The sequence below is a fragment of the Streptomyces sp. NPDC003077 genome, from assembly GCF_040611095.1.
Taxonomy (GTDB): Bacteria; Actinomycetota; Actinomycetes; order Streptomycetales; family Streptomycetaceae; genus Streptomyces.
This window is the reverse complement of sequence record NZ_JBEXNM010000027.1, coordinates 1-57,671: the sequence shown is the minus strand read 5'-3', so window position 1 is coordinate 57,671 and position 57,671 is coordinate 1. Positions and strand designations below refer to the sequence as shown.

The following is a 57,671-nucleotide window of genomic DNA, read 5'->3' as shown; positions in this document are numbered from 1 at the left end:
GCGTGCGGGCCGGGCCGGTGGGCAGCGCGAAGGTGTAGCCGGAGGGGTCGCGGCGGGCCAGGCGCTGGAGCATGGCGGGGGTGTCGAGCGGTTCCCGGGAGGAGAGTTCGAGGGTGCGGGCCAGTACGACCTTGCTGAACTCGCCGTCCCACATCCGCTTCACCGCGCGGGCCACGCCCGCCCCGTACTCCTCCGGCGCGGGGACCGGGCGTATCTCCCAGTCCGCGGCGCGCGGCGTCTCGGTGGGCAGCGCGATCAGCGGGTCCGCGGTGAGCGGCGGCGCCTGGCGCAGGTCCCGGGGGACGGCGAGCGCGGCGGGCGCGGTCTGGTCGAAGGGCACCGCGCCGATCACGACGGGCGCGGGGTGGCCGGCGTCGCGGGCGGCGGTCAGCGTCCGGTCCACCCGTTGGTTCAGCGGCGCGTCGCCGTGCGGCACCTCGGTGTGGGTGCCGTACCCGAGCAGCGTGCGGGTGGGGGTGGCGAGGAAGCGGTCGCCGGGGGTGTAGGCGTCCAGCAGGGCGGTGGCCGCTCCTACGGCGGGGTGGGCCGCGTCGGCCACGGGGACGTGCGTGGCGACTTCGGGTGCCGTCGACACGGAAGCTCCAATTCTCGGGCGGTGGCCGTCTCTTGACGGTCGCGGGGGTCGAGGGGGTACGGGACTACGGGTGCGCCGCGGCTTGGGGGAGCCGCGCGGGGACGCCGGTCAGCGCAGGGTCGCGCCGCCGTCGACGTACAGCTCCTGCATGGTGATGTGGCGGGCCCGGTCGGAGGCCAGGAAGGCCACCGCGTCGGCGATGTCCTCGGGGTCGGCGATCCGGCCGAGGGGGATGCCGGTCCGGTAGGTGCCCAGGTCGCCGGAGAGCACCGAGTCGGGGGCCGTGTCCCCGGTCCACAGGGCGCGCTGCATGGCGGTGTCGGTGGAGCCGGGGGCCACGATGTTGCAGCGGACGCCGCTGCGGGCCAGCTCCAGGCCGAGGCACTTGGTGAACATGGTGGCGGCGGCCTTGGACGCGGCGTACGCGGCCATGCCGGTGCGCGGGATGCCGGCCGCGTTGGAGCCGACGGTCACCACGCAGCCGCGGCGGCGCTCGGCCATCCGCGAGGTGACGGCGCGGGAGACCTGGAAGACGCCGGTGGTGTTGACGGCGAAGGTGTGCGCCCAGTCCTCGTCGGTCAGCTCGGCGACGGGGGCGGTGTGCAGCACGCCCGCGACGTTCACCAGCAGGTCCAGCGGGCCCAGTTCGTCTTCGACGCGCTCCACGCAGGCGTCCACGGCCTGGCGGTCGGTGACGTCCAGGGCGTACGCCGTCAGGGAGCCCGGGGACCGGTCGGCGGGGTCCTCCTTGGCCTGGCGCGCTTCCCACTGGCGGGCGAGTTCCTCGGCGCCCGCCACGCTCCGGTCGGTGGCGGCCACCCGCGCGCCCAGGTCGGCCAGTTTCTCGGCGACGGCGGCGCCGATCCCCTGACCGGCGCCGGTCACGAGGGCGGTGCGGCCGGCGAACTCGCCGCGACCGTCCGGTATGTGCTCAGACATGAGTGGACCTCCACGTTTGTTAGGTGAGCCTAACCTAATGTCCCCGGGTTGCCCAGCCGCAGGCGGGGGCGGGTGGTCCGCCCGACGGCCTCCCGGCGCCTTCAGGCGCCCCGCGAGCACCCCCAGGCGACTCCAGAGGGCTTTCGGACGGCTTTCGCGCAACTCCAGTCAGCCTTGAGGCTGCCTTTCGACGACTTTCAGACAGCCATGCGGCAGCTCCGAGACGCCTCCGTGGCAGCTTTCAGACGGCCACCTGGCAGCTTCAAGACACCCCCATGGCGGCTTTCAGACGGCCATCCGGCAGCTTCGAGAAGCCCCCATGGCAGCTTTCAGACGGCGACGGTGCTTCCCCCACCGAACCCGGCACCCCGCGCGCCACCCACCGCCAGGCCGTCCCCTTGCGCGACGACCCACTCCAGCGCCTCCTGGTGCCCACACGGACCATGGACGGCCCGCCACCCCTGGGGCACGTCGGCGAACCGCGGCCACAGCGAATACCGGCCGGGGGCATTGGTCAGAATGAGGAACTCCCCGTCGGCGTCGGCATCGGCGTCGAAGGGGTTGGCGGGCGCGTCACTCATCGTCGTCACTTCTCCAGTTCGTTCTTCGGGGTGGCGGTTCGGCGCGGCTCGGCGAGCTCCGCCGCGACCCGGCGCGCTTCACGGGGCTCGGCGCGCGGCATCGAACGGCCTCGCCCCTCGCACTCCGTCCGGCCGGAGCACGCGGGCGCCGCACGGCACGGCGCGGCGCGGACGAACCAACCGCCGTACGCCACCGCCACCGGCACCGATGCCGGCACCGGCCGACGAAAACTCCCGGCCGCACCGCATGACCAGCGCGACTTAGGTAAGCCTAAGCTACCTCTCGGCGCGTCAGACAGACCCTCACCCGATACGCAGGCCCCCAACGCCCGAAACCCCACACGACCCACCAATAGCCGCAGGCAACGCCAAAACCCTCACCAAAAGGACGCCCCACCCGGCGACACCCCTCCCCCGCCCCCTCCCCCGGAGAAACCATGACCATCCCCAACCCCGCCCCGAAAACCGCCTCCCTCTCGGAAGCACCGTCGAACCGCATCAAAACCGCCACCGAGAGCACCCTCAAAACAGCCATCCGCACCCACATCCGCACCCACCAACCCACCCTCCTCACCCTCAGCCGCCGCATCCACGCCCACCCCGAGACGGCCTTCACCGAGCACCGCGCGGCGAACTGGTGCGCCGAGGTCCTGCGCGAGCACGGCTTCACGGTGACGGCGCCCGCGTACGGTCTGGACACGGCCTTCGAGGCGACGATCGGCGACGGCCCCATCACCGTGGCCCTGGTCTGCGAGTACGACGCGCTGCCGGGCCTGGGCCACGCCTGCGGCCACAACCTCATCGCGGCGGCCGGGGTGGGCGCGGCCCTGGGCCTGGCCCCGTACGCGTCCGAACTCGGCCTGACCGTCCGCGTCCTGGGCACACCGGCCGAGGAGCGCGGCGCGGGCAAGGCGCTGATGCTGGAGGCCGGGGCGTTCGCGGGGGTGGACGCGGCGATGATGGTGCACCCGTGCCCGTTCGAGGTGGCCGACTTCCGTTCGTACGCGCTGAGCACCCTCGCCGTCACGTACACCGGGCGCTCCGCCCACCCCAGCATGAACCCGCACGAGGGCCGCAACGCCGCCGACGCCCTCACCGTCGCCCAGGTCGCCATCGGCCTGCTGCGGCACCAACTCCGCCCGGAGTGGCGGGTGCACGGCATCACCACCGGCGCGGGCACGGCGGCCAACGCCATCCCGGAGCGCGCCACCGCCGCGTACGAGATCCGCACCCCGACCGCCGAGGAACTGCGCGAGGTACGGCAGCGCCTGGAGGCGTGCTTCCGCGCCGGCGCCCTGGCGATCGGCTGCGAGGTCACCATCGAGCAGACCGCGCCCGACTACCTCGACTTCCGTGGCGACCCGGCCCTCACCGCCCTATGGCGGGCCAACGCGCGCGCCCTCGGCCGCCCGGAACCGTCCGACCGCCCGCCCTTCGCCTGCACGGACATGGGCAACGTCTCCCGTGCCGTCCCCTCCATCCACCCCGTCCTGGACATCGGCAGCGGCGCCTGCGGCCCCCACCAGCCCGAGTTCGCCGACGCGGCGGCCTCCCCTGAGGCCGAGCGGGCGCTACTGGAGGGAGCCGTGGCGATGGCGTGGACGGCGGCGGACTTCGCGGCGACCGTCTCTTCAGCCTGAGGCGACGCGCATCGGCCGGCTCCCCGGCGCGAGCCCACGCGGCAGCCGGCTCCTCATGCGCCCCGCCCAGACACCTCCAGAGCCAGCCGATAGCGGGCTCCCGGGGCGTACTCTGCCCCGGAACGCGCCCTCGGCCCGGGACCGGCTCCCCGCCGGAATCCAGCAAGGGATAAGGTTAGCCTTACCTTATGCCCACTCGGCAAGGGGTGAGAGAGTCCGCACACCCGAGAGGCGCCTCCCGTATGGAACTCCGCGTCGAACAGCTCACGGCCGGCTACGCCGGTCACACCGCCGTGAACGGCGTCGACCTCACCGTGCCCTCCGGCCAGGTCGTCGCCATCGTGGGCCCCAACGGCTGCGGCAAGTCCACCCTGTTGCGCTCCATGGCGCGCCTGCACGAACCGGCCTCCGGCCGGGTGCTCGCGGGCGACGCCGACGTCTGGAAGCTCCGCCAGCGCGCCGCGGCGCACCGCATCGCCCTCCTCCCCCAGTCCCCGCAGGCGCCCGAAGCGGTCACGGTGGCAGGACTCGTTCGCTATGGCCGCCACCCCCACCAGGGCCTGTTCCGCCAGTGGTCCCGCGAGGACGAACGCGCGGTGACCACGGCCCTGCACGCCACCGGCACCGCCACCCTCGCCGGCCGCCGCCTGGACCAGCTCTCCGGCGGCCAGCGCCAGCGATGCTGGCTCGCCATGGCCCTCGCCCAGGAAACCCCGATCGTCCTCCTGGACGAGCCCACCAGCGCCCTCGACATCGGCCACGCCGTCGAGGTCCTGGACCTGGTCCGCCAGGTCGCCGCCGAGGGCCGCACCATCGTCATGGTCGTCCACGACCTGGCCGCCGCCGCCCGCTACGCCGACACCCTCGTCGCCATGCGCGCCGGCCGCATCGTCGCCTCCGGCCCACCCCAGGAGGTCGTCGACACGGCCCTCGTCCGCGAGCTGTACGGCATCGAGTCGGAGATCCTCACGGCGAGCTCGGACGGGGCGCCGGTGGTGGTGCCGGTGGCACGGACGGCCTGAGCGACCCGACTCCCCCAGGAACGAGCCGCCCGCCGGTTCGCCGATCCGGGCCGCCACAGACCACCCCGTGGCCACGGTCACACGTATGACGCTGCCTGCCTCCACCGCCCAGGCTTGGCAGGCATCGCTCAGCCGACGTGGCTGAAATCGCACGTTGCTTGACCGCCGGGTTCAGGGCAGCAAGTCGTTTCTTGACTGCTCACGCTGCCTCTGCCCAGGGCGGCACCGAGGTCATCCGGATTTTGCCCGTAGCTGAGGACGATGCGGCAGTCCTCCCCCCACAGGCCGGCCGCCACGTCGGCCGATACCGCGCGGCGTGGACGGGAACCGCGTACCGAAGTGGCGCACAGCCGGTCCGCCGGAACGGCCTCCGGCGCTTGGCGGAATCCCACCAGCGACGGTGTGCCGAGCAGAACCACTTCGCACCGCTCGTTGCTACGGTCGCGTCTATGACGCTCCCAGTCTCCACCACTCAGGCTGCTGACCTACGGGTGCAGCCGGTTGGCGAGGTTCTTGATCGCGTCGCGCGGTCTCTGCAGGCGCGTTTCCTCCCGGAAACGGTGGTGCGCAAGCGCCGGTCCGTGGGGGCCCGAACAGAGCGGGATACCTGGGTCCGCATTGAGCGGCGCTCACTCGACAAGATCAGCGATCAGGGATGGAACGGCACCGAGTGCGCTGCCCGCTTGGAAGGCGTCGTCCAGCCGGCGTGGCGGGCATGCGTGGTCTGGCGGGACACGGACGGCCCCGTAATGTGGCGGGCCGACGAAACCGACCTCCTACCAGCCGCTCCCGTCGGAAGTGCCATCGTGAGTGATACTCCGGAACTTTCGGACGAGTGGTGGGAGGCGCTGAACGCCTCCTTGGACGCGCTGGCGGCTCACAAAACCGCGCGGGTTGCCACACCCGACACCGACACCGTCACACAGGCGCTGGTCACCGAAGCCCTGCAAGGTGCCTTCTCCCGTGACTTCGATACGACCATCCAGAACTGGGTGCCGGCCCACGCCGACCTGAACTGGGCCAACGTGACCGCCCCGGCGTTCAGCCTCTTCGACTGGGAGGACTGGGGAAACGCCCCGCAAGGACTGGACTCCGCCTCTCTGTGGGCGAGCTCGCTCGCCGTCCCCGCTCTTGCCGACCGCGTACGGCACGAACGACAGCGGGATTTCGAAAGCCGGGACGGCAAGCTGATGACGCTGTTCGTGTGCGCGAAGGTCCTCGGGCCGTGCGCGCACCCAGAGGACCCCCGGCTGAAGCCGGCGCGGCGGATGGCGGAACAGGTCGTCGAGGAGCTTCAGGCGAACTGATCACGCGATCGGTCCCGAAGGAGCCTCCGGTACTCCTGGACGGTCCGCTCTTCAACCTGGCCTGTCAGGGCGTCGACGAGCTCGCCCAAATGGGCCCGTTCGTCGGTCCCTACAACAATGGAGCCGGCCCGCGGCAGGTGAGAGGCGACTCTGAACGCTGCCTGCACACGGGAGAATCGGCGGCCCTCCCGAAGGAAGACGCGTGGGTCGATCCTGTCCCACACCGGAGCGCTGGTGCTGCCTCCGAAAGGGCTCATCCCCCAGACCTCGCCACAACCCAGACCCCACGCCCTGACGAGGGCATCCACGGCCTCCAGGGTTCCGGCGCCGACGAGCAGGCCTGCGCGGACCATGAGGACGGATGGCCTCGGGACGGTCGCATCGATCAGGCTCGGCAACAGGGACGGATCCCAGGACGCGACACCCCAGGCGGTGCACAGCCCTTGCGCCGCGGCCTCCCCCAGGGCGGTGCACGCCGCTGCCAGCAGGTGCTGGTTGTACGGGGCGGCATTGCGGAGCGAGTGTTCCGGGTTGTGCACAAACACCACGTCCAACTGCTGCCCGAGGTCCTCGACCGCCTGTTCCACGGCCGTGTGCAGCCGCACGGGATCCAGGGAGTGCTCCGCCCCGTCAGGCCCGGGGAAGTAGCCGACCTTCGTGGAGATCGTGAACTTCGGCAACAGGTCACCAGCTGTCCGCCCCAGGACCTGGTGCGAGCGGAAGCCCAGATAGTTGGTGCTGGTGTCGAGCGCGGTGACACCCAGATCCAGCGCGCCGGTCAGAACGCGGCGTTCGTGACGAGACCGGTGTAGCCCGAGGACAACTCGGGGGTCAGCACCGCACACAATTCCTCCTCCACCAGAACCCCGGCGACCTCCATCACTTCGGCCCCGACGACGACCGCGGCCTGTTCCAGCACGACCGGCCTGCCGCTCAACAGCAGACGCAGCGCGGGTAGGGCCTCGGTCGCGAAGGTCATCTTCTTCCCCGAGGACAAGACGTCGACGGTCTCCCCGCTTCCCTGAATCCGTGGAGGCAAGTGGCTGGTGCACACCACGGCGTCGAGCGGCCCGAGTATGTCGAGGAATGGCACCTGCCGGGGCAGCGGCATCTGCTGCCCGTACGCGGCCAGGAACTCTGCTGGGGAACGCTCGCCGAGCAGCGCGGTGGCGGCTTCCGTCAATACCGTGCTGTTCGGATCGTTCCAGCGGTCCAGGTCGTGCCTGAAGACTTCGCGTTCGCGGCACCAATCGGCGAGCCAGGAGAGCCAGCTCGCTCCGGTGCGCTTGGTGGTGCCGAAGGTGACGTGAAGGCTCTTCCCCGCGCCGCTGCCGGTCCTGGTCGCCTGGTGCCAGTGTCCTCGGGGAATGTGCATGACGTCACCGGTCCTCAGCGGACCGGACCAGATGATCTTGTCACTCGGGGTGTTGTTCGGGTCGGAGTCCCGGTACATGGGGACCTTGCGGGAAGCCGCACGTACCTCCCACTCCTTCTCACCTGCGAGCTGCACGATGACGACATCGTGGTCGTCCCAATGCAGGGGGAAGCCGGTGGCGTCGTTGGTCGTCAGATAGGCGTTGACTTGCACGCGCTCGTGGGACCACCACTGCAGCGCCCGGCAGGCGACCTCCAGCGTCGGGTCGAAGACATTGGCCTGGTCGAGGACGAGCGTCGCGCCTTCTCCCAGAAGCTTCGCGAGGCCGCGCATGTCGACCATGGGGATGCTCTGGCCCCGAGGGCTGATGCTGTCGGTGTAATAGACGGCCGGGTGCACCTCCTCCCCCTTCTGGAAGCACCGGAACTGCGGACGGTGCAGGCTCCTGCGCATCGCCATGTCGAGCAGGCGATTTGGCGTAAGGAGACGGGAGACGAGTGCGGGATCGTCCATGCTTCCCCGCGCGAAGCCCTTGCCCAGTTCCGTCGCTCCGCTCCAACCGAGCGCCGTTTCGATCGCGCTGATCAACCGATGTTCCATCGCTGTGCCCTCCAAGGGTTCGACCACTTGATGCGACGCGGCTGGGGCCGGCACGGGCCAGTCGTGCCGGCCCCAGCCGCCTGGTGCCTACTCGCTGTCGTGCAGGTTGCCGTCGCCGCCCGGCCACGGCGCGTCGCCTGAGCTTCCGGCGTTGTCGGACCGGAGGCTGTCGTACCGATCGTGGACGGCCGTCAGCTCTTCCACCGCCACCAGGAGCCCGCTACGGGCCGTAGGCGGTACCGTGCGTTCTTCCACCTCGTACTCCTTCCTCTCGTGTCTCCCGCCGGGGGCCGACGGAAGGTCATGGCCGCCCCGGGGCCGTGGAACAGACGGATTTCCGTGGGGTGGCGGTCATCGGTGGCGCCATGAGCCTTTGCGCCCGGCCTACGGCCAGCCGGCCCCGGCCGCTCGTCACCAGGAAGGCCGTGTCTCGGCGCACAGGCTTTCCAGAAAACGCTGGTCCGGTTCGGACAGGCACGCGCGGCAGATGAAGAGCGCCACGAGATGGCCGACCGGCATCGCTCCCGCTCTCGTCGTCTGCTCGGGCACAGCCAGCCCATGGAACCGACGGGCACAGGAATGGAGCCGCCCCGGAAACCGTTCCGGCGAGCGCCCCACCGGGAGCGCCGTTACTCAGTCAACGGCTTTCTGCGCGAGCACCGGAAGGTTTCCAGGGGGTTTCTCCTGGAGTGACGCCCTCCCCGCACCTGGACACCACAAGTAGCCTCCCCACTACGCCGCGCATGGACGACGGGAGTGGTGACGTGCTTGGTGAGCCGTTGGCAGTTCATCCGCTGAGCTTCCTCCTCCAGACGCGCGGGTGGGGGAAGGCCTCATTCGCCCGGCTCATGCGGGGGCATGGGAGGTCACTCGGTATCCCACTGGCGACCAACCGGACGACTGTTTGGAAGTGGGAGCAGGGTCAGGAGCCGGATGCGGACGCCCAACGTGTCCTCGCCGACCTCCTGCGCGTTTCGTACGAACAGGCCCGCGCGGAAGGGTGGCCCCGGTGGCTCCCCGTATGGGAGGTGACAGGGCTCACCGCACCGTGGACCGAGGCGGGGACCGTCGAGGCGTTGTCCGATCTCGTGGGAAGTGGCCGTACGGATCGCCGAGGCTTCCTCACCATCACCGGCGCCGCCCTGGCAGGCCTCGCCGCGAGCTGGGCGGACGCGCCCTCCGCCGTGGCCGCGGCCCTCAATGGCGACCGGGTCACGGACATGATGCTCTCGACGATCGAGCAACGCATCAGCACCCTCCGCGTACTCGACGATCAGCTCGGCGGCGCCCGGTTGCTGGAGCAGGCGCGAGGCGATCTCGCACTGGTCACCGGTCTTCTCAGCGGTGGCCGCTACACGGACGTGGTCCGTCTCCGGCTGTACGCGCTGGCGGCCCGTGTCTCGCACCTGACCGGATGGATGGCCTATGACGCCGGTCTGCGATCCGCGGGGCAGCGCTACTACGTCGGCGCTCTGCGCGGCGCCCGTACCGCCGGCGACGACGCTTTCGGCGCTTTCGTTCTCGCGGAGATGGGGGTGCACGTCTCCGAGGCAGGACGCACCAGCGAGCGCGTCGGCCTCGTCTCCACCGCCATCGACCACGCACCGCGCTCCCTGTCCTCCCGCACCCGGATATTCCTTCACCTGCACAAAGCTGAGGCGCTCTCGCGCGATGGCGACCAGCGCGAGGCCGGTGCGGCGGTCAACCGTGCCATGTCCCTTTGGACGCGCCACGAGGCGGAAGGCAACCCCGACTGGCTCGATTGGTTCGGCGAGGCGCAACTGAAGTCGACCGAGGGCAAGGTTCTGTTGCGCTCGGGACAGGTGGAGCGCGCGATGAGCTCCCTGGAAACGTCCGTGGCGAGTGCCGCCCCTCGGGACAAGGCGGTACGGTCCAGCCGTCTCGCCGAGGCGCGGCTCGCCGGCGGTGACCTGGAGGGCGCGTTGGACGCCGCGAACCACGGCGCCAAGTTGCTGGAGGACCGCGTCACCTCTGTACGGGCTCTGGGCCGCCTCAAGGAGTTCTCCACGAGGCTGGAATCGCACAAGTCCGAGCCCGCTGTCCGGGAGTTCCGCGAGCGCCTGCAGGAACTGCCCGTCGTCGTATGACAGCCACCGTCTGAACGCCGAGGATGAGGCCGCCCCGGTCAAGAGAGCGGTGAGGCTGCCAGGATGACCGGCATGACGACGGTCTACGGTGAGGTGGCACCAGGATTCGAGCCGGTTCGCGCGGCGTTCGTGGAGAACTTCGCCCGGCACGGGGACGTGGGCGCGGCGGTGTGCGTGTACCGGTACGGCCAACCGGTGGTGGACCTGTGGGGCGGCATCGCCGACCCCGTGACCGCTCGTCCCTGGACGCGGGACACGCTGCAACTGGTCTACTCGGCGACCAAGGGCGCGACCGCGACCGCGGCGCACATGCTGGCCGAGCGCGGCGCTCTCGACCTGGACGCACCCGTCGCGACGTACTGGCCGGAGTTCGCCGCGAACGGCAAGGGGGACGTCCTGGTGCGCCAGCTCATGTCCCACCAAGCCGGCTTGGTCGCGCTGGATCGGCCAGTACCGCTGCGGGATGCCTTGGCCTGGCATCCGATGACGACAGCACTCGCCGCTCAGCGACCCCTTTGGTCCCCGGGCACGGCGCACGGATACCACGGGCGGACCTGGGGCTGGCTGGTCGGTGAAGTGATCCGCCGGGTATCCGGCCGAACGCCGGGCTGCTTTTTCGCCGACGACATCGCGGCTCCCCTCGGTCTGGACTTCTTCATCGGCTTGCCGGCCGACGAGCGTGACCGAGTCAGCCGCATGACGTACCAACGCCCGGACATCGACCTCACCGCCATGCCCACCGAGTCGGTCCCCGAAGAACTTCGCGAACAGGTCGCCGCCTGGCGTAACCCGGCCTCGTTCAGCAACAGGGCATACGCGGTCACCCGCCCAGCCGAGATCGACTTCGGCTCACCCGAGGTGCAGGCCGCGGAGCTCCCTGCCTCCAACGGCATCGGCACCGCACACGCACTCGCACGCTTGTATGCCGCGCTGATCGGCGAAGTGGACGGAGTGCGTCTGCTCGGCCCGGCCGCCCTGGCGTCCGCGGTCAAGGAGCAAGCCCATGGCAAGGACAGGGTCATGCTGATCCCGAGCCGCTTCAGTACCGGCTACATGCTGCCCACAGAGACAAACCCGATGATCGGGCCAAGCTCTTTCGGCCACACCGGCCGGGGAGGATCGCTCGGCTTCGCCGATCCGGAGCACGGCGTTGCCTTCGGCTATGCGATGAACAACATCATCGGCGGTACTGGCGATGTGCGTGCGGCGTCCCTGGTCGACGCGGTGCGAAAGTCGCTGGTGTAACAAGTGGCGCGGCGGTGCCCCTGTCTTTCCGACGGCCACCGCACGATCAGGAATGGCCGTTCGGCAACGTCAGCACCCGATACGCGGGCGTGGCGGCCACGCTTTCCACAGCATGCGTCCAGTCGAGGTGACAGCGCCTCCCCCGACACCTGGATCCGCTTCTCGGGTTCGGCCACCCGCCACCTTCGTCCGAGCGGGAAACGTCCGGCATCACACCCGGCGTCGGAACAGGCCCCCCAAAGCCCGCCCCGACGCCGCCTCATATCAACTACGCCCCGGAAACCTCCCCCCGCACCTCCCGCGCCGCCCCCACCAAATTCTCCAGCGCCGCCCGCACTTCACTCCACCCCCGTGTCTTCAACCCGCAATCCGGATTCACCCACAACCGCTCCGCCGGAATGGCCTCCAGCGCCTTTCGGAGAAGGGCACCCACTTCCCCCTTCCCGGGCACGCGCGGCGAGTGGATGTCGTAAACCCCGGGGCCCACCTCCCTCGGATAGCCCGCACCCGCCAGCTCGTCAGCAACGCGCATGTGGGAGCGGGCCGCCTCCAGGCTGATGACGTCGGCGTCCAGGTCGTCGATGGCCCGGAGGATGTCGCCGAACTCGGCGTAGCACATGTGCGTGTGGATCTGGGTGTCCGGGCGGACTCCGCCGGTGGTGAGGCGGAAGGCGGCGGTGGCCCAGGCCAGGTACTCGGCGTGGCGGGCCGCGCGGAGCGGCAGGGTTTCGCGCAGGGCCGGTTCGTCCACCTGGATGACGGAGGTGCCCGCCGCCTCCAGGTCGGCGACCTCGTCGCGCAGGGCGAGGGCGACCTGGCGGGCGGTCTCGGCGAGCGGCTGGTCGTCGCGGACGAAGGACCAGGCGAGCATCGTCACCGGCCCGGTCAGCATGCCCTTGACCGGGCGCGGGGTGAGCGACTGGGCGTAGCGCGTCCAGCGGACCGTCATCGGCTCGGGGCGGGAGATGTCGCCGGCCAGGATCGGCGGCCGGACGTAGCGGGTGCCGTAGGACTGGACCCAGCCGTGCCGGGTGGCGAGGTAGCCCGTCAGTCGCTCGGCGAAGTACTGGACCATGTCGTCGCGTTCGGGCTCGCCGTGGACGAGGACGTCCAGGCCGGTCTTCTCCTGGAAGGAGATCACCTCGCGGATCTCGGCCTCGATGCGTTCCTCGTACGCCGCCTCCCCGATCCGTCCGGCGCGAAGATCGGCGCGGGCCGTGCGCAGTGCTGTGGTTTGCGGGAACGAGCCGATGGTGGTGGTCGGCAGGAGCGGCAGGCCCAGGTGGGCGCGCTGGGCGGCGGCGCGTTCGGGGTACGGGTGGGAGCGGTGGGTGTGGGCGTCGGTGACCGACGCCGCGCGGGCGCGGACGGCCGGGTCGTGGGTGATGGCCGAACCGGCGCGGGACCCCAGGTCGGCGCGGTTGGCGGCGAGTTCGGCGGTGATCGCGCCGGTGCCGTGGGTCAGGCCGCGGGCCAGGGTGACGATCTCGGTGGTCTTCTGGCGGGCGAAGGCGAGCCAGCGGGCGATCTGCGGGTCCACGTCCCGTTCGGCCGTGGCGTCGAGCGGGACGTGCAGCAGCGAGCAGGAGGCCGCCACGTCCACCCGGTCGGCGAGGCCGAGGAGTGTGCCGAGGGTGGTCAGGGAGGCCGCCAGGTCGTTGATCCAGACGTTGCGGCCGTCGACGACGCCCGCGACCAGGCGTTTTCCGGGCAGGCCGCCGGCCGCCGCCAGGTCGTCGAGGTTCGCGGCGGCGGGTCCGGTGAAGTCCAGCGCGAGCCCGTCGACCGGGGATTTGGCCAGTACCGGCAGCGCCTCGCCGAGTCGGTCGAAGTAGGACGCCACGAGGAGTTGGGGCCGGTCGGTGAGGGTGCCGAGGTCGCGGTAGGCGCGGGCGGCGGCGTTCAGTTCGGCCGGGGTGCGGTCCTGGACGAGGGCGGGTTCGTCCAGTTGCACCCACTCGGCGCCCGCCGCGCGCAGGTCGGCGAGGACCTCGGCGTACACCGGGAGCAACCGGTCCAGGAGGGTCAGCGGCTGGAAACCGGGGTCGGCGCCGGGGGCGGGCTTGGCAAGCAGGAGGTAGGTGACCGGGCCGACGAGCACGGGGCGGGCGGAAAGGCCGAGGGCCAGGGCCTCCCTCAGCTCCCCCGCCTGCCGGGTGGGGTCGGCGGTGAAGACGGTGTCCGGGCCGAGTTCGGGGACCAGGTAGTGGTAGTTGGTGTCGAACCACTTGGTCATCTCCAGCGGCGCCGCGTCCGCCGTGCCGCGCGCCATCGCGAAGTAGCCGTCCAGCCTGTTCGCCGCGACGGCGGCCCGGTGCCGGTCGGGAATCGCCCCGACCATGACGGTGGTGTCCAGTACGTGGTCGTAGAGGGAGAAATCGCCGGTCGGGACGTCGTGGACGCCGGCCTCGGCCAGCGTCCGCCAGGTGTCCCGGCGGAGGGCGGCGGCGGTGTCCTGGAGGGCGTCCGCGCCGACGCGGCCCTTCCAGTAGCCCTCGATGGCCTTCTTCAGCTCCCGGTTCGGGCCCTGCCGGGGGTAGCCGTACACGGTGGCCCGTGCTGCCGCGGACTTGCTGATCACGGAACTCTCCTTCGCGAGCGTGCGTGCCGTGCGGCCCGGAGACCGGTGGGGACGCGCGAAGGGTGCACCACGGCACGGGCCGCGCCGCCCGCCGTCACCGGCCGCGTGCGCTCGTCCGCTGGGTACGCCGCTCCGACCCGCCCTCGAAGGTCGTCCGGGCTCCGCGTGCGATCCGTCGCACGCGGGCAGCGGGCAGGTCTTCGGACTCGCGGGCGCGTCCTCGTGGAGACCCATGAAGACCCGTAAAGGCCCATGGAGGCTCGTAAAGGCTCATGGAGGCCCATGGAGGACACCTACTGGCCGTCGCTTCCCGGGCCCGTCACCGGGTCCAGTGCGTATGACGGCGGTCGTTCCCGCTCACCGCTGCGGGGCAGTCCCGGATTCGCACCGGGTTCCCTCTTGCGACGCGCCTGCCTGGCGGGCAGGGCGAACCAGCTACGTCGGCCAGCGTAGGCGGTGCGGGAGTCCGGGGGCACGGGTGTTCGCGTGCCGGGTCGGGGGTTGGGGTGTGATGTGAGTCACGGGCGCCGGGTGAGGCGGGATGCGGGAGGTCCTTGCCACCCGCACCCTTATTGCGCATAGCTTGCAATTAGAATTACGGGGCAATAGATCACCGGCACCACAAGGAAGGCCCTCATGGCAGCTCAGCGGATCGTGCTGGGGATCGAGTCGTCCTGCGACGAGACGGGAGCCGGCCTGGTCAGCGGTGGTCGGCTGCTGGGGCACGCGGTGGCGTCGAGCATGGACGAGCACGTGCGGTTCGGCGGCGTCGTCCCGGAGATCGCGGCGCGCGCCCACGTGCACGCGCTGAACCCGGTCGTCCGGGAGGCGCTGGACGACGCCGGGCTACGGATGTCGGACGTCGACGCGGTGGCCGTGACGACCGGCCCCGGCCTCTCGGGCGCGCTCCAGGTGGGGCTCGCGGGCGCGAAGGCGCTGGCTTATGGGCTGGGCGTGCCGCTGTACGGGGTGCACCACCTGGCCGGGCACGTCGCGGCCGACACGCTGGAGCACGGCCCGCTGCCCAACCCCTGCGTGGTGCTGATCGTCTCCGGCGGGCACACGTCGCTGCTGCTCGTACGGGATCTCGTCCGGGATCCGATCGTGCACCTCGGGGACACGCTGGACGACGCGGCCGGCGAGTGCTTCGACAAGGTCGCGCGGGTCTTCGGGCTGCCGTACCCGGGCGGTCCGGCCGTCGATCGCGCGGCCCGGGACGGCGACCCGCGCGCCGTGGCGTTCCCCCGGCCGCTGACCGGGCCGCGCGACGACCCGTACGCGTTCTCCTTCTCCGGCCTGAAGACGGCCGCCGCCCGCTGGGCCGAGCGCCACCGGGCCACGGGCACGGACCTGCCGGTGGCGGACGGCGCCGCCTCGCTCCAGGAGGCCGTCGCCGACGTGCTGACCCGCAAGGCCGTCGCCGCCTGCGCCGCGCACGGCGTCGGCACCCTCGTCGTGGTGGGCGGCGTGGCCGCGAACTCCCGGGTGCGCGCGCTGGCCGAGGAACGGTGCGCGGCGGCCGGGATCACCCTGCGGGTGCCGCCACTGAAGCTGTGCACGGACAACGGCGCGATGATCGCCGCTGTTGGCGACCTTCTGGTGCGGGCCGGTGCGGAGCCCGCGCCGCTGGACGTGTCGATCGATCCTTCGACGCCGCTGGAGTACGCGGCGCTGCATCCGGTGGTGGCGGGGGCGGGGCGGGCGGCCGCCGCCTGACGTGCGGCTGGGCGGGGGGCGGGGGTGGGGTGTGGGTGGTTGCTGACGAGTTTCTGCGGCGGGGCTGGGGCCTCCGGGATGGGCGCCTGACGTGTTTTGGGAGGGGAGGCCGTCAGCCTCGGGGGGTGTGTCGCTGACGAGCTTCCGCGGCGGGGCTGGGGCCTCCGGGATGGGCGCCTGACGTGTTTTGGGAGGGGAGGCCGTCAGCCTCGGGTGGCCGTGTCGCTGACGAGCTTCCGCGGCGAGGCGGGTGGGCCTCCGGGATGGGCGCCTGACGTGCTTCTGGGCGGGAGCGGGCGGGTTCTTTGGGACGGACGGGAGCGGACGCGGCTCCCGGTCGGCGGCCTGCCGGGTTCGGCTGCCAGGCCCGGCCGTCGACTCTGGCCGTCGGCGCTGGCCGTCAGGTCCGGCCGTCGGCTCTGGCTGCCAGGTCCGGCTGCCGGCTGGCGGGGGCCGCCTCTCAGCCGCTCTCCCTCGTCCTCAGCCGCCCTCCCCCACCACCGCGTACGGCACATACGTCCGCCGGTCCGGGTCCACCGCCAGCCGCCCGCCAGCCGGGGGACGGGCCCGCTGGGCGCAGTCGCGGCGTTCGCAGATGCGGCAGCCGAGGCCGATCGGGGTGCTCGCGCGAGGGTCGTCCAGCGCGATGCCCTCGGCGTAGACGAGTCGCCGCGCGTGCCGCAGCTCGCAGCCCAGCGCCACCGCGAACTCGGCGCGCGGCGCGTGGTGCCCGAAGCCGCCACGGGTGACCGTGCGGGCGATCCAGAAGTACCGCTTGCCGTCCGGCATCTCCGCCACCTGGGTCAGGACCCGGCCGGGCGCCGAGAACGCCTCGTACACCGTCCACAGCGGGCAGGTGCCGCCGAGCCGCGAGAAGTGGAAGTCGGTGGCGGACTGGCGCTTGGAGATGTTCCCGGCCCGGTCCACCCGCAGGAACGAGAACGGCACCCCGCGCCGACCGGTGCGCTGCAAGGTGCTCAGGCGGTGGCAGACGGTCTCGAAGCCGACGCCGAAGCGCGCTTGGAGGAGTTCGATGTCGTAGTGCAGTTCCTCGGCGGCGGCGTGGAAGGCCGTGTACGGCATGAGCAGCGCGCCCGCGAAGTAGTTGGCCAGGCCGATGCGGGCCAGCGCAACGGACTCGGGGGAGGTCAGATCCGCGCTGGTGGCGAGCGCGTCGAGCAGCGGGCCGTGTTCCAGGAAGGCGAGCTGGGTGGCCAGTTGGAAGGCCCGCTGGCCGTCGCTCAGCCGGGGCGACAGGAACAGCAACCCGCTCTCGGCGTCGAACCGGCGCGCGTCCGCGAGCCGCTCGGGGGCGGCCCGGACCACCCGGACCCCGTGGCGGGCGGCAAGGTGCGCGGCGAGCACGTCCGCCGACGGGCCGGAGGCCGTCCCCGGGCCGGAAACCGTCCTCGGGCCGGAGGCCCCTCCTGCGCCCAGACCGGTGGCCGTGCGCTCGGCCTCGGTGTCCAGCGCGGCGAAGTGGTTGTGGTGCGCGTAGAAGAAGTCCCGTACCTCGTCGTGCGGTTCGGCCGGGGGCAGCACCACCGGGCCCGCGTCCCCGGGTGAGGCGAGGGCGGCGACGCGTTCGGCGGCGTCCCGGTAGCGGCGGTGCAGCGCCACCAGCGCGCGGGCCACCTCCGGGTGGTCCCGGGCCACCTCCGCGACCTCCTCGGTCGGGACGGGCGTCCCGCACGCCTCGTCGGCGAGCGCCGCCCGCAGATCGGTGGCCAGCCGCTCCTCGTCGGCCTCGGAGAAGAACTCCGGATCGACGCCGAACACCTCCGCGATCCGCACCAGCACCGGCGCGGTGAGCGGACGCCGACTGTGTTCCAACTGGTTGAGGTAACTGATGGACAACCCCAGCAACCGGGCCAACTCCACCTGGTTCAACCCGCGCTCGCGGCGCAGCCGGCGCAGCTTGGCGTGGGCGTAGATCTTCCGTTCGGCGACCGGTCGTCCCATGGCCATACGCGCTCCCCTCTGGTGCCTCGTCCGGCCGCTGCCCACCCACTCGGCAGCCACCCGTCGGTTTGCCGCTGCTCCCTGTCCGTTTCGGCGCGCGCCGTCCCGATCGTTTCGGTGCGCCTTCTTGATCACTCTCGCGCCTTTCTTGCGAAATTACCATCCGCAGGTTTCGCGACTTTCGCAGTTTCACAGCCGTACGAGGGACGAATTCCGCAGCGTGGAGCCATCGCCAGCGGGGCGGGGACGGGGGAGGCTCGTCCGTACACGAGGTCCGCGTACGAGGTCCGCGTACGAGAGCCGCTTTCCAGAGCCGCGCGCGAGGGACCCCGTACGAAAGAAGCCACGTACGAGAACCACGTACGGCAGCCGTGCAAGCAGAGTGGCAGCCACGCAAGCAGGGCGGCAGCCACGCAAGCAGGGCGGCAGCCACGCAAGCAACAGACAGCCACACAAGAAGAACGGCAGCCACACAACCAGGCAGGCAGTCGTGCAAACAGGACGGCTGCCACGCAAGCAGGCAGGCAGGCAGTCAGTCACGCAAGCAGAACGACCACGCCCACCCCCCACCAAGGAGCCCCATGATCGACCACCACGTACGCGTCCACCCCAGCGCCGACCGTCTCCCCCGCGACGGCCAACTCGCCTGGAAACTGGCCACGGTCGCCACCGGCACCCCCGACGCCCCGGACCTCGACCCCGACGCGGCGGCGATGGCCGTCAACCGCGTCATCGACAACGCCGCCGTCGCCGTCGCCGCCCTGCGCCGCCGCCCGGTCGCCGTCGCCCGCGCCCAGGCGCTGGCCCACGCGGCCGAACCGGGCGCCTCGGTCTTCGGCACGGCACCCGGCACCCGCGTCCCGCCGGAGTGGGCGGCCTGGGCCAACGGCACCGCCGTCCGCGAACTGGACTTCCACGACACCTACCTCGCCGCCGACTACTCCCACCCCGGCGACAACATCCCGCCCCTCCTGGCCGTCGCCCAGCACACCGGCCGCACCGGGGCGGACCTGCTGCGGGCGGTCATCGCCGCGTACGAGGTCCACGTCGCCCTCGTCAGGGGCATCTGCCTGCACGAGCACCGCATCGACCACGTCGCCCACCTCGGCGCGGCCACCGCCTGCGGCCTCGGCACGCTGCTGCGGCTCGACACCGCGACCGTCTACCAGGCGGTCCAGCAGGCCGTGCACACCACGACCGCCACCCGGCAGTCCCGCAAGGGCGAGATCTCCAGCTGGAAGGCGTTCGCCCCCGCGTTCGCCGGCAAGGCCGCCATCGAGGCCGTGGACCGGGCCATGCGCGGCGAGACCTCCCCCTCCCCCGTCTACGAGGGCGAGGACGGCTTCCTGGCCTGGCTGCTCGACGGCCCCGACGCCACCTACACCGTCACGCTCCCCGAACCCGGCGAACCCCGCCGCGCCATCCTCGACACGTACACCAAGGAGCACTCCGCCGAGTACCAGGCCCAGGCGTTCATCGACCTGGCGCGGCGGCTCCGCGAGAAGACCGGCCCGCTCGGCCTCGTCCGCGACATCGTTCTGCACACCAGCCACCACACCCACCACGTCATCGGCTCGGGTGCGAACGACCCCCAGAAGTACGACCCCACGGCGAGCCGCGAGACCCTCGACCACTCGGTGCCGTACATCTTCGCCGTGGCCCTGGAGGACGGCACCTGGCACCACGAGCGTTCGTACGCGCCCGAGCGCGCCCGCCACCCGGAGACCGTCGCGCTCTGGCGCAAGATCACCACGGTCGAGGACCCGGACTGGACCCGCCGCTACCACGCCCCCGACCCCGCCCGCCGCGCCTTCGGCGGCCGTGCCGTGATCACTCTGGAGGACGGTTCGGTCATCGAGGACGAACTCGCGGTCGCCGACGCCCACCCCTCCGGCGCCCGCCCCTTCTCCCGCCCCGGCTACACGACGAAGTTCCGCACCCTGACGGAGGGCATCGTCACACCCGACAACCAGGACCGCTTCCTGAACGCCGCCGAGCACCTCCCCGAACTCGAATCCCGCCGCCTGGCCCTCCTCTTCCCGGACGTGGACACATCCCCGATCACGGCATACGACGCCCGCCTGCCGAAGGGCCTGTTCTGAACGGCCCACGCTCCTCTCCCCCCCAATCACACAAACCCCCTCCAACCACACACAGCCCTCCAAACACACACAGCTCCCCAAGGACACAGACCCACCATGCTCCACACCCGCACCACCCCCACCGACCGCCGCCGGACCTTCCGCGAACAGCTCGCCTCCGGCCGCCTCCTCCGCGTCCCCGGCGCGATCAACCCGCTCTCCGCCCGGCTCATCCAGGAGACCGGCTTCGACGCCGCCTACCTCTCCGGCGCCGTCCTCTCCGCCGACCTCGGCCTCCCCGACATCGGACTGACCACCGTCACCGAGGTCGCCACCCGTGCCCAGCAGATCGCCCGCGTCACCGACCTGCCGGTGCTGGTGGACGCCGACACCGGGTTCGGCGAGCCGATGAACGCGGCCCGCACGGTCCAGCTCCTGGAGGACGCCGGGGTCGCGGGCCTGCACCTGGAGGACCAGGTCAACCCGAAACGCTGCGGCCATCTGGACGGCAAGTCCGTCGTCCCGCGCGCCGACATGGTCCGCCGCCTCCGCGCCGCCGCCGACGCCCGCCGGGACCCCGGCTTCGTCCTCATGGCCCGTACGGACGCCCGCGCGGTCGAGGGCCTGGACGCGGCGATCGACCGTGCCAAGGCGTACGTGGACGCGGGCGCCGACGCGCTCTTCCCCGAAGCACTCGCGAACGAGGCCGAGTTCGCGGCGTTCCGCAAGGCCGTGGACGTGCCGCTGCTCGCCAACATGACCGAGTTCGGCAAGGGCCCACTGCTGACCGCCCGCACCCTGGAAGACCTCGGCTACAACATCGCCCTCTACCCCGTCACCCTCCTCCGCCTCGCCATGGGCGCCATCGAGGACGGCCTGCGCACCCTCGCCACCGAAGGCACCCAGGAGTCCCTGCTCCCCCGCATGCAGACCCGCTCCCGGCTGTACGCACTCCTCGGTTACGAGGACTACGCGGCGTTCGACACCACCGTCCACGACTTCACACTCCCGCCGGGGCGCTGACCCTCGTGCGGCGCGGAAACCCGGTTCCCCCTACGGGACGGGGGCCCGGTGCGCCGTATGGCACAGAGCCCGCTGACCTGTACGGGACGGGGAACCGCTGACTCGTACGGCACCCGCCCCGCCCGCTCACCCACTCTCCCGCCCACCCACTGTGGAGGCCCACCATGTCCGCCACCACCACCTCCCCCGCCCCCGAAATCCACCGCGGCCTGGCCGGCGTCGTCGTCGACACCACCACCATCTCCACCGTCATCCAGGAGACGAACTCCCTGACCTACCGCGGCTACCCCGTCCAGGACCTGGCCGCCCGCTGCTCCTTCGAAGAGGTCGCCCACCTCCTCTGGCACGGCGAACTCCCCGACCGCGCCCAGCTCCACGCCTTCCAGACCCGCGAACGCGCCCTACGCCCTCTGAACCGCACCCCGTCCGAACTCCTCGCCCGGCTCCCCGAGACCTGCCACCCCATGGACGTGCTCCGCACCGCCGCCAGCCTCCTCGGCGCCGAAGACCCCACCGAGGACGATGGGTCCCCGTCCTCCCACCACACCAAATCCCTGAACCTGCTGGCCAAACTCCCCGTCGTGGTCGCCACCGACCACCGCCGCCGGCACGGGCTCGCCCCCATCCCGCCCGACCCGTCCCTCGGCTACGCCGAGAACTTCTTCCACATGTGCTTCGGCACCGTCCCCGACCCGGACGTCATCCGCTGCTTCGAGATCTCCCTCATCCTCTACGCCGAACACAGCTTCAATGCCTCAACCTTCACCGCCCGCGTGGTCACCTCCACCCTCTCCGACCTCTACAGCGCGGTCACCGCCGCCATCGGCGCGCTCAAGGGCCCCCTGCACGGCGGCGCCAACGAGGCCGTGATGCACACCCTGGAGGAAATAGGCGACCCCGAGCGGGCCGAAACATGGCTGGACGACGCCCTCGCCACCAAACGCAAGATCATGGGCTTCGGCCACCGCGTCTACAAACATGGCGACTCCCGCGTCCCGATCATGCAGGAGGCCACAGATCGCCTGGTGGCCCGAGCCGCCGATCCTGCCGTGACCCGGCTGGCCACTCTGCATGCGGCCCTTCGGCGGGCCATGCTCGGCCGCACCGGCATTCATCCGAACCTGGATTATCCGGCGGGGCTGGCGTACCACCTGATGGGGTTCGATACGCCTACCTTCACGCCGATCTTTGTCATGAGCCGGGTCGTGGGGTGGACGGCGCACATCATGGAGCAGTTGAGGCATAACGCCTTGATTCGGCCCTTGGGTGCGTACACGGGGCCGGGGGAGCGGGCGGTGCCGGGGCGGGGGCGGTAGGAGTCAGCGGACGTAAACGAAAATGGCGGCCCTCCGCCGTAGACTCGCAGGTCAGGCAGTGTCGGTCCCGCGCGTGCGGGGGTGGTCCGTCCATGTTCTTCGCCGCCATGGCGATGGCCGTGTCGGCCCCACGCGTGCGGGGGTGGTCCGACGGTCGCGCACTGGGTGCCGATCACCAGGCAGTCGTCCCCGCGCGTGCGGGGGTGGTCCCACCGTCGCGCAGCCGCCGCCAGCGTGGTTTCGTGTCGCCCCGCACCCGCAGAACCCCTCACCCACACAACAACGCCGCCCGCAAATCCAACGCATGCTCCAACCGCGACACATCCCGCCCCACCAACTCCTGTATCCGCCGCACCCGGTAATGCACGGTATTGACGTGCAACCGCAGCGCCTCAGCGGTCCGCGCCCACGAGCAGTTGTGCGCGAGAAAAACCTCCAGCGTCTCCAGCAACACCCGATGCGCGGCGCTCCCCGCCCCCACGAGCGGCCCCAGCGTCTTCGCCCGGTAAGCGGCCCGTACGTCCTCGGGCACCCCGGCCAACAGGGCCTTCACGGTGCACAGGTCATCGGTGAGGGTGGCGTGCGCCGTGTCCGGGGACGTGTTCCGGGCGACGGTCAGGGCGTACCGGGCCTGGACCAGCCCACCGGCCAGCCCCTCCGACGCGCGCACCACACCACTCACCCCGACATGCGGCGCAGCGTCCCCCGGCCGATCACCCCAGAACCGCGCCCACTCCTCCTTGAACCGACCCCATAGCGCCCCCGCACCCTCGCCATCCCCGTCCGACACCACCCCCACCACGTCCCCGTCCGCACCCACCCCCACCACAAGCGCCCCAGCTCCCCACCGCTCCAACGCCTCCCCAAGGCCGACGGCAACCCCAGCACCACCGCGCTCGCCATCCCCCGCCCCCGCAGCTACCGCAAGGACCCGGTAAGCCCCCTCGACCGGCAGCCCGCACCCTCGCAGCGCCGTCTCCCAAGCACCCCGATCGCACCCCACCCCATCCGCGATCCGACTGATCAACGCGTCCGCCGCCCAACGGCGATCAACGCGGCCATCAATCCGACGGATGTCTTCGACGTGCATAGGGTGACTCCCTCTCGCGGTGGTCGGCCGCGAAATCCGGTGTCCCGCATTCACCATGCGAGTGCGAGTCAGCACATCGTAAATGCCAGCCCATTCAAGAGGAACGCCTCTTGTTTGAACGTCCATCCGACGCCCTCGCGCACTGGATCTTCCGCATATGGCACCAATGGCGCCGACTGCCGCGTGGCCGCCTTTGCCCCAGGAGTCGCCGGCGTCATTCCGGAGGGGCAGTCATGCTTACCTTCGCAAGGACGACGACCCCACCACGGTCACCAGGCACACGCCCAGGGCTGCACTTGCCGGGCTGCCACGCTTCATGCGGAACACCACCTACGCACATCAGGGACACTGCAGACGGCTGCTGCCGGACCTGCTCCTCGCCGCTCAGCCCAGCCGTCGCGAATGTCAGAGGCTTGATGAGTCTCGTGACTGCGTCATCGATGGTGATCGGCATAGACGAGCTCATAGGAGCTCTAGAAGCCGGCATACATCCACCAGGTGCCACGAATGCCTAACGACTCCGGAATTGTCGCCCCAGGCGCTCGGCCAGTCGCGCCACGGAGTCACCGCCCACCGGCCTGAGCGCGGCCACGGCGCGCCTTCGTCATGTGCTGCCCTATCGCGATGACACAAGCGGCAGTCGTCCATACCTGCACCAGTTCAATGGCGTATTCGCGGCGGTCCGGACGGCAGACCAGCGCGGCCATCCCCAACAGGCCGGCGAAGACGACGAGGAGCACGGCTGGGACCGCCCGTAAGGGAAGTGCAAGAGCACGAACCACCGATGTTGCTTCCATGCCGAGCTCACCCAGCCAGGACGGGGCGGGTCGTGGACTCGGCGAGCCAAGCAAGCATGGCGCGCTCCTTCGTCCTGATCACGCTTCTGATGAGTGCGCAGTCACCACATCGCGTCCGGTCGAGTGACTGCTGGGCAGCATCGGAAAGCACAAGAACGAGGTCGCTTCTGCTGCCTTCCAGGGCTGCACGCAGTTCCGCGCAGTTGAGGAGCCGAAAGGCGAGGCTGACGTCCTGCCCGACGTAGCCGTGCTCGTCCCGGATCACATGACCTGTGTGCAATACGGCCCTGAGACGAATGCACTGATCACTGGGCGAGGCCACGTTGTGATCACCGATCGCCTGGGCAAGCGTGGGCACGACGGTCAGAAACAGCTCATCCGCTCCGGCAACGGGGTCCAGAACGACCATGACGCCGTCGCCGCGGTCCAGCAGTTCGTACTGATCCGGCTGGATCCCGGCCTTGGCGAGCCCCTGTCCGAGGGCCTCGTAAAGAGCGCGCCTCATAGCCAGACCTGTCCAGTCCGATCTCCCTGGACAGTTGAACCCCGCGATGTCGAGGCCAAAAAGGATCTTACGTACGTGTTGATTCACGCAGCCACACCCTCGGGTGGTATTCCTTGGCATCCCTAGAGAGTCAAAATACCAGTCGCTGCCGTCAATCGTCAGCCAGCGCCTTGAGTGCGTCCATGTCGTGGATGACGATGTACCGCCGCTCCGTCGTCGCGACCCCCTGCTGCCTCAGCATCCGCAACGCCCGCACCACTCCTTCCCGTGATGCACCCGCCCACGACGCCAACTCCTGCTGCGAGTCCACGCGTACGCGCACCGTGCCGACCTGCTCGTCCTTCACGCCAAGGTGGCCGGCCAGATCTATGAGCCGTGCGGCCACCCGCTGCATGACCGTTTGGGTCACCAGTTCCTGGCGTGCGTGGTCGGACTCGCGGAGACGTGTCATCACGATGCCCATGAGGGCACGGAGCGTTTCAGGACGTTCGGTGAGGAAGGCGTTGAACTGCTCGGACGTGACAATCCCTGCTGTCACGTCGGAGAGTGCGATCACGGACGCGGACCTCGGCTTGCCATCCATCGCAGCCATCTCGCCGACGATGTTGGGGCTCATCCGCAGGCCAAGCGCCACTTCCGTGCCATCTTCGGTTTGAGCCACCACTTTGGCGACGCCTTCCCGAAGCACGACAGCATGCGTTGACGGCTCGCCCTGCCGCAAGATCACGTCACCTGAAGGGAAACGGGCCGTAATGCCAAGTTGAAGCAGATCCTCCGAGTCCTCAGGCGGAAGCGCACTCCACACATCGTCCTTTTCCGACACCGATTCCTTCTTCGCCAGGGAGTTACGTGCGCCCTCAAGGTAGTCCGCCCGTAGTCAAGCAGTCTGTGGGCGATCAGGCAGCATGCCTACAGGCCGCGGTGAGCAGGCCGCCATCGGAAGTATCTCCGGAAGACGCCGACCCGCTCACCTCACTGGCGCGCCAGCACGACAAGTAGGCCTGTCCAGCGGCAGAGGTTGGCCACTCGCGTCACGCCTCCACAGCCACCGCCCCCTGCCGCACCACCACAGCATTCAGCCGAATCGCGAAAGCCGCCGTGTCCTCCACGCCCAACTTCGCCAACTCGGCCTTCCCCAACCCCACCGTCACATCCACACAGAACGCGATGACGTACACGTCATCCCCGGTCTCGTCCTCGTCCTGGAACGCGAACAGCAGATCCCGGTAGTAGCTGGTCCGGTCGGCCTCCTCCCGGTAGAAGGACAGCCCGGGTTCACCCTCCCGCCCGGCGATTCCCACGAAGGCATCGACGAGCGTGCCTTCCACCTTCGACCAGAAAGCGGGGCTCTCCACCGTCACCGGCAGCGCCTGCCGTACGGCTTCCTTCAGGGACATCACCATGACGTGCACGGGCGCGGTCTCCTGGAGACCCCAGCCCCGCACCATCTTCACCACGGCACTGTCCGGGATGGCGTCCGCCGCCGCCCGGATGTGCCCGAAGTCGAAGTTCACCGTCGCCGGCGCGATCGCCTCCTGGAACTTCTCCGCGATGCCCTGTGCCTGACTCAGGTGCGCCGCCCCTACCTCGAAGACGGTCCGGAAACTGGCCTTCTTGGCGGCGGGCTGGTCGACCATGGCGTACTCCTCACACATCGGAAGTGATCGCGCCCGGGAGAAGTATGCCGGTCGGCGGCGTGGTGGAGAGAGCCGCACCCTTGGTGTCAGGCCTGGGGCACCAAGTCCCCCAACAACGCCTCAAGCACCCTCTCCTCCTCCACCCGCACCCCCACCTCGGCCAGCGCCTCCGCGAGCGGCGGGTCCCAGGGGGACTCGGTCGGTGTGCCCGTCAGGGGCGCGGAGCCGAGGCCGGTGGTGACGGCGGTGCGGTAGTCCGCGGCCGTGTAGCGCCAGGGGCGCCAGGGGACGGTGCGGCGCAGGACGGTGGCGATGCGCAGCCCGCCCCAGTCGAAGTCGCCGTGGTAGAGGAGCGTCCAGCCTTGGGCGGTCGCGTGGCGCAGGAGGGTGAGGGCGGCGGCTGAGGGCTGGCCCTGGAGGCAGACCATGGGCGGGCAGGAGGCGCCGTGGGCGTCGGCCGCGGCGGACAGGACGGAGGGGTTCTCGCACACGTGGATGGCGGAGGGAGGGAAAGCGTCCCAGGGGCGCCCGGCGATCTGGCGCAGGGTGAGGACCGCGGGTTCGCCGGTGTCGGCCATCCAGTCGAGGGCCGGGGTGCCGCGCAGGTTGAGGGTGAGGACGGTGGAGGAGAGGTCGTCGCGGAGCAGGCCGGCCGCCGCCCAGGCCTCGCGGCGCCATTGGGCGCCCGTCCCGTCCGGGAAACCGGTCAGCGCCCGTACCCCGGACAGGACCAGGGTGGCCAGGGGCCTGCCGTCGTCCAGGGCGTGGGCGTCGCCGAGCGTGCGGGCGGAGAAGGCGGCCAGGGATGTGGCGGAGGTGACGGGCAGGGCGCCCAGTGCCGTGGCGGTGGAGTGCAGCAGGTCGGCTGCTGCCCCGGGGGTGCGGGCCAGGCGGCGTACGAGGCCGTCCCGGCGCAGGTCCGCCGCCCAGTCGGCGAGTTCGGGGGCGAGGGTCGCGAGGGGGGCGTAGGCGCGTTCCCAGGCGCGGGCCTCGGCTTCCCGTACGTCGTCGATCCGGGTCACCGGGCCGGTGAGGGCGATCACCGCGGCGGCCAGGCCGTCCGGGCTCGCGCCGGAGCGGCGCAGGACGGCGTCCACCTCGTCCAGGCGCAGGGTCAGGGACCGGCCGCCGCGCGGGCGGCGGCCCAGCAGGCGTTCGGCGGCCTCGCGTTGCGTCGCGTCGGGGGCGGAGAGGGTGACGGCGCCGGTCAGCGGCTGGGAGCGGGCGAGGCGCCGCCGGGCGCGGTCGAGGAGCCAGGCGAGGCCGGGGGTGCCGAGGAGGCGGGTCACTCGGGCGGTGTCGACGCGGGCGGAGGTTGGCGGATCGGTCGCCGGTGGGGCCTGGGCCGGCGGGAGGGACACGTCCGGGGGATCCGCGACCGGCGACGAGGCCTGCCCGCCCGCCACGCCGCCCGCCACGCCGCCCGCCACGCCACCCGCCACGCCACCCGCCGGGACCGTCGAAGCCGGCGACGGGCTTCCCCCGGCATCCGTTGCCCCCTTCGCCGCATGAGGCTTCACGCCCACAACGCCTCCTGGGCTCCCGTGTCGCCCTCACCGCCGCGCGGCGCGCCGATCAGCCCCGCGCCACCGCCCGCCTCCCTCCCGGTGCCCGTCTCCCCGGACGCGGGCGCCCACCCCGCGCCGGCCCCCGGTTCCGTCCCCCGGAACCGTTCCGAGCCGTCCCACTCCCACCGGGTCACCAGCACCGCCGCGATCTCGTCGACGCGGGAGAGCTGGGCGATGGCGATCCCGGGGACCTGCGGGTAGCAGGCCCACTCGCGTTCGCTGGTCATCACCACGTCCAGGTCGAAGGCGTGGAGCAGGCCCAGGCACTTGGCGCGGGAGTCGTCGTCCACCCCGGCGAACGCCTCGTCGAGGGTGACCAGGCGCGGGGCGTGCGGGCCCGCCGCGCTCGCGTAGTGCGAGGAGGCGGCGGCGAACAGGGGCACCGACACGGCGAGCACCCGCTCGCCGCCCGAGGCGGGGCCGGTGGCCGGGACCCACTTGCCGTGCTGGTGGCGTTCGACGCCGAACTCGTGCCAGGCGCGGTAGTCGAGCGCCGCCGTCAGGTCCTCCAGCCAGCTCCCGGTACCGTCCTCCGCCTGCCGGCGCACGATCTGTGCCTGGAGGAACTCGCCGACCGCCGCACGGTCCTCGGGGGACCAGGCGTCCGCGGACTGGCGCAGGCGCTCCCGGGCCTGGGCGAGTCCCCGCGGCGCCTTGCGGGACGGCCGCCACACCAGGCGCAGTTTCATGCCGGTGGAGGTGGGCCGTTCCTCCAGTTCGTCGTTCATGGCGCGGACCTGGCGTTCGGCGGCGCCGATCAGTTCCTGGAGGGTGCCCGCGACCTCGGTGATCAGGTGGGTTTCGAGGATTTCGCGTTCGTGGGCCGACAGGATCCGCGTCAGCTCCGCGACCTCGGTGGCGAGCGCCTCCGCGAGTTCGGGGACGGCCCGTTCACGGCCCTGGTAGACGATGTCTACGCGGATGCCGTCCTCACTCGGGACCGCCGACGCGGAGTGCCCGTGCCGCGACAGGGCTTCCTGCATCTTGGCGAACTCCTCGCTCAGACGCTTCTGTACGCGTTCCCAGGCGCCGTCCGAGTCGTCCACGCCGGCGAGTTCGGACTCGATGGCACGGGCGAGCGTGATCGCCGGGGTCGCCGCCCAGGGGCCGTCCGACTCCGGTACGGGGATGTCGGGGAGGGCGACCGCGAGCAGTCCGGTCGCGGCGAAGCGCTGGAGGGTGGCGATGGCCCGTTCCCGTGCGGCCGTCGCCTCCGTGACATCCGTGCCCAACTGCTCGATGCGGCCCTCGGCCTTGCTCGCGCGCCGGTCCGCCGCGCCCTGGGCCGCGCGCACCCGCTCCTGCTCGTCCGCGCAGGCGGCCAGCGCCTGCGCGGTCTCGCCCAGCCGGCGCTGGAGCTCGGCGACGGCGGCGCCCACCGTCGAACGCAGCGTCGCGTGACGGGCGTCCGCCGCGGCGGCGGAGCGGGCCGCCTCTTCGGCACGCCGGGTCAGCTCGGCCTCACGGCCGGCGGCCCGCTCGGTCTCGGCGCGTTCGGCGGTGACGGCGCGTCCGGCGTCGTCCCGTTCCCGCAGCGCGGGCCAGAGCGCGGCGAGGAGGGCCGCCAGGTCGGTGAGCGCCTGCCGCACGGCGGCCAGGCCCTCACGGTCGGCGGGAAGGCCGACGTCGGCGGCCGTATCGGTCAGCTCCGCCGACGCGGCGTCCGCCCGGACCGTCGCCTCGGCGAGTTCGGCGGCCCGCTCCTCGTGGCGGGCGCGGGCCCGGTGGGCGGCGTCGGCGGCGGCGGTGGCCAGCGCGTGGGCGTGGCGCAGCGCGTCGTCGTCCGGGACGGCCGCGAGTTCGGCGTCCAGGGCGCGGCGGCGCTCCGCGACCGCCCGGCGCCGCTCCTGGAGGGTCTCCGCCTCGTCCGCCAGCCGGGAGACCTCCGCCCGCAACGCCGCGACGCGGGCGCGGCGGGCCTCCTCACGGGCGCCCTCCCCCACGTACTCGGCCGCGTCCTTGGCCCAACTGCCGGTCAGCGCGCCGGTCCGGAAACGGCCGTCCGGCGACACCCAGGTGCCGGGGACCTGGGGCGCGGCACCGGGGTCCGTGACGCCGCCGGGCACGAGCCCGATGCCCCCGAGCAGCCCGCGCACCGTCTCCTCGCCCACGGCGCCGGCACGTACGTCCCCGTGGTCCACGGCCGGGCGCAGGGCAACCGCGAGGCTGTCCCCGGTGACGGCACCCACCGGCTCCAGCAGCACGTCGTGCCCGTCCGCCGTCAGCACCACCCCGTCCGGCCGCACCCAGGCGTCCAGCAGCCCGGACGCCTCCAGCGCGGCTTCCAGCCCGGCCCGCTCCCCCTCCGAAAGGTGCGGCTGGAAGTCGACGAGCCGCCACAGCGGGGCCCCCAGCGCGAGGTCGCGGATGCCGGGAGTGCGCGTGTACGGGGCCCGCGGCCCGCGCTGCCCGCCCGCCTCCAGGCCGGTCAGCTCCCGCTCGGCCTCGGTCCGGCGCTGCGTCGTCTCGGCGTGCTCGCGCGCCAGGGCGGCGGCCTCGTCGGCGAGCCGGGCGGCCCGTTCCCGGTGGGCCCCGGCCGTGGCGGTCCGCGCCGGGTCAGGGCCGTCAAGACGCGTCACCCACTCCTGGAGTTCGTCGAGCAGCCCCGGCACATCCGCCACCGCCAGTTCCGCGCAGCCCGCGAGGTGTTCGCGCACCCGGCCGACCAGGGCGCGTCCTTCCTCCCCCGCCCGCTCCTCCGCTTCGGCCTGCCGGCCGGAGCTGTGGACGACCTCTTCCTGTGCCTCGTCGGCGCGCCTGAGGGCGGCCTGCCGGTCGGCCGCCGCCCGCTCGGCGAGCGCGGCCAGCCGTTCCACGTGCTCGATCGTGCGCCGCCGGCGATCGACCGCTTCCCCGGCCGCCCGCCGCAGCACCGCTTCGGGCGCGTCCTCGGCCGCCACCTCACCGTCCAGCCGGGCCACGGCAGCGACCTCCCCCACCCGCCCCCGCAGCTCCCCCACAGCCCGCTCGGCGGCCGACAGCCGGTTCTCGGTGGCCTTGAGCCGCCCCGCCGCCCGCGTGTGCGCCTCGGCGGCCTGCCGACGGTCCTCCCCGGCGCGGGTCAGCTCGCGGGCCGTGCGGGTGGCGTCGGCCGCCGCCTGGTCCAGCTCGCGGGCGTCCCGCATCTCCGGACCGGTGCGCAGGGCGTCGTTCTCGGCGGCCAGCCGTGTCGCGCGCTCTTCCAGGGCGGCCAGCCGTTCCGCGGCGGCCTCGCGCTCCTCCACCGCCCGCGCCCGGTCCGCCTGCGCGTGGCTCAGGTCGCGCTGCAACTGCTCGTAACGAGAGTGCTCGGTGCGCGGCAGACGGGCCCGGCGGCGGGCCGCGACCCGCGCGTAACGCCGGTAGTGATCGAGGAACGCGGTCGCCGCCCGCTCGGCCTCGCCCGCCGCCCGCAGTTCCTCCTTCTCCTCGTCCAGCGAACGGAACGCCTCCGCCACGTCCGCGATCACCGCCTGGTCCATGGGCGGCAGCGCCTCCGTCAGGGCGCGCGAGAGGGCCGCCTCATTGGGACGCTTGGAGAGCTGTGGCTGCCGCAACTGGATCAGCAGGTCCACCAGCGCCCCGTAACGCCGCTCCCCCAGCCCGAACAGCGCCTCGTCCACCGCCCTGCGGTACGCCTTCGCCGTGTCGTAGACCATCCCCCGCCCGGCGACGGCCTCGGCGAGCCGGTCCCGGGACAGGGCGGTGCGGGTGGCGTCGAGCAGCCGCAGCTCCGCCCCGACGCGCTGGTCGGTGACCGCGAACCAGTGGCGGGCGATGCCCCGCCCGCTGACCGCCTTCAGCCCGCACAGGAGCGTACGGAAGTGCTCCTGCCCGCTCGCCTCGTCGCGGCGGCCGAACTCGATCCAGGTGTAGCCGAGCCGTTCGGGGTGCGGGTGCTCCCCGCCGAGCAGCAGGTTCCATTCCATGCGCTTGCCGGGGTCGCCGTCGGGCTCCACCCGGCGCGCGGACAGGTCGCCGTCCAGCAGGAACGGCAGCGTGAGGGCCAGCACCTTCGACTTGCCGGTGCCGTTGTTGCCGCGCAGCAGCAACCTGCCGTCGCGGAACCAGAACTCCTCGTCGTCGTAATGGAAGAGATCGACGAGCCCCACGCGCAGGGGCCGCCACCGGCCGGGGGCGGGGGTGGGCAGAACGGTCACCGCTGGGGGCCTTTCACTTGTCGTTCGGCTGCGTGTGTCTTACGGCTGTGTGTGCCGTACGGCTACGTGCGTCGTACGGCTGCCTGTGTCGTACGGCCGCGTGTGCCGTACGGCCGCGTGCGTGCCGCGTGGTCATCTCACCGGCTCCCGCCCCGGCGCGGCGCTCCGGCCGGACGCGTCCCCGCCTCCCGGCCGGGCGCACGCGTCCCCGCCTCCCGGACGACGGGCTCCCCGACCGCGTACCGCGCCAGCGCCGGCAGGGGCAGCACGCCCTCGTCCGTACGCGTGATGAGCCCGAGCGCCGACAGCCTGCCCAGCGCCCACTCGACGAGTTCCGGCTCGGCGCCCGGCTCCCGGGCCGTCTTCGACCAGAACCCGCCGTACTCCGCCGCCAGCTCCCGCACCCGCCGCTCCAGCTCCGCGATGCCGACGACCCCGGACGCGGCGGCGAGATGCCCGGCCAGAAGCAGCGTGACGTGCCCCTGGGTGCCCTGCTCCGGCATCCGTACGTCCGTCAGGTCGTCCAGCGGATCGACCATGGCGATGCCCTCGGCCCGTACCTCCGGGACGAGGCCGGTCAGCTCGTTGATGCGTGCGGTGATGAACCCGCGCTGCCGGGTGAGGTAGCTCAGCTCCTCGTCGGAGAGGTCGGCGTAGTAGAGCACGGGGTCGTCCAGGAGGCAGCGGGTCAGCTTCCAGCGGATGGCGCGGAAGCGGAGATCGTCGCTCTCCAGCTCGACCTGCGCGGTGAGCGCCGCCAGCCGGGCGTCCAGGTCCTCGGCCTCCTCGTCGCCGATCATGGACGGTCCGCGCCGCGTCGCCAGCAGCCCCGCCAGCACCCGCCGCTGGACGTCGTACAGCACGTCACCCGCCCCACTCACGTACGCGTCCTCGTCACCCGCCACCCGGCGCAGCACCCCCAGCCGCAGCAGCAACCGCACCACGGCCGCCAGGTCGAGGCGCTCGTCCCGCCGCTCCAGCGTGAAGGCGATCCCCGCGGCGACGAGTTCCGGATCGGCGGCGGCCAGCACCACCTGCTCCGCGAGCCGCCCCAGCGCCACCTGCGCCTCGCCGCGCTCCAGCGAGGCCAGCGTCAGGCACAGCAGGACGTAGCGGCGGCGGGTGAACGGCAGCGCGGCCCGGCTCGCCTCGCGCGCGGGGTGCGTGGCGTCGGTGAGCGTGCCGGGCGTCTTGCGCAGCCGCGCGGTCTCCGCGTCCACGCGCAGCGACCAGCCCGCGTTCCGGTCGAACCACTCGCGCAGCTCGGCCGCGTGCCGCCGCACCAGCCGCAGTTCGTCCGCGAACGGCCCGTCCGCCGTCAGCAGCGGCTCCTTGAGCAGGGCCCGCGCCGCCTTCTGAAGGTCGGCCGCCCGCTGCCCGTCGAGGACCTCGGCGAGGGTGTCAGCCACGGGTCACGTCACCTCCCGGTCGGGGACCTGATGAACGTCCTGACGAGGGGAAAGCTCGTGACCGACATCCTGACGAGGGACCTGCTGACGTGAGACCTGCCGCACGTCCTCGGGCGCGGAGGCCCGCCGACCGGACGGCATCCCCTCCCCCACCAGATCAACGATCTCCACCCGATGATCCGGCCCCCGGAACACCCCATCCGGCGTCTTGATCTCCGCCGTCCCCCCGTCCTCCACCACCGTCAGCCGGATCTCCATCGACCCGTCCCCGCTGGTCGCGACGGTCCGCTTCATCCCCGGCCGCCACGTGGACAGCGCGTCCCCCAGCAGCCGCAGGAACAGCCCGAACGCGGCCGGGTCCAGCTCCCCGATCTCGGACAGCCGCGTCTCCCCGTCCGTGGCCAGCCGCGCCCGCGCCTCCGCCGTCTCCCGCACCTGCCGGGCGGCCAGCTCCGCGAGCCGGCGCTTGGCCTCGCCCCGGTCCTCCACCCGCCGCGGCTTGCCGCGCCGCTCGTAACTTCCGGTACGCCGCAACTGCGGACTGATCCGGACGGGCTCCGCCTCCGCCCACGACGTGGACGGCGCCACGGGCTCGGCCTCCCGCGCGTTCAACGTGTCCGCGTTCACCGTCAGGTGCCGCGACGCGTGCAATCCGAACGCCACCCGCCACAATCGGTGCCGCGCCGCGTCGTCGGGCGCCTGCGCGAACAACCGCGCCAGCACCCGGAAGTCCGCCGACCGGTCCGAACGCCCCGCCCGCCGATCGTTCAACTGCCGCACCACGGCCAGCAACTGCGGGATCGCCCCCAGCGCCCGCCCCCGCAGCAGCCGCGCCTGCGACTCCCGCCCCTCCTCCGACACGAACCAGTCCGCGAGCCCCGTCCAGCGCCCCCGCCACCGCTCGTACGCCACCGCCTCGGCCCGCTCGGCCTCCTCCGGAGCCGCGTCCGTGGCCTCCCGCACCGCCGCCAGCCGCAGCAGCGGACCGACCCGCCCCTGATCCTCCAACTTCCCGATCAACGCGGCGATCCGCCCGCCCAAAGTGATCAGATCCTGGATGAACCGCTCCAGGTACTGAATCAACCGGTCCTTGTACGCGAGGAACGCCTCGACCTCCACGTCGTGCAGATCGATCGCCCGTTGCAACGACCCCATGAAGGCCCGCGCGTTTTCTGCCAACGCCCCGAACCGTCCCGTCAACGCCGACAGCGCCAGATGCGCCTTGGCCGGATCGGGCTGGTCCTCCGACGCGATGACGAGCAGCGCCCTCAACTGCGTGACGATGTCGTGCAACGCCACCGTCTGCAGCTCACCCCGCCGCCCCAACGCCTCGTCATACGCCCCGAGCGCCGCCTCGGCCGCCTCGCCGGCCTGGGTGAGCTGATAGATGAACCGCTTCCGGTAGAAGTCCTCCACCGCCGTGACCCGCGCCGTGTCCGGATCCGCGCGCAGATTCCCCCACCCGACGAGCTTGTCCAGCGCATCGGTCACGGCCTCCAACTCGGCGGGCCGCTCTCCCGACGCCAGCGCCGCGTACACATCCTCCGGCCGCAAATGCACCGCGAACCGCTCCTTCGCCTCCAGGAAGGTCCGCATGACGCTGCGGTAGAGCACGGTATTGGGAACGGTGAGGTGCGCGAACGGTGCGTAGTCGGCGCGCTCGTGTGCGGAAGGGTGGCTCGTCATCGGGCGTCATTGTCCATCGGACGGCGGGGGCGGCGTCGTGGGGATGGCCGGATTGGGTGGGGTGGCGGGGGGTGTGGCAGGAAGGTGACGCCTTGGCAGGATCGGCATGTGCCATGACGTGCGACTGCCCCCTCGGCGTCCCGCGCCGAGGGGGCAGAACTTCGCGCAAGGCCCTATTGGGCCACGAAGGTGATGAATGTGGCCCAGGCGGTGGGGGTGACGGTGAGGCCGGGGCGGGCGGTGTCTTTGGAGTCGCGTACGTGGATGGCGTGGGGGCAGGGTGCCATCTCGACGCAATCGCCGCCGTCTCCTGCGCTGTGGCTGGATTTACGCCACGTCATGGCAACTTCTACGCACTCGCCGCCGTCTCCAGTGCTGTGGCTGGACTTTCGCCACTCAAGCGCCACCTCGACACACTCACCGCCGGCTCCACTGCTGTAGCTGCTCTTGAACCAGGTGAGACCCGGTTCTACGTCAAGTCCCACAAAAGTCATTTCTCCCCCAGCAGCCTCTCAATGAAGGCAAGCGATTCCTGCGGAGTGAGCCCTTGAGCGCGCAGAATCCCATACTGCTCCTCGAACTCCCGCACTGCACTGCGTGTCGTGTGAAGACGGCTATCTGTGTGCGCTTCCACGTAAGCGAACCTGCGCCCCTCCTTTGTCTCGATCAAGGTGAACGGTCCACCAAGAGCACCGTGCTCTTCTCGCCCTGTTGGCATTACTTGCAGTTCGACATTGCGCTGCTGCCCAACGAGGAGAATCTGCTCCCACTGTTCCCGCAAGGTCTCTACGCCGCCAAGTGGGCGTCGGAGTGTGACCTCCTCAATAACGAAGCTGATCGTGGGCATCGGCCTCCGCATGAGGATCTCCTGGCGAACCAGCCGAGCAGTCACGCGCTGGTCGATCATTTCCTCGCTGAGCAACGGTCGCCACATTCCGAACACCGCGCGCGCATACTTCTCCGTCTGCAACAGCCCTGGCACAGCCTGGTTCGCGTACACATGCAGCTCGACCGCTTCCGCTTCCAGCCTCGCCGCATCCCGGAAGAACGCCGGATAGTGCGCCCGCGCCACCTCCTCCTTCATCTCCTTCAGGATGCCGCCCGCGTCCACCACCTCGTCCACCTGGTCGATGAACCGTGGAGGCGGGACTCGCTGCCCTTGCTCGTACGCGGCGATGGTGGACACCGAATAGCCCGTCATCGCCCCGAGTTCCGTACGTTCCAGCCCGGCCCGCATCCGGAAGCGCTTCACTTGGCGCCCGAAGGCCCGCAAGACACCCCACGACTCCTGCCGCCCCAACCCCCTCCCGAGTTCCGGCTCCGGGCCGGGGCCTGGCTCCTCGTCCGCCGGTCGTGTTGGTTCGCTCAGGGGATTCATGCCCGCACCACCTCCACCGGCCAACGCGGCCCCGCGTCCGCCGACACGCTCAGCCCCGCCCACTCTCACAGGCCGGACACTGACGGCAACCGCCCGTAAGCGGTTCGTGTCTGGCCACGCTAGGGCCGCGACGAAAGCGTGGGCCACGTGAACAGCGAAACTTCCCCCGCCCCGGGGACTCCCCCGCGTTCCCCGCGATCAGCCAGCACGTCCCAGCAGGCCCGTGACACCCACACGGCCCGCCAGGCCCGCGAGTTCTCCATGCGCTTCACGTCCTCACCGCGCGGCGCACGCCTCGCCAGGCAGCTTGTCTCGTGCCGACTCGACGCCTGGGGCCACCCGTACACCTGCCGCGCCAACGAAACGCTGACGCAGATCACCGCCGAACTGACCGCCAACGCGGTACGGCACGGGCATGTCGCCGGACGGGACTTCCACCTACGCCTGATCGCGACCGCCGACACCCTGCGCGTCGAAGTCACCGACACCCGCGCCGAACGGATGCCGCCCGGCCGCCTCCACCAGCCGCAGGACGACGCCACCTCCGGACGCGGCCTCCTCATCGTCGCGCGGCTGGCGACCCGGTGGGCGGTCACCCCGCGCACGGAGGCGCCCGGGAAAACAGTGTGGGCGGAGGTGGGTCTGCGCTGAGAAGCACTTCGTGGTGGCTGGATTCCGCGGGTAAACGTGTGTGGCCGTCGTCCGGGAATATCCCGGGCGACGGCCACACCGGAGCACCATGATTGACCGCGCTTTCGCGATACGGGCGTCTCGGACTCAGAACCATTCGGTCTGGATCCGGGGCACGGATCTCAGCACACAGCCGTGCGGTCGTACGTGCCGTAGCCCGAGTAGCGCCAAAGTTTGCGGGTACCGTCCCGCATGGTGAAGCAGGGGCTGTCGGAATCTCCGGAAATGACCACCTGCACTCTCATCGTCCGGCCGCAGTAGTTGTTGAGCAGTATTTCGAGAGTCGCGCCTTCCCCGTGCACGTACCGCTGGATACAGGAGGGCGCCGTGCCCCCCGCCATGACACCTGCGGACGCGGCCGAGGCGGTTGCGGGCATGATGGTGAACGCACATGCCATCGCTGCCGCCGTGGTCGCGATTTTGCCACCCCTACGCATGATCTTTCCGTCCTTGTCCATAGGTTCTTTCGGCGATACAAGCAACCGTGAACGGCTGCTTTCGAGCCCACTGCCGAAACCGCCCGGCAACATTGCCTCGGGCCGGCTCGCCCTCGCGTCGAGCGGTCGCTGTTCGGCCATCCGGACTGCTCAGCAGCTTGCTCACGCCGATCAGGCAGGGCAAGGTCAGCACGCTGTCCCGGACAGCGTGCTCCTGTCCGGCCTGGTCAGCGCCCTGTCCGGATTCCGTACCGCGCGGCAGGAGTCGGGGTGTCCGCGCGGTGCGTGGCCGCACCACTGCGGTCCGTCCCCGAGCCTCCCTACGGCCGTCACCTGACCTTCAGCCGCCCACGAGCCACGAACTTGCCCAATTCCCAAAGGAACAGCAGGCCAACGGCAGGCACGAGGGACCACGCGAAATGCTTCATTCCGAGGTCGGTGGTGCCCAGCAGGCGGTGGAAGATGTCCATCTGCGTGATCGCCACGGCGAGGAAGAATTCGATGAGCATCGCCCGGTTCATCTGCTTGCTGTCGAAACTCGCGGTCGTCAGCGCGGTGCCGGTCTCGCTGCGGCATTCGAGTGCCGCGACGATCAGGCACAGGTCGAAGGCGGTGAACGCGATGGAATTGCCGAGCGCGAGGCTGTCGAAGAGGGACTGGCCGATCTGGATCACGCCGAGCAGGCCGATGCTGATGGCGAGACCCGCCAATCCGACCGTGACCATCACCCTTGTGGTGAGTACGCGCTCGCCGCGCGGCCGTGGCTCGCGGGCCATGAGGTCCGGGCTTTCCCGGTCGAAGCCGAGGGCGAAGCCGAAAGCGGCGTTGACGAAGAAGTGGATCCAGAGCACCTGCGCGGCGGTGAACGGTTTGCCCGCGGCGATGTTGAACAGGGTGGCGCCGAGGAACGTCAGGACGAAGACGACCAACAGGACCAGCACGAAGCGGATGTACTTGGTGAGGTTGTCGTAGATCTTCCGGCCCTGCTCGACCGCGTAGACGATGCTGGCGAAATTGTCGTCGGAGAGGATCACCTGGCCCGCGTTCTTGGCCACCTCCGTGCCGGATCCCATGACGATGCCGACGTCGGCTGCCTTGATCGCCGGGGCGTCGTTGACGCCGTCCCCCGTCATGGCCACCACGTCGCCCTTCTTCTTCAAGGTGTCCGCCAGCAGCACCTTGTGTTCGGGCGCGACGCGGCCGAGTACCCCGATGTGCTCGATGGCCTCCAGTCGTTCGTCCTCGGACAGGGCGGCGAAGTCGGCGCCGAGAATGGCGTCCCCTTCGATGCCGAGCTGTTCGGCAATGGCGGCGCCGGTGGTGACCTCGTCGCCGGTGACCATCCGGACGCGGATCCGGGCCGCCTGCGCGGCGGCGACCGCGGCCCGCGACTCGGCCCGCGGCGGGTCGACCATCCCCACCAGGCTCGTCATCCGCAGCTCGGTGACGTATCCGAGGAGGTCGCCGGCGGGGTCGAACCGTTCCGGGTCCAGGTCGCGGACCGCGGCGGCCATCACGCGCTTGCCCTCCCGGGTCATGCGGTCCTCGTGCGCCTGTATCCGCTCGCGCAGGTCCACGTCCCACGGGAGGCTCGTGCCGTCGTCGCGGAGCGCCGTGGCCGTGCGGGCCGTCACCGCCGGTGCGGCGCCCTTCACGAAGCACCGTACGACCGGCCGCCCGGAGGCGTCGGCCGCCGAGTGGAACGTGGCCATCAGCTTGTAGGTCGGATCGAACGGCAGAGTGGCCAGCCGGGGCAGGCGCTCGCGAGTGGCGTCGATGTCCAGACCGGCCTTGTGGCAGAGGACGATCAGCGCGCCCTCGGTGGGGTCCCCGACCACGTCGCCGTCGACGAGTACGGCGTCGGAGGCGACCAGGTATGGCAGAACCGCCTGCTCGATGGTGACAGAACTGCCAACGGCGTGGTGCACCTTGCCTTCCAGGCCGTAACCGCTGCCGGAGACGGTGTAGCGGTCCGTCGGCGTCACCACCTCCACGGCCGTCACCTGGTTCATGGTCAGGGTGCCGGTCTTGTCGGAGTTGACGGCCGAGGTGAACCCCAGAGTCTCCACCGATGGCAGTTCCTTCACGATCGCGTGCGATTTGGCGAGATTGACGGCACCGATCGAGAGGATGGTTTGTGCCACCGTGGGCAGCGCCTCCGGGATGGCCGCGATGGCCAGGGCGATGGCACTCACGAACAGCACGTCCCATGCCTCGCCGCGGCTGCGCCCCAGGGCGAACATCGCGATCATCGTCAGCCCGGCCGCCGCCGCGATCCAGAGAGTGAGCCGGTCCAGCTCCTTGTCCAGCGGTGAGGCCTGCCTGGGGGTGGCGGAGAGCATTCCGGAGATTCTTCCGATTTCGGTGCCGGCTCCGATGGCGGTGATGACGACGATGCCGCTGCCGTGCGTGACGGGCGTGTGCATGAACGCCATGTTCGACTGATCCGCCGGGCCCTGCCGTTCGCCGGACAGCGTCCGCGCCTCCTTGGCGACGGGCACGCTCTCACCCGTCAGCGCCGCCTCGTCGATCTGCAGGGAACTGGCCTCGATGACGCGGCCGTCCGCCGGTACCTCGTCCCCGGCCGACAGGAGCACGACATCGCCGACCACCACCTGTTCGGCCGGGATCTCGGCTTCCCTCCCGTCCCGGCGCACCCGGGCGGACGCTTTGATCATCGACTTGAGGGCGTTCATGGCACTCTCGGCCTTGCCGGCCTGCCGCATACCGATAACCGCGTTGAGCACCGTCAGGACCAGCAGGATTCCCGCGGTCCCCCACTCCGCGACCACCAGGGACACCACGGCGGCGGCCACCAGGATGAGTTGCATGTAGCTGCGGTACTGGGCCAGGAACCGCCGCCAGCCCGGCTCGGGCGCCTCCGCCGGCAGTACGTTCGGGCCGTCGCGGGCCAGCAGTTCGGAGGCGCGCGCCGTGGACAGCCCGGCGGCCGGGTCCACCCCGAGAGCCGCCGCGACCTCCTCCGGCGACCGCGCGTACCACCGTTCGGGCTCGACTGCTCGATGGTTCCGAGCACCTGTCTCCACAGCCATCGTGACTGCCTCCGCTCCGGTCGTTCCCGGACTGCGCGCTGTGCCTGTTTGCTGGTCTTGTGCCTGTTTGCTGGTCCTGTTTCCTGAGCCTGTTTGCTGTCCCTGTGCCTGGCCCTGTCCCTGTTCCTGGCCCTATCCCTGGCTCTGCTTTTCCCGCCGGTTCTTCCTGCCGTTCTTTCCGCCGTTCTTTCCGGCCTCCTTTCCGCCGCCCTTTCCGGGCTCCTTCTTTCCGTCCTTCTTTCCGTCCTTCTCGTGTCGCTCGTGGCTCTTGGCGGCCACCGATGCCTTGTACGGATCCGCCGGGGCGCCCCGAGGCGCTTCCTTCTCCAGCTCCTTCTTGGCTTTCGCGAGCTCTCGACGGGCCGGTTCGCTCATCTCCGGATAGTGCGGGCCGATGTCGATCAGCGTGTGCGCGAGCACGGCGGCGGCGCAGAGCCGCGCCAGCCACTTGCGGTCCGCGGGCACGACGTACCACGGAGCCCAGGGGGTACTGGTGGCGGAGAGCATCTGGGAGAAGGCCCGCTGGTAGGCGCCCCAGTGCGCGCGTTCGCGCACATCGGCCGCCGAGAACTTCCAGTTGCGATCCGGCACGTCGATCCGCTTGAGGAACCGGATCCGCTGCTCCTCTTTCGACAGGTTCAGAAAGAGTTTGACGACTTTGAATCCGTTCTCGGCGAGGTACCGCTCCCAGGCGTTGATCTCCCGGTAGCGCCGCGCCCATACGTCGCCGTCCTTCGTGGCCCCGGGCAGCTTCTGCCGGTCGAGGTTCTCCGGGTGCACCCGCACCACCAGGACCTCTTCGTAGTGCGACCGGTTGAAGATGGTGATCTCGCCGCGCCGGGGCAACTGACGCGCGTAACGCCACAGGTAGTCGTGGTCGAGTTCCTCGGCGGAGGGCACTTTGAAGTTCGCCACCCGTACGCCCTGCGGGCTCATTCCACTCATCACGTGGCGGATCGTCCCGTCCTTGCCACCCGCGTCCAGTGCCTGCAGACACACCAGGACGCCCCGGGTCTGCTCGGCGGCAAGCCGCCGCTGGTACTCGGCCAGCAACTCGATGCCTACATCCAGAAGTTCGACCCCGTCCGACTTCTTCGCGATGCCCGCCCGGAACCTGGGATCGAAGTCCTGCTTCAGATCCACCTCCGATCCAGGAGGGACCCGCAGCTGTTCGATGAACGTCTCGATGCGTTCGGCCGTCGAGTCGGCCGTCGAGTCGGGTGTCGAGTCGGTTGCCGCATCGGCTGTCGTGTCGGTCATCCGCGGTCGGCCCTTTCGGTGTGGGCGTGCCCCGGCCGGGTACCGGCCGCGGGCGGGCATCCCCGTCGGCGGCTGTTCCTGCCACGTCACGACGCGGACACGGGCGGGGCTCCCGGACCGGGCCGACGGGCGGGGGAAGGCAGGCTCACGAGCACCGGTCGTCCGCCCCGGCCCGTCCGGCCCGTCCGGCCCGTCACGCGCCGTCGGACACGTCGGAGCAGCCCTGTACCAGGGCGGTCAACGGGCTCCGCCACGTCAAGCACAAGGCAGAACGACGAGAACGACGAGAACGAGGCAGGGCACGGGCTCGGACGTCGCGTCGCCGCCCGAGTACCGGGCCGGTCCCCGCCACGGCCACGACGCCGCTGCCGATCCGAGGCGCGGCGGCTGTTCCGTCTCTCCCGTGCTCGGCGCGCTCGCACCGTGTCGACGGTGAATCCTGCCGGTGCATGTGGCATCACCTGCCGCCCATCCCGGGACGCACGTCGGTCGGTGACCGGGCCGCCGAGGTCCGGGGCGGCAACTGTAGGGGGAGCGTACGGCGGACCGTCCGCTTGAGGAACACCGTTCGACTCCCCCCGTCGGCGGGCGACAACGCCGTTCACGACCGCCCTCGCGGCGCCCCCCAGCCACGCCCGACCCGTCAGAACGGGCTCGGACCACCTGCCGCGTTCCGCCCCCCGGGTGCCGCAAGCACCGGACGCCTTCCCCGAATCCGGACCCCGCTGTCATTTGGCCCATCCGGCTATGGCTCCTTCCGCTCGGGCGCCCTACCGTCGGCAGCGGACGGACCCAGGACCCCGGCCGTGAAGACCCGCACGCCGGTCGCCTGCCACCGGAACGAGCCCGCGCACGCTCTTCCGCACCGCACATCCCGCTCGGAGCACCGCCGCCGACCCGCCCGGCCCACTGTCGCTGCGGTACGGCCACACCAACGCGGCGGTAGGGCAATCGGAAGGAGAGCACCATGAGCGGTTCCGTCACCCTCGCGTACGACTATCCGCTGCTCGGCGTTTTCTGGACCACGTTCTGGCTCTTCATGTGGGTGCTGTGGTTCTTCCTGCTCTTCCGCATCATCGGCGATCTCTTCCGCGACGACGCGCTGAACGGGTGGGCCAAGGCGGGCTGGATCGTCTTCGTGGTCGTGCTGCCCTTCATCGGCGTCCTCATCTACGTCCTCGCCCGGGGACGCGGCATGGGCCAACGCGAACTGAACAGGGCACAGGCCCAGCAGCAGGCTTTCGACGCGTACGTACGCCGGACCGCGACGCCGGACACACCCCGCGCCACGCAGGCCGACGAGCTGACGAAGCTGTCCCAGCTCAGGGAGCGCGGCGATATCTCGGACGACGAGTTCCAGCGGGCGAAGGGCAAGATCCTGCACTGACTTCGGCGCCCTCGCGCCGACTCCGGTGTCCTTGCGCCGACCCCGTTGGCCTTGCGTCGGCTTCGGTGACCTCGCGCCGACTTCGGTGACCTCGCGCCGACTTCGGTGACCTCGCGCCGACTTCGGTGACCTCGCGCCGACTTCGGTGGTGGCGACGGTCGTCGTCCTGGTGAGGCGGTCTGGTCTTCCGAACGGAGGTAGCCATGGCCGGAGACACATCGGATTCGCCCGCCGAGCCGGCCCCTCGTACGGACACCGCGGCAGCAGGCTCCGGTCCGGAACCGAAGCCTCGTAAGCGCCGCCGGGGACTGTGGTCCGTCACCCTCCCCGGGTGCTGGGGCGCGCTCCTGTTCGGCTGCCTCTCCTTCACCCCGTCGCTGCTCCCGCGCGGCGGCATCCTGCAGGGCCTGATCTGCGGCATCGACGCGGCCCTCGGCTACGCGGCCGGGGTGCTCGCCGCGCGGGTGTGGCGCGCGTTCGCCGATCGGGATCCGCGCCCTCCGCGACGCAGGTCCTGGACGGTCCTCTTCCTCGGCGCGGCCGTCCTGTTCGGCCTGTCCTTCGGCTTCGGGCAGTACTGGCAGTACCGGATCCGCGAGCTGATGGGGGTTTCCGACTACAACGTCCCGCTCGCCGTGGTCTCCCCCCTCGTCGCGGCGCTGGTCTTCGGCCTCCTCCTGCTCACCGCGCGCGGCGTCCGCGGCCTGTACCGCCGGCTCGTCCGCCTGCTCAAGCGCTGGATCGGTCCGCGTGCCGCGTCCGCCGTCGGCTGGATCGCGGTCGCCGCGCTCGTCTGGGCCCTCGTCACCGGCCTGCTGCTCGACGGCCTGGTCGGCCTCGCCAACAACGCCTTCTCGGTCCGCGACACGACGACCGAGGAGGGGGCGCACCGGCCCACGACGACCCTGCGTTCCGGCGGGCCGGGGTCGCTGGTGCCGTGGGACTCGCTGGGCCTGCAAGGACGCAACTTCACCGGCACGGGCCCTTCGAAGGGCGCCATCGAGAAGTTCACCGGCCGCCCGGCGACGGAACCGATCCGGTCCTACTCCGGTCTGGCGTCGTCGGACGACACGGAGTCCCGCGCGGCCCAGGCGGTCGCCGACCTGACCCGTCAGGGCGGTTTCCGGCGCGCGAACCTGCTCGTGATGACGACGACCGGCAGCGGCTGGGTCGACCCCGCCGCGGTGGACACCTTCGAGTACCTCAGCGGCGGCGACTCCGCCACCGTCGCGATCCAGTACTCCTACCTCCCGTCGTGGCTCTCCTACCTCGTCGACCAGTCCAAGGCCCGCGAGGCGGGCCGCGCCCTCTTCGACGCCGTCTACGACACCTGGTCGAAACTGCCGTCCGGCAACCGCCCCCGGCTGTTCGTCGCCGGGGAGAGCCTGGGGTCCTTCGGCGGCGAGACCGCGTTCAGCGGGGAGTACGACCTGCGCAACCGCACCGCGGGCACCCTGTTCGCCGGTCCGCCGGCCTTCAACACGCTGTTCCGGGAGTTCAGCGACCACCGTGACGCCGGCAGCCCCGAGGTGCGTCCCGTCTACAAGGGCGGACGAACCGTCCGGTTCACCAACGACCCGGCCGAGAAGATCCCCCCGGCGGACCGGCCCTGGAACGGCACCCGCGTCCTCTACCTCATGCACCCCTCCGACCCGATCGTCTGGTGGAGCCCCCGCCTCGTCTACGCCGAACCGGACTGGATCGGCCAGCACCCGGGCGACGACGTGCTCGAACAGATGGTGTGGCTGCCATTGGTGACCTTCTGGCAGGTCACCGCGGACCTTCCGTTCGCCGCCGACGTCCCGAGCGGCCACGGCCACACCTACGTCACCGAGTACGTGGACGCCTGGCACGCCGTGATGCGGCCCGCGGACGTCACCGCACAGGACCTCGACCGCCTCAAGGACATCATCGCGGCCGACAAATGACCGCTGACCACGCACGGAACCAGCGTCACACCGTCCCGCAGCCTCACACCGGTCCCGCAGCCTCACAGTCCCGCCCGGTCAGCGCAGCAGGAAGCCGGCCAGGTAGCCGAACGCGTTGACCGCCCAATGCAAGCCCATCGGCGCCAGCAGGCTCCCGCTGCGGCGGCGCAATTCGCAGAAGAGCACGCCCGACGCCCCGGTGAACAGCACCGCCGCCACCACGGCGACCGCCGCCCCGAGCGCGGAACGGCCGAACAGCGGCGTCAGCGCGGGCTTGTCGGTCGCCAGCCCCAGCGACGGCAGCACGTGCCACACCCCGAACAACGCGCTCGACACGGCCGTCGCCCACACCGTCCCCCCGGCTCGGCGCACCAGGCCGTACAACACCCCCCGAAAGGCGACCTCCTCCAACAGCACCGTCCCGACCGGCACCGTGACCAGCACCCGCCACGCCACCTGACCACCACTCAGCCCGCCATACCGCTCGTCCGCGAACAGCCCCCGGGCAACCGGCAGCAACGCCGCCCCCGCGTACCCCACCGCGACCAGCCCAACCAGCACCACCGCCCACCGCGCCCCGCGCTTCAGCGACGCGGCACCCAGCCCCGCATCCGCCCAGGTACCTCCGGCCCAAAACAACACCACCAGCAGCACCACACAGACCACGACGGCGGTCGCCACCCCGAACGACGGCGCCCACCGCCCATTGACCAGGTTGGCAACCACCAGCACGGCCACCGTGACACCCACGGCCACACCCGTGCCCATCGGCCGCACCACACGCCCGGCGCCGCCGACCGAACCGTTCCCCTTCCGATTCACGGCAGGTCCCTGGGGAGGCTGACACCGGCACATCGATGGCGGTGCGCCGGTCGTTGCGCCCATCCTGCGGCTGGCGAGGGGCGGGGTCCAGCGGGTCCGGGCGGCGGAAAGCCGCCACAGCCAAGGTCTCGCGGACGGCGGACGGCACGGGCCCGGCCCACCCATCTCTACTCGTCGGCCTGAGTTCTGCGGTTCCGATTCAGGCGGGGTCGGGAGCGCCGCCCTGCCCACTCCAAGATCACCACGCACTCCACATGCCGCGTCACCGGTATGACGTCGCCCTGTACCGGTTATGGAAAAGCGCAGATCACAGTGATCCATCGATTCTCGCCCCGGCTTGTCGGCGCCCGGAGCGCCAGACGAGCGTCACGGCCGACAGCCTGCGCTTGCTCCTTGCCGACCACGCCCGCCATGCCCCGGGCCATGACGTGTCCATGTAGGTCGACGAGGAGGCCGGAAGGACCGACCGGACGCCCCCGGCGCCGTCCGCCGATGTGCCCAAATGTGCAGGTCGCCACACCGTCTGGTGAGTGGACTCCCAAGACTCTCGACAGCAACCGGACCGTGGTCCACACCAGGGATAGACCCGAGGTCGTTGCCCTCCGGTCGGAGGGCCGGCCACAGGGACACTCATCCCCAGTGTTCCTCCTGGTAGCGCAGGAGGTCATCGCCGTGGAGTTGCTTGGTGGCGTTGCCGACCCGAACCCAGAAGTCGGTTGCGCTGTTGCCGCCCTTGGCGGGCTTGGCGAACACCGGCTTACCTGCCGCGGCAACGCTGATCTGACAGACGACATTGCCGGAAATCTCGGGGAAGCGTACGCGGACGGTGGTCGCTGTCGGGGTCGACAGGCTGCTGTCGAGGAGTTGGCGTACGAAGAGCTCATACCCGTCGACGCTGGCCTGCGACTCCAGAGTGGTGAGGTCGTTCTCGATGCCGAGGACTGCTCCGTCGTCGGCAACACCGATGAACAGGTTCCCGCCCTCGCCGTTCAGAAAGCCGCAGACGGCCTTGACGATGTTGTGCCGTAGGGACTTGTCGGCCTGCCGAGTGTGCACGTTCCAGCGGGCGCTGGCCTTGAACTCCGTGCTCTGGGACTCGCCGGCGGCGATCATGTCGGCCGGAGTGGTTGGGACGTACGCGGGCCGCTCCCTCGTAAGGGTTTCGAACGCTTCCCGCACGACCTTGGCGATTAGCTGGCGCCGCCGTTCCAGGAAGGTGAAATAGTCGAGCTGTTCCCAGCCGACCGGGAGCGCGTGCCACCGTACCTGCCGCTCAAGGACCTGCGGATCCATCGCGTCCGTGATTCTCGGCCAGTAGTCATGTGGTGCGTCGGTGTTGGACAGTTCGTCTGCCGGCCACGTCACGTAGGCCATGTTGGCGATGGCATTGACCTGGCGCCGGTCGGTGATACCCATTCCGGCGAGCACCTTGCGGTGGAACAGGTTGCCCCGGTCGACAGCCTTGGCGGGTTGAACTGAGGGGTCCAGCAGCTCACGGATTCGTTGGTCACCGAAGAGCATTTCGGCGTCGAGGATGTTGAGCGCCGCCTGGTAGGCGAAAAGCACCGGTGAACGTGACGAGGATGTGTCCAGCCGGTTGGGCAGGGAGATCTCCCAGTAGTCGCCGGTGAAGTTCGCTGCGATGATCCGGTCGAGTTCCGCGGTGAAGGCTCGGCCGTCCCCTGACGGCAAACTGCCGATCCTCCCCAGGTCGAACTCCATCTGTGACTCCGGCGAGTTGGAGTACCGACCGGTTGTATGCGCCATGAAGAACCACCGTCCGATCACGGGACGGAGTTCATCGGCCGTCAGTCCGAAGTCGTGGCGTCCGATCAGCCAGAGCGTGTAGCTGTAGAGCAGGGCGTTGTCGGAGGTGATCATCTTGCGACTGCGGAAGCCGGCCGCCGTGACGCACTGGAAGAACCCATGCCAGCTGGTCAGGTCCAGGACCTTCGTGTGTGCTTGGGCGAGCCGGTCGAACTGCTCCTGCCGTCGAGCGGCGGTGGCCTTGCCGGTTTCGAGATCCTTTCCTCGCAGGACGCTATAGACGTGCTGCAGGCGGGCGCGCCGGAAGGCGACAGCGACGGCTACGCGCAGCAGTTGGTCCGGGCTGGGGTCCAGAAAGGCATTCCGAGGGCTCGGACCGGGGAGTCCTACGACCACCGCGCCGCGACTGAAGTCTTCAAGCTGGCGGCGGCCCTTCTCCCAATGCACTGACATCAGGGTCAGGATGAAGTCGGACTGGTTGAGCTTCACGCCTTCGGAGTTGATGCGCACGAAGATGTCGGCGACCTGCTCCTCGTTGGCCGAAGCACCCAGTTCCACAACCTGAAAGCGAAACTCATGCAGGTCCCGGACCCTGTCTATGCGTTCTTCGAGCTCATCCTTGGCAGCGTCCGACAAAGGCTGCCCGCTGGCCTGTTCAAGCCGTTGGAAGAACTGCCGGACGGTGGGCTTGTAACCGCCTTGGGCCCAAAGCGCGGTGATGTCCGGTATGAAGTGGGCGTCACGCTCGATCGCCGCGTCCGTGACCTCGAACGTCTGGTCCTCCGGGTGGAACGCGATGCGAATGTTTATCTCGTCGAAAGACTTAGTGACGATCTTGCGCCCGGTCAGGACGGCGAACAGGGCGGTCAGCCGCTGCTGCCCGTCAACGACCAACATCTGAGGTGCTCGATCGCCGGCTTCCGTTCCGATCTGCCGTGCCCCTACCTCAGCGCCGGTCTCCCAGAACATCAGCGTGCCGATCGGGTAGCCCCGATACATCGAGTCGAAGAGATCGCGGGTCTTCGCCGCAGACCAGACGAACGGGCGTTGCATGTCTGGTAGTCCGATACGACCGTCTTCGATGTTCTCGATCAGGTGCCGGAGCGTGTAACCAGTGTCACGGTACAAAGTGGGTGGCACAGCCGAAGGCTCCTAACGTCCGAGGGCAACTGGTCGACGGAAGCGGTCATGGCGTCGGAACAGCACCCAGGTTAGCCCGCGTCACCCTGACCGAGCGGCACCGCTTCGGTCCGGTGGTGATGCGGCTGGCCAACTGCTGCCGCTTCATGCAACGTTCGCCTTGTCTCCGTGATCGACCGGCCGGGACTTGGCGATGTTCTTGATCTCCCGCCGCTCGGGCAGCGAGAACTTCCTCGGACGCCCGCCCGCGCACCTTGGATCTCGGCGCTCGGGCTGCCGGTGAAGGTCAGGACCTGATTGAATTCGGCGATCTCACAGAACGAGTCCTCAATGTGGGCCTGGATGTCGAGGCGATCGCTCGTTGGTCCCGCGTAATCGAACCAGATTCTGCATCCAGACTGGCCGTGGGCACAGCTGCGGCCTCGTATGTCCTCCGTGAGCTCCAGCCCGCACCCGGGGTGCGTCAGGTCCGCGATAAGCCGGTCATGGTTGGTGAGGTGCCGCTTGGCATAGGTCAGGCGGAATCCGAAGGGGGCGTTCTTGGTGAACCCGGCCATGTCCAGCCAGTCTGCTCGGGACCGGAAGACGAGAAGGCGACGCAACAAGCCGCAGCCCAGTGCCGCTGGCTTCCACCGCTCCTGCGCGTACCACGCGGGTAAAGGCTACTCGTCGGGCGTCAGCCCCCGATGGCGAAGCGGTGACGGCCAGCCGTGCTGCGCTGCGTGCCGTTGCCGGATTTCCGCAGCCCGCGTCCACGAGTGCTCCGCTGGGGCCAGCAGTTCCGCGCAGGGCGTCATCCACCCTCGGCCACCTCATTCGCACGCGCCACCCCGGCAGGGCCTGACCTGCCCTGCGGAGTGTCGGACACCCCACCAGGTGAGTGTCATTGCAACGTGAAGTTATCGCCTGCAATGCCCACACCGCACAGCGCGCGGGCAAAAATGCAGGTCAGGAGCGCTTCCCGGCCCGCTCCAAAATCACCACGCACTCCACATGCTGCGTCACCGGAAACAGATCGAAAGCCCGCATCCGCCGCGGCACATACCCCGCCCCGCCGAAGTACTTCAGGTCCCGGGCCAGCGCGGCCGGGTCGCAGGCCACATAGGCGATGCGGCGGGCGCCCAGCCCCGCCAGGTGCTCCACCGTCTTCTTCCCGGCCCCCGCGCGCGGCGGGTCCAGGACGATCAGGTCGACCTTGTCGATGCCGGTGCGCGGCAGGATCTGTTCGACCTTGCCGTGTTCGATGCGGACGCGGTCCAGGTCCTGGAGGTTGTGGCGGGCGTCTTCGACGGCGCGCTTGTTGGATTCGATGCCGAGGACGGCGCCCTTTTCGCCGACGCGGTCGGCCAGGGCGCCGGCGAAGAGGCCGACGCCGCAGTACAGGTCGAGGGCCATGTCGCCCTTCTTCGGCATCAGGCCCTGCATGACGGCCTCGACCAGGAGGTCGGCGGCCTTGGGGTGGACCTGCCAGAAGCCGCCGGAGCCGACGCGCCAGGTGCGGTCGGCGGCGCGTTCGCGGACGAAGGGGCGGCCGTGGACGCGGTGGACGCCGCCGTCCTTCTCGTGGACGCGCATCACCGAGACCGGCTTGTCCAGTTCGACGATGGGGAGCCGGCCGCCGGGGGTGGGGGTGAGGATGACCTGGCGGTCGTTCGAGCCGGTGGCGGCGATGGCCTCGACGGTGGCGATCTGCGGCCAGTCGCGCTTCTCGACGCCCAGCTCCGAGACCTCGGGGGCGGCGATCAGGCAGTGGTCGATGCGCTGGACCTCGTGCGAGCGGTGCTTGCGCAGGCCCGCGTGGCCGTCGGCGTCGATGGCGTACTGGACGCGGGTGCGCCAGGCGGGCACCTCGCCCTTGGCGACCTTGTCGCCGGGCGCGGGCTCGACGGTGCCGTCCCAGCGGGCCTCCTCCGGGGTGAGCCCGGCCAGTCGTTCCAGCTGCTCGGCGACCACGGCGCCCTTCAGGCGGCGCTGCGCGCCCGGGGCGACGTGCTGCCAGTCGCAGCCGCCGCACTTGCCGGGGCCGGAGAAGGGGCAGGGGGCCGGGACGCGGTCCTTGGAGGGGGTGTGGATCTCGACGGCGTCGGCGCGCAGGAAGCGGGCGCCCTCCTCGCCTTCGGTGACGCGGACGGTGACCCGCTCGCCCGGGAGCGCGTGCCGGACGAAGAGGACCTGTCCGGCGTCGGTGCGGGCGATGCAGTGGCCGCCGTGCGCGACCGGGCCGACCTCGACCTCGTACTCCTCGCCGACCAGCGACTTCGTGGGTTCTGTCTGCATGGCGGGAGGGCTCCTGGGGTGGGTGGGGCGGTACGGGTGTGGTGCTGTCCGCCGCGTGATCGCACGCAAACGGCCAGCCGTCGATTCTACGTGGCTTGGTGGGGGAAACGGCGCCCCGCCCGCCCGGACCGGGGATGAATACGGGAAAGCGCCCACCAGCGCCCACCAGGAGGACGAGCGAATGGCGGGCCGCGCCCCGTTCGCCGCGAGCACGGACGGGGGCAGGGAGACACGAGCACGGGCGGGGGCAGAGAAAACAGCGCCCCGCCCGGCCGCTGACGCATACGGAAAACGGCGCCGCGCCCACCGGAAATCCGGCAGGCGCGGCGCCGTCATGGAAAGCCGGGGCTACTTCTTCGTCCCCGTCTTCTCCTTCTTCGGTGCCGACACGGGGCCGCGGCGGACGGCTCCCGGTGCGTTCCACTCGGCGCGCTTGCGGGCGCGCTGCTTGGCGGCTTCGGAGGAGTCGAGCTGCCAGGGGACGGAGGTGACCATCACGCCGGGGGTGAACAGCAGGCGGCCCTTGAGGCGCAGGGCGCTCTGGTTGTGGAGCAGGTGCTCGTACCAGTGGCCGACGACGTACTCGGGGATGTAGACGGAGACGGCGTCGCGCGGGCTCTCCCGGCGCAGCGACTTGACGTAGTCGATGATCGGGCGGGTGATCTCGCGGTAGGGGGAGGCCAGGACCTTCAGCGGGACCTCGATGCCGCGGCGTTCCCACTCGTCGCGCAGCACCTTGGTCTCGGCCGGGTCCACGTCCACGCTGACCGCTTCGAGGGTGTCCGAGCGCATCAGCTTGGCGTAGCTCAGGGCGCGCAGGGTGGGCTTGTGGACCTTGGAGACCAGGACGATGGAGTGGACGCGGGAGGGGCGTACGGCCTCGTCGCCGGGGACGTCCTCGGCGGCGATCTCGTCCGCGACCCGGTCGTAGTGGCGGCGGATGGCCGTCATCGTCACGTAGAAGATGACCATGCCCAGCACCGCGACCCAGGCGCCGTGCGAGAACTTCGTGACCAGGACGACGACCAGCACCAGGCCGGTGAGCGTGGCACCGAAGGCGTTGATGGCGCGGGAGCGGTGGATCTTGCGGCGGGCGGTCTGGTTCTTCTCGGTCAGCAGGTGGCGGTTCCAGTGGCGGACCATGCCGATCTGGCTGAGCGTGAAGGAGACGAAGACGCCGACGATGTAGAGCTGGATCAGGCGGCTGGAGTCCGCGCCGTAGATGTAGACGAGGACGGCGGCGGCGCCCGCGAGCAGCACGATGCCGTTGGAGAAGGCCAGCCGGTCGCCGCGGGTGTGGAGCTGGCGCGGCAGGTAGCGGTCCTGGGCGAGGATCGAGCCGAGCAGCGGGAACCCGTTGTACGCGGTGTTGGCGGCCAGGAACAGGACGAGCGCGGTGGCCGCGGCCAGGACGATGAACAGGAACGTCCCGTCGCCGAAGACGGCGGCGGCGACCTGCGAGATCACCGGGTTCTGGGTGTAGCCGGGGCCGACCGGGACGCCGTTGTGCAGCAGGTCGGTGGCCGGCTTCTCGGCCATCTTGACGTTCGTGGCCATGGCCAGGGCGATGATGCCGCAGAACATCGTGACGGCCAGCCCGCCCATGAGCGCCAGCGTGCTCGCGGCGTTCTTGGACTTGGGCTTGCGGAAGGCGGGGACGCCGTTGCTGATGGCCTCCACGCCGGTGAGCGCGGCGCATCCGGACGAGAAGGCGCGCAGCAGCAGGAAGATCAGCGCGAAGCCGGCCAGGCCGCCCTGTTCGGCGTGGATGGTGTAGTCCGCGGTGGGGGCCTTCATGGTGTCGCCCATGATCAGGCCCCGTACGGCACCCCACACGATCATGATGAAGACGCCGGCGACGAAGACGTACGTCGGGATGGCGAAGAGCTTGCCCGACTCCTTCACGCCGCGCAGGTTCATCAGCGTCAGCAGGGCGATGATGATGACCGCGCAGAGCGTCTTGTGCTCGACGAAGAAGGGGATCGCCGAGCCCAGGTTCTCCACTCCGGAGGAGATGGAGACGGCGACCGTCAGGACGTAGTCGACCAGCAGCGCGCTGGCGACGGTGAGTCCGGCCTTGGGACCGAGGTTGGTGGTCGCGACCTCGTAGTCGCCGCCGCCGCTCGGGTACGCGTGCACGTTCTGCCGGTAGGACGCCACGACGGTGAACATCAGTACGACGACCGCGACCGCGATCCACGGGCTGAAGTGGTAGGCCGACACCCCCGCGACGGACAGGACGAGCAGCACCTCCCCCGGCGCGTAGGCCACGGAGGAGAGCGGGTCGGAGGCGAAGACGGGGAGTGCGATGCGCTTGGGGAGAAGGGTTTCTCCGAGCTTGTCGCTGCGCAGTGCGCGCCCGATCAAGATGCGTTTGGGCACGTCGGTCAATTTGGACACGCAGAGGATGCTAAGCCTTCGTCAAGGCGCTCGCCCACCCGCCACCCGGACGGGTGGCCACAGCAGAACCGGAAGTCGCTCACGCGAACTGCTTCTCGAAGATCATACCGCGCGCGGACCTCTGTCGGCCACCAGTTCGGCACACGTTCTTTGCACGCCCTTCGCCCCCGTCCCATGGGCGCTCAGGGGCATACCAACGTGGCTCCGCCCTCGCCGAGGGCGTCGGCGCCGGGGTCTTCGCGGCGGGGCGTGCGATCCCCGGTCGCGCGCCCGGCGCTCTCCGAGCGTGAGAGCGCGGGAACGGCGCGTGTCGCGCCGGGCTGCACCAATCTTTACTCGATCCTGATGCGTCATTAACGCCATCCTGGCGGGCGGACGCCTTGGTGGACGCCCGGGCAGAGTCTGGGCAGACCCCTTGGCGGAGGGGCGCGCCACCCCCGCCCCCCTTACCCCCGCCGTCCCCCCTGCCCCACCCGGCCGCCCCGCCCCGGCTCCGGCCGGTTCCCCTCGGTGGCGGGCCGACGCGCCAGGAGGTCGCCGAGCCCCTGGCGGGTGACGGCCAGCAGGACGCGGTCCTGGGGGCGCAGGACGTAGCCGGGGCCGAGGTCCCGGACGAGCAGGGCGGGCGGGCGCGAGCGGTCGCCGTCAGCAGGTGACGGCACGGGGGCGTCGGGGGCGGAGGTGTCCACCGCCAGGACGCGCAGCCGCCCCGGCTGAAAGACCTCGCCGACCGTCCGGCCCTCCAGCGCGGCCTGGCCTCGTACCTCGACGCGCGCGATCAGCAGCACCCGCCGCTCGACGGGGACGGCCCCCAGGATCTGGCGGCCCATCATCGCGCCCGCGAAGGCGGGGGCGGCCAGGAAGGTGACGCTGCGGCTGCGGGTCAGGGCGCGCGGGTGGGCGGCGCGCAGGGTGCGGTAGACGGCGGTGGCGAACCGGTCGTCGAACAGCCGCAGCGTCACCCGCAGCCGGGGCTGGACCGAGCGGGCGGACAGCGCGACCTCCAGGTTGGTGGTGTCGGAGCTGGTGAGGGCGAGGAGGCTGTGCGCCCGGTGGATCTTGGCGGCCTCCAGGACGCCTTCCTGGGTGGCGTCGCCCAGGACGGTCGGCACGCGCAGCCGCCGGGCCAGCGCGACGCCGCGCGCCTCCGGGTCGGCCTCCACGCACACCACCGGGATGCCCATCTCGTGCAGCCGCGCCAGCACCCGGGTCCCGACCTTCCCCAGCCCCAGCAGCACCACGTGCCCCGACAGCCCCCGGGGCGGGCGGCGCAGGGTGGAGGCGCTGCGGAAGGTGCCCAGGCCCTCCAGCGCGGCGGCCACCAGGACGGGCAGCAGCAACAGGCCGGTGAGGCCGGAGAGGAGCTGGAGGATCTTGCGGGGGACGGACTCGCCGATCGCCGGTTCGTTGATCGCGAAGAGGTCGAGCAGCGAGAGGTAGGCCGCGTGCAGCGGGGAGTCCCCGGTGGTCAGGGACGAGGCCACGGCCAGCGCCAGCACCGCCCCGACGAACCCGGCCAGCGACCAGCGCAGCCGCCGCGAGAACAGCGACCGCAGCGGCGCCCCGCGCCCGCCGAGCCCGCGTAACCGGCCGCCGTTCGACGGGCCGCCGCCGTAGGCGACGTTCTCCAGGACGACGGTGCCGCGCCCGGAGGCCGTCGCCGCCGTCTGGTCGTCGGGCAGCAGCACCGGGCCCTCGTCCGGGCCGTTGGCCCCCGCGGGCGCGTCGCCGGCCGCCGGGTCGTGCGCGGCGGCGGTCAGGACGGCGAGGGTGCACAAGGGCGGGCCGCCGCGGCCGGCCGCGCCCGGCGGGCGCTCCACGGCGCGCAGCAGCAGGCCGTCCGCCTCGATGACCTTGCTGGTCCCGGCCACCGCGGTGGCGACCAGCGCGGGCGCCACCGTGTCGGCGTCGGACAGGATGGTGGTGGACGCGTCCGCGCCCCCGGTGTCCTCGCCGTCCGGGGCGCCGACCGCCGCCGCCTGGTCCAGCAGCGCGGCCAGGTGCTGGCCGAGTTTGCGGTTGTAGAGGCGGATGACGAGCCGCAGCCGGGGGTTCAGCCGCCGGGCCCGCAGCGCGGCGTGGATGTTGGTCTCGTCGTCGTCGTAGACGAGCGCGAGCGCCTCGGCGGCGCCGATCCCGGCCGCGAGCAGCGTCTCGTCGTCGGCCTCCGGCGCCTCCATGATCCGGACGAGTTCCTCGGGCGCGGTCTCGCCGGTGGTGCTCGCGCCCGCGTCGGCGACCGGACCGGCGGACGTGCGCACGGCGGCCGACACCCGGCCGAACAGCGCCTGCGCCCGCCCGAGGCCGCGCAGCGACGGGGGCACCCGGGGCCGGGAGACCTGGGCGGAGGGGACGACGAGGGTGACGCGCTCGCGGTAGACGTCGGTCAGCTCGGCGGCGAGCCGGTGCGCCAGGGCGTCGTCCCCGCAGACGAGCAGGTGCGAGGCGGATGGGCCGGAAGGTGACTGCTGAGGCAGGGTGGACACGGTTCGTAGCGTGCCGTATGGGCGCGGGGCGGCGCAGCGGAATTGGTGACGGTGCGCTCGCGTCGGCGCCGTCGCCTCTTGTGAGTGTCGGCCGTCTCCGACGCGTGCCATATGAGCGACGTACTGATCGATTACCGAACAGAAGGCGACCACCGGCGCAAGGGAACTTACTCGAAGCCTATGCACTCTTGTCGCGTTCTTAACGCGCGAGTGGGCCCGCCGAGGGAACCGCGGGGCCGGGCCGGTCCGTATGCCAGGTAGCGTGGTCGCCGAACGGACCGGGAACACACCAGGTCAAAAGCAACCGGGTCACAGCACAGGAAAGGTGCGAGGTAGGGGCCGATGCACATCGTCATCATGGGGTGTGGGCGCGTGGGTTCCGCGCTCGCGCAGACCCTGGAGAGCCAGGGTCATACGATCGCGGTGGTCGACCAGGACCCGACCGCGTTCCGCCGGCTGGGCTCCTCCTTCGGAGGCCGCCGGGTGACCGGCATCGGCTTCGACCAGGACACGCTGCGCGAGGCGGGTATCGAGGAGGCCGGGGCGTTCGCCGCCGTCAGCAGCGGTGACAACTCCAACATCATCGCGGCCCGGGTGGCCCGCGAGATGTTCGGCGTGGAGAACGTCGCGGCCCGGATCTACGACCCGCGCCGCGCCGAGGTCTACCAGCGCCTGGGCATCCCGACCGTGGCCACGGTCCGCTGGACGGCGGACCAGATGCTGCGCCGGCTGCTGCCCTCGGGCGCCGAGCCGCTGTGGCGCGACCCGAGCGGCGGCGTCCAGCTCGCCGAGGTGCACACCTCCCCGGCCTGGGTCGGCCACAAGATCAGCAAGCTGCAGGAGGAGACCGGCGTCCGCGTGGCCTTCCTCACCCGCCTCGGCGAGGCGATGCTGCCGAACTCGCAGACCGTTCTGCAGGACGGCGATCTGGTGCACGTCATGATGCGCACCGAGGACGTGGAGAAGGTCGAGGCGGCCTTCGCCGAAGGGCCCGAGGAGGGACGAGCATGAGGGTCGCCATCGCGGGCGCCGGCGCGGTGGGACGTTCCATCGCGGGCGAACTGCTGGAGAACGGGCACGAGGTCCTGCTCATCGACAAGGCGCCGACGGCGATCTCCGTCGAGCGGGTGCCGCTGGCGGAGTGGCTGCTGGCCGACGCCTGCGAGATCACCTCGCTGGACGAGGCCGCGCTCCAGCGCTGCAACGTCGTGATCGCCGCGACCGGTGACGACAAGGTCAACCTCGTCGTCTCCCTGCTGGCCAAGACCGAGTACGGCGTGCCGCGCGTGGTCGCCCGGGTGAACAACCCGAAGAACGAGTGGCTGTTCAACGAGGCGTGGGGCGTGGACGTCGCCGTCTCCACGCCGCGCCTGATGTCCGCGCTGGTGGAGGAGGCGGTGAGCGTCGGCGACCTCGTCCGGCTGCTCCGCTTCAGCCACGGCGACGCCAACCTGGTCGAGCTCACCCTGCCCCCGGAGGCGGCGCTGGCCGGGACCCGGGTCGGGGACGTGCAGTGGCCGGAGGACACCTCTCTGGTGACGATCATCCGTGGCAACCGCGTCCTGACCCCGAACAAGGAGGACGCCCTGGAGGCGGGCGACGAGCTGCTCTTCGTCGCCGCCCCGTCGCGCGAGGAGCAGCTGGAGGACCTGCTGTCAGTGCGGCGCGAGGACGTCTGAGGGACGGACGGCAGCCCGTAAACAGGCGGCCGGGGCCCGGACACC

At 70.9% G+C, this 57,671-nt stretch carries 42 protein-coding genes, 1 pseudogene and 1 riboswitch (1 of these 44 running past the window's edge); of the genes and pseudogenes, 14 read left to right on the top strand and 29 right to left on the bottom strand.

Annotated features, from left to right (window positions below; translation table 11 throughout):
• The 4 genes from dhbC to ABZX96_RS19575 all read right to left on the bottom strand — a co-directional run.
• Positions 1 to 595, bottom strand: partial view of an isochorismate synthase DhbC gene (gene dhbC / locus ABZX96_RS19590; protein ID WP_355546001.1) — the 5' portion only. Its footprint begins 611 nt before the window's first position; only the first 595 of its 1,206 coding nucleotides appear in the window; the start codon lies at positions 593 to 595; its stop codon lies beyond the left edge, outside the window.
• A gap of 108 nt (positions 596 to 703) precedes the next feature.
• The gene (locus ABZX96_RS19585; protein WP_355545999.1) at positions 704 to 1,534 is read right to left on the bottom strand and encodes a 2,3-dihydro-2,3-dihydroxybenzoate dehydrogenase; all 831 of its coding nucleotides are present in this window, start codon (positions 1,532 to 1,534) and stop codon (positions 704 to 706) included.
• Positions 1,535 to 1,863: 329 nt separating this feature from the next.
• Entirely contained in the window at positions 1,864 to 2,115 is a 252-nt protein-coding gene (locus ABZX96_RS19580; protein ID WP_355545997.1) for an MbtH family protein, read from the bottom strand.
• Between the two features lie 5 nt (positions 2,116 to 2,120).
• The gene (locus tag ABZX96_RS19575) at positions 2,121 to 2,333 is read right to left on the bottom strand and encodes a hypothetical protein (RefSeq protein WP_355545995.1); all 213 of its coding nucleotides are present in this window, start codon (positions 2,331 to 2,333) and stop codon (positions 2,121 to 2,123) included.
• A gap of 219 nt (positions 2,334 to 2,552) precedes the next feature.
• On the opposite strand from ABZX96_RS19575, the gene ABZX96_RS19570 reads away from it, so the two are divergent.
• The 3 genes from ABZX96_RS19570 (at position 2,553) to ABZX96_RS19560 (ending at position 6,084) form a co-directional block, all read left to right on the top strand.
• Positions 2,553 to 3,755, top strand: a complete 1,203-nt coding sequence (locus ABZX96_RS19570) for a M20 family metallopeptidase (RefSeq protein ID WP_355545993.1) — start codon at positions 2,553 to 2,555, stop codon at positions 3,753 to 3,755.
• A 242-nt stretch (positions 3,756 to 3,997) separates the two neighbouring features.
• On the top strand, positions 3,998 to 4,777 hold the full coding sequence (locus tag ABZX96_RS19565; RefSeq protein WP_355545991.1) for an ABC transporter ATP-binding protein: 780 nt from the start codon (positions 3,998 to 4,000) through the stop codon (positions 4,775 to 4,777).
• A gap of 449 nt (positions 4,778 to 5,226) precedes the next feature.
• Complete coding sequence (locus ABZX96_RS19560) at positions 5,227 to 6,084, top strand: hypothetical protein (protein WP_355545989.1); 858 nt, start codon at positions 5,227 to 5,229, stop codon at positions 6,082 to 6,084.
• On the opposite strand, the gene ABZX96_RS19555 is transcribed toward ABZX96_RS19560, so the two are convergent.
• The 3 genes from ABZX96_RS19555 to ABZX96_RS19545 all read right to left on the bottom strand — a co-directional run bounded on the left by ABZX96_RS19555 (position 6,072) and on the right by ABZX96_RS19545 (position 8,314).
• Positions 6,072 to 6,929 (bottom strand): aldo/keto reductase, encoded by an 858-nt coding sequence (locus tag ABZX96_RS19555; protein ID WP_355545987.1) that lies wholly within the window; start codon positions 6,927 to 6,929, stop codon positions 6,072 to 6,074. The two genes, ABZX96_RS19560 and ABZX96_RS19555, sit on opposite strands and share 13 nt — an antisense overlap.
• Complete coding sequence (locus ABZX96_RS19550) at positions 6,863 to 8,059, bottom strand: cupin domain-containing protein (protein WP_355545985.1); 1,197 nt, start codon at positions 8,057 to 8,059, stop codon at positions 6,863 to 6,865. The genes ABZX96_RS19555 and ABZX96_RS19550 overlap by 67 nt, the downstream gene beginning before the upstream one ends.
• Positions 8,060 to 8,146: 87 nt before the next feature.
• Positions 8,147 to 8,314 carry a hypothetical protein gene (locus tag ABZX96_RS19545; protein WP_355545983.1) on the bottom strand — a complete coding sequence of 56 codons (168 nt, stop codon included), beginning with the start codon at positions 8,312 to 8,314 and terminating at the stop codon, positions 8,147 to 8,149.
• A gap of 488 nt (positions 8,315 to 8,802) precedes the next feature.
• Between ABZX96_RS19545 and ABZX96_RS19540 the strand changes: the two genes are divergently transcribed.
• Entirely contained in the window at positions 8,803 to 10,167 is a 1,365-nt protein-coding gene (locus tag ABZX96_RS19540) for a transcriptional regulator (protein ID WP_355545981.1), read from the top strand.
• Positions 10,168 to 10,239: 72 nt separating this feature from the next.
• Positions 10,240 to 11,412, top strand: coding sequence for a serine hydrolase domain-containing protein (locus tag ABZX96_RS19535; protein ID WP_355545979.1), 1,173 nt, complete (start codon positions 10,240 to 10,242; stop codon positions 11,410 to 11,412).
• A 268-nt stretch (positions 11,413 to 11,680) separates the two neighbouring features.
• On the opposite strand, the gene metE is transcribed toward ABZX96_RS19535, so the two are convergent.
• On the bottom strand, positions 11,681 to 13,993 hold the full coding sequence (gene metE, locus ABZX96_RS19530; RefSeq protein ID WP_355545977.1) for a 5-methyltetrahydropteroyltriglutamate--homocysteine S-methyltransferase: 2,313 nt from the start codon (positions 13,991 to 13,993) through the stop codon (positions 11,681 to 11,683).
• Positions 13,994 to 14,187: 194 nt separating this feature from the next.
• A riboswitch (cobalamin riboswitch) is annotated at positions 14,188 to 14,394 on the bottom strand.
• 235 nt (positions 14,395 to 14,629) lie between these two features.
• Between metE and tsaD the strand changes: the two genes are divergently transcribed.
• Positions 14,630 to 15,709: a tRNA (adenosine(37)-N6)-threonylcarbamoyltransferase complex transferase subunit TsaD gene (gene tsaD / locus ABZX96_RS19525; protein WP_355545975.1), complete on the top strand. Its 1,080-nt coding sequence runs from the start codon at positions 14,630 to 14,632 to the stop codon at positions 15,707 to 15,709.
• Positions 15,710 to 16,189: 480 nt separating this feature from the next.
• Here the strand turns inward: tsaD and ABZX96_RS19520 are convergent, their stop codons facing one another.
• A complete protein-coding gene (locus tag ABZX96_RS19520; RefSeq protein WP_355546071.1) occupies positions 16,190 to 17,671 on the bottom strand; it encodes a short-chain fatty acyl-CoA regulator family protein in 1,482 nt (493 codons plus the stop codon).
• A 581-nt stretch (positions 17,672 to 18,252) separates the two neighbouring features.
• Between ABZX96_RS19520 and ABZX96_RS19515 the strand changes: the two genes are divergently transcribed.
• The 3 genes from ABZX96_RS19515 (at position 18,253) to ABZX96_RS19505 (ending at position 22,091) form a co-directional block, all read left to right on the top strand.
• On the top strand, positions 18,253 to 19,773 hold the full coding sequence (locus ABZX96_RS19515; protein ID WP_355545973.1) for an MmgE/PrpD family protein: 1,521 nt from the start codon (positions 18,253 to 18,255) through the stop codon (positions 19,771 to 19,773).
• A 96-nt stretch (positions 19,774 to 19,869) separates the two neighbouring features.
• Positions 19,870 to 20,775: a methylisocitrate lyase gene (gene prpB / locus ABZX96_RS19510; protein WP_355545971.1), complete on the top strand. Its 906-nt coding sequence runs from the start codon at positions 19,870 to 19,872 to the stop codon at positions 20,773 to 20,775.
• Positions 20,776 to 20,939: 164 nt separating this feature from the next.
• On the top strand, positions 20,940 to 22,091 hold the full coding sequence (locus ABZX96_RS19505) for a bifunctional 2-methylcitrate synthase/citrate synthase (protein WP_355545969.1): 1,152 nt from the start codon (positions 20,940 to 20,942) through the stop codon (positions 22,089 to 22,091).
• A gap of 268 nt (positions 22,092 to 22,359) precedes the next feature.
• Here the strand turns inward: ABZX96_RS19505 and ABZX96_RS19500 are convergent, their stop codons facing one another.
• From ABZX96_RS19500 to ABZX96_RS19445, 12 genes and pseudogenes are all read right to left on the bottom strand, one after another.
• A complete protein-coding gene (locus tag ABZX96_RS19500; RefSeq protein WP_355545967.1) occupies positions 22,360 to 23,181 on the bottom strand; it encodes a helix-turn-helix domain-containing protein in 822 nt (273 codons plus the stop codon).
• Positions 23,182 to 23,744: 563 nt separating this feature from the next.
• Positions 23,745 to 23,921 carry a hypothetical protein gene (locus ABZX96_RS19495; protein WP_355545965.1) on the bottom strand — a complete coding sequence of 59 codons (177 nt, stop codon included), beginning with the start codon at positions 23,919 to 23,921 and terminating at the stop codon, positions 23,745 to 23,747.
• Positions 23,922 to 23,985: 64 nt separating this feature from the next.
• Complete coding sequence (locus ABZX96_RS19490) at positions 23,986 to 24,570, bottom strand: hypothetical protein (RefSeq protein WP_355545963.1); 585 nt, start codon at positions 24,568 to 24,570, stop codon at positions 23,986 to 23,988.
• A 64-nt stretch (positions 24,571 to 24,634) separates the two neighbouring features.
• A complete protein-coding gene (locus ABZX96_RS19485; protein ID WP_355545961.1) occupies positions 24,635 to 25,306 on the bottom strand; it encodes a Crp/Fnr family transcriptional regulator in 672 nt (223 codons plus the stop codon).
• A gap of 208 nt (positions 25,307 to 25,514) precedes the next feature.
• A complete protein-coding gene (locus ABZX96_RS19480; RefSeq protein ID WP_355545959.1) occupies positions 25,515 to 26,120 on the bottom strand; it encodes a Type-2Aa cytolytic delta-endotoxin in 606 nt (201 codons plus the stop codon).
• A gap of 86 nt (positions 26,121 to 26,206) precedes the next feature.
• Positions 26,207 to 27,562 (bottom strand): TIGR02679 family protein, encoded by a 1,356-nt coding sequence (locus tag ABZX96_RS19475; protein ID WP_355545957.1) that lies wholly within the window; start codon positions 27,560 to 27,562, stop codon positions 26,207 to 26,209.
• Positions 27,563 to 27,636: 74 nt separating this feature from the next.
• Positions 27,637 to 31,827 carry a TIGR02680 family protein gene (locus ABZX96_RS19470; protein ID WP_355545955.1) on the bottom strand — a complete coding sequence of 1,397 codons (4,191 nt, stop codon included), beginning with the start codon at positions 31,825 to 31,827 and terminating at the stop codon, positions 27,637 to 27,639.
• 137 nt (positions 31,828 to 31,964) lie between these two features.
• Complete coding sequence (locus tag ABZX96_RS19465; RefSeq protein WP_355545953.1) at positions 31,965 to 33,236, bottom strand: TIGR02678 family protein; 1,272 nt, start codon at positions 33,234 to 33,236, stop codon at positions 31,965 to 31,967.
• A gap of 3 nt (positions 33,237 to 33,239) precedes the next feature.
• On the bottom strand, positions 33,240 to 34,922 hold the full coding sequence (locus ABZX96_RS19460) for a TIGR02677 family protein (protein ID WP_355545951.1): 1,683 nt from the start codon (positions 34,920 to 34,922) through the stop codon (positions 33,240 to 33,242).
• A 173-nt stretch (positions 34,923 to 35,095) separates the two neighbouring features.
• Positions 35,096 to 35,263: a DUF397 domain-containing protein gene (locus tag ABZX96_RS19455; RefSeq protein WP_355546069.1), complete on the bottom strand. Its 168-nt coding sequence runs from the start codon at positions 35,261 to 35,263 to the stop codon at positions 35,096 to 35,098.
• A 3-nt stretch (positions 35,264 to 35,266) separates the two neighbouring features.
• Positions 35,267 to 35,416 (bottom strand): annotated as a pseudogene (locus ABZX96_RS19450) (DUF397 domain-containing protein); the annotation flags it as partial.
• Complete coding sequence (locus ABZX96_RS19445; protein WP_355545949.1) at positions 35,413 to 36,300, bottom strand: helix-turn-helix transcriptional regulator; 888 nt, start codon at positions 36,298 to 36,300, stop codon at positions 35,413 to 35,415. The gene ABZX96_RS19445 and the pseudogene ABZX96_RS19450, both read right to left, overlap by 4 nt.
• Before the next feature lie 147 nt (positions 36,301 to 36,447).
• On the opposite strand from ABZX96_RS19445, the gene ABZX96_RS19440 reads away from it, so the two are divergent.
• Entirely contained in the window at positions 36,448 to 36,951 is a 504-nt protein-coding gene (locus ABZX96_RS19440) for an ATP-binding protein (RefSeq protein ID WP_355545947.1), read from the top strand.
• A 161-nt stretch (positions 36,952 to 37,112) separates the two neighbouring features.
• Here ABZX96_RS19440 and ABZX96_RS19435 read toward each other — a convergent pair whose 3' ends face one another.
• The 3 genes from ABZX96_RS19435 to ABZX96_RS19425 form a co-directional block, all read right to left on the bottom strand.
• Positions 37,113 to 37,367: a beta-Ig-H3/fasciclin gene (locus ABZX96_RS19435; RefSeq protein ID WP_355545945.1), complete on the bottom strand. Its 255-nt coding sequence runs from the start codon at positions 37,365 to 37,367 to the stop codon at positions 37,113 to 37,115.
• Between the two features lie 389 nt (positions 37,368 to 37,756).
• A complete protein-coding gene (locus ABZX96_RS19430; protein WP_355545943.1) occupies positions 37,757 to 40,480 on the bottom strand; it encodes an HAD-IC family P-type ATPase in 2,724 nt (907 codons plus the stop codon).
• A 132-nt stretch (positions 40,481 to 40,612) separates the two neighbouring features.
• Positions 40,613 to 41,740, bottom strand: a complete 1,128-nt coding sequence (locus ABZX96_RS19425) for a polyphosphate kinase 2 family protein (RefSeq protein ID WP_355545941.1) — start codon at positions 41,738 to 41,740, stop codon at positions 40,613 to 40,615.
• A 967-nt stretch (positions 41,741 to 42,707) separates the two neighbouring features.
• Between ABZX96_RS19425 and ABZX96_RS19420 the strand changes: the two genes are divergently transcribed.
• Both ABZX96_RS19420 and ABZX96_RS19415 read left to right on the top strand, forming a co-directional pair.
• Positions 42,708 to 43,127, top strand: coding sequence for an SHOCT domain-containing protein (locus tag ABZX96_RS19420; RefSeq protein ID WP_355545939.1), 420 nt, complete (start codon positions 42,708 to 42,710; stop codon positions 43,125 to 43,127).
• A 203-nt stretch (positions 43,128 to 43,330) separates the two neighbouring features.
• Positions 43,331 to 45,055, top strand: a complete 1,725-nt coding sequence (locus tag ABZX96_RS19415) for an alpha/beta-hydrolase family protein (RefSeq protein WP_355545937.1) — start codon at positions 43,331 to 43,333, stop codon at positions 45,053 to 45,055.
• 78 nt (positions 45,056 to 45,133) lie between these two features.
• Here ABZX96_RS19415 and ABZX96_RS19410 read toward each other — a convergent pair whose 3' ends face one another.
• The 5 genes from ABZX96_RS19410 to ABZX96_RS19390 all read right to left on the bottom strand — a co-directional run bounded on the left by ABZX96_RS19410 (position 45,134) and on the right by ABZX96_RS19390 (position 55,899).
• Positions 45,134 to 45,877 carry a CPBP family intramembrane glutamic endopeptidase gene (locus ABZX96_RS19410; protein WP_355545935.1) on the bottom strand — a complete coding sequence of 248 codons (744 nt, stop codon included), beginning with the start codon at positions 45,875 to 45,877 and terminating at the stop codon, positions 45,134 to 45,136.
• Between the two features lie 630 nt (positions 45,878 to 46,507).
• Positions 46,508 to 48,784 (bottom strand): DUF262 domain-containing protein, encoded by a 2,277-nt coding sequence (locus tag ABZX96_RS19405; protein ID WP_355545933.1) that lies wholly within the window; start codon positions 48,782 to 48,784, stop codon positions 46,508 to 46,510.
• Positions 48,785 to 49,732: 948 nt separating this feature from the next.
• On the bottom strand, positions 49,733 to 51,061 hold the full coding sequence (locus ABZX96_RS19400) for a TRAM domain-containing protein (protein ID WP_355545931.1): 1,329 nt from the start codon (positions 51,059 to 51,061) through the stop codon (positions 49,733 to 49,735).
• A 348-nt stretch (positions 51,062 to 51,409) separates the two neighbouring features.
• Positions 51,410 to 53,461, bottom strand: coding sequence for an APC family permease (locus ABZX96_RS19395; protein WP_355545929.1), 2,052 nt, complete (start codon positions 53,459 to 53,461; stop codon positions 51,410 to 51,412).
• Positions 53,462 to 53,907: 446 nt separating this feature from the next.
• Positions 53,908 to 55,899: an NAD-binding protein gene (locus ABZX96_RS19390; protein WP_355546067.1), complete on the bottom strand. Its 1,992-nt coding sequence runs from the start codon at positions 55,897 to 55,899 to the stop codon at positions 53,908 to 53,910.
• Between the two features lie 390 nt (positions 55,900 to 56,289).
• Between ABZX96_RS19390 and ABZX96_RS19385 the strand changes: the two genes are divergently transcribed.
• Both ABZX96_RS19385 and ABZX96_RS19380 read left to right on the top strand, forming a co-directional pair.
• On the top strand, positions 56,290 to 56,958 hold the full coding sequence (locus ABZX96_RS19385) for a TrkA family potassium uptake protein (protein WP_355545927.1): 669 nt from the start codon (positions 56,290 to 56,292) through the stop codon (positions 56,956 to 56,958).
• Positions 56,955 to 57,626, top strand: coding sequence for a TrkA family potassium uptake protein (locus ABZX96_RS19380; protein WP_355545925.1), 672 nt, complete (start codon positions 56,955 to 56,957; stop codon positions 57,624 to 57,626). The genes ABZX96_RS19385 and ABZX96_RS19380 overlap by 4 nt, the downstream gene beginning before the upstream one ends.
• Positions 57,627 to 57,671 lie beyond the last annotated feature (45 nt).

What these genes read in the sequence shown, in the direction of transcription:
- ABZX96_RS19500 (WP_355545967.1), bottom strand. Translation starts at nt 23,181, where the DNA reads ATGCACGTCGAAGACATCCGTCGGATTGATGGCCGCGTTGATCGCCGT.
- ABZX96_RS19420 (WP_355545939.1), top strand. Translation starts at nt 42,708, where the DNA reads ATGAGCGGTTCCGTCACCCTCGCGTACGACTATCCGCTGCTCGGCGTT.
- ABZX96_RS19400 (WP_355545931.1), bottom strand. Translation starts at nt 51,061, where the DNA reads ATGCAGACAGAACCCACGAAGTCGCTGGTCGGCGAGGAGTACGAGGTC.
- ABZX96_RS19535 (WP_355545979.1), top strand. Translation starts at nt 10,240, where the DNA reads ATGACGACGGTCTACGGTGAGGTGGCACCAGGATTCGAGCCGGTTCGC.
- ABZX96_RS19480 (WP_355545959.1), bottom strand. Translation starts at nt 26,120, where the DNA reads ATGGTCGACCAGCCCGCCGCCAAGAAGGCCAGTTTCCGGACCGTCTTC.
- ABZX96_RS19455 (WP_355546069.1), bottom strand. Translation starts at nt 35,263, where the DNA reads ATGACGTGGCGTAAATCCAGCCACAGCGCAGGAGACGGCGGCGATTGC.
- ABZX96_RS19560 (WP_355545989.1), top strand. Translation starts at nt 5,227, where the DNA reads ATGACGCTCCCAGTCTCCACCACTCAGGCTGCTGACCTACGGGTGCAG.
- ABZX96_RS19515 (WP_355545973.1), top strand. Translation starts at nt 18,253, where the DNA reads ATGATCGACCACCACGTACGCGTCCACCCCAGCGCCGACCGTCTCCCC.
- ABZX96_RS19570 (WP_355545993.1), top strand. Translation starts at nt 2,553, where the DNA reads ATGACCATCCCCAACCCCGCCCCGAAAACCGCCTCCCTCTCGGAAGCA.
- ABZX96_RS19565 (WP_355545991.1), top strand. Translation starts at nt 3,998, where the DNA reads ATGGAACTCCGCGTCGAACAGCTCACGGCCGGCTACGCCGGTCACACC.
- ABZX96_RS19580 (WP_355545997.1), bottom strand. Translation starts at nt 2,115, where the DNA reads ATGAGTGACGCGCCCGCCAACCCCTTCGACGCCGATGCCGACGCCGAC.
- ABZX96_RS19505 (WP_355545969.1), top strand. Translation starts at nt 20,940, where the DNA reads ATGTCCGCCACCACCACCTCCCCCGCCCCCGAAATCCACCGCGGCCTG.
- prpB (WP_355545971.1), top strand. Translation starts at nt 19,870, where the DNA reads ATGCTCCACACCCGCACCACCCCCACCGACCGCCGCCGGACCTTCCGC.
- ABZX96_RS19380 (WP_355545925.1), top strand. Translation starts at nt 56,955, where the DNA reads ATGAGGGTCGCCATCGCGGGCGCCGGCGCGGTGGGACGTTCCATCGCG.
- ABZX96_RS19415 (WP_355545937.1), top strand. Translation starts at nt 43,331, where the DNA reads ATGGCCGGAGACACATCGGATTCGCCCGCCGAGCCGGCCCCTCGTACG.
- tsaD (WP_355545975.1), top strand. Translation starts at nt 14,630, where the DNA reads ATGGCAGCTCAGCGGATCGTGCTGGGGATCGAGTCGTCCTGCGACGAG.
- ABZX96_RS19585 (WP_355545999.1), bottom strand. Translation starts at nt 1,534, where the DNA reads ATGTCTGAGCACATACCGGACGGTCGCGGCGAGTTCGCCGGCCGCACC.
- ABZX96_RS19435 (WP_355545945.1), bottom strand. Translation starts at nt 37,367, where the DNA reads ATGCCCGCAACCGCCTCGGCCGCGTCCGCAGGTGTCATGGCGGGGGGC.
- ABZX96_RS19445 (WP_355545949.1), bottom strand. Translation starts at nt 36,300, where the DNA reads ATGAATCCCCTGAGCGAACCAACACGACCGGCGGACGAGGAGCCAGGC.
- ABZX96_RS19540 (WP_355545981.1), top strand. Translation starts at nt 8,803, where the DNA reads ATGGACGACGGGAGTGGTGACGTGCTTGGTGAGCCGTTGGCAGTTCAT.
- ABZX96_RS19425 (WP_355545941.1), bottom strand. Translation starts at nt 41,740, where the DNA reads ATGACCGACACGACAGCCGATGCGGCAACCGACTCGACACCCGACTCG.
- ABZX96_RS19550 (WP_355545985.1), bottom strand. Translation starts at nt 8,059, where the DNA reads ATGGAACATCGGTTGATCAGCGCGATCGAAACGGCGCTCGGTTGGAGC.
- ABZX96_RS19430 (WP_355545943.1), bottom strand. Translation starts at nt 40,480, where the DNA reads ATGGCTGTGGAGACAGGTGCTCGGAACCATCGAGCAGTCGAGCCCGAA.
- ABZX96_RS19520 (WP_355546071.1), bottom strand. Translation starts at nt 17,671, where the DNA reads ATGGGACGACCGGTCGCCGAACGGAAGATCTACGCCCACGCCAAGCTG.
- ABZX96_RS19385 (WP_355545927.1), top strand. Translation starts at nt 56,290, where the DNA reads ATGCACATCGTCATCATGGGGTGTGGGCGCGTGGGTTCCGCGCTCGCG.
- ABZX96_RS19460 (WP_355545951.1), bottom strand. Translation starts at nt 34,922, where the DNA reads ATGACGAGCCACCCTTCCGCACACGAGCGCGCCGACTACGCACCGTTC.